This window comes from Paraburkholderia lebeckiae, assembly GCF_014201005.1.
Lineage (GTDB): Bacteria > Pseudomonadota > Gammaproteobacteria > Burkholderiales > Burkholderiaceae > Paraburkholderia > Paraburkholderia tuberum.
Window position 1 is genome coordinate 631,553 of sequence record NZ_JACHDK010000002.1, and the last position, 57,671, is coordinate 689,223.

General features: G+C 64.2%; 48 protein-coding genes and 1 tRNA gene (2 of these 49 running past the window's edge). 16 read left to right on the forward strand and 33 right to left on the reverse strand.

The annotated features are described in order from the left end of the window. The 3 genes from HDG39_RS06135 to HDG39_RS06145 all read left to right on the forward strand — a co-directional run. Positions 1-1,269 carry the 3' portion of an MFS transporter gene (locus tag HDG39_RS06135; RefSeq protein ID WP_184004059.1) on the forward strand. 18 nt of this gene lie to the left of the window's left edge, so 1,269 of the gene's 1,287 nt are visible here — the last part of the coding sequence; its start codon lies beyond the left edge, outside the window; its stop codon occupies positions 1,267-1,269. 19 nt (positions 1,270-1,288) lie between these two features. Then, entirely contained in the window at positions 1,289-3,724 is a 2,436-nt protein-coding gene (locus HDG39_RS06140; protein WP_184004061.1) for a glycoside hydrolase family 31 protein, read from the forward strand. A gap of 61 nt (positions 3,725-3,785) precedes the next feature. Further along, the gene (locus tag HDG39_RS06145; RefSeq protein ID WP_184004063.1) at positions 3,786-4,970 is read left to right on the forward strand and encodes a porin; all 1,185 of its coding nucleotides are present in this window, start codon (positions 3,786-3,788) and stop codon (positions 4,968-4,970) included. Positions 4,971-5,248: 278 nt separating this feature from the next. Here HDG39_RS06145 and HDG39_RS06150 read toward each other — a convergent pair. From HDG39_RS06150 to cysS, 6 genes are all read right to left on the reverse strand, one after another. Continuing rightward, positions 5,249-5,342 (reverse strand) — tRNA-Ser (locus HDG39_RS06150). A gap of 180 nt (positions 5,343-5,522) precedes the next feature. Further along, a complete protein-coding gene (locus tag HDG39_RS06155; protein ID WP_090800687.1) occupies positions 5,523-6,773 on the reverse strand; it encodes an aspartate kinase in 1,251 nt (416 codons plus the stop codon). Between the two features lie 415 nt (positions 6,774-7,188). After that, positions 7,189-8,664, reverse strand: coding sequence for a tRNA lysidine(34) synthetase TilS (tilS, locus tag HDG39_RS06160; RefSeq protein WP_184004065.1), 1,476 nt, complete (start codon positions 8,662-8,664; stop codon positions 7,189-7,191). Between the two features lie 53 nt (positions 8,665-8,717). Further along, complete coding sequence (locus HDG39_RS06165; RefSeq protein ID WP_090800690.1) at positions 8,718-9,689, reverse strand: acetyl-CoA carboxylase carboxyltransferase subunit alpha; 972 nt, start codon at positions 9,687-9,689, stop codon at positions 8,718-8,720. A 128-nt stretch (positions 9,690-9,817) separates the two neighbouring features. Beyond that, complete coding sequence (locus tag HDG39_RS06170; protein ID WP_184004067.1) at positions 9,818-10,915, reverse strand: DNA-3-methyladenine glycosylase family protein; 1,098 nt, start codon at positions 10,913-10,915, stop codon at positions 9,818-9,820. Between the two features lie 47 nt (positions 10,916-10,962). Next, on the reverse strand, positions 10,963-12,360 hold the full coding sequence (gene cysS / locus HDG39_RS06175) for a cysteine--tRNA ligase (protein ID WP_184004069.1): 1,398 nt from the start codon (positions 12,358-12,360) through the stop codon (positions 10,963-10,965). 251 nt (positions 12,361-12,611) lie between these two features. Here cysS and HDG39_RS06180 point away from each other — a divergent pair, with 251 nt between their 5' ends. The 4 genes from HDG39_RS06180 to HDG39_RS06195 all read left to right on the forward strand — a co-directional run bounded on the left by HDG39_RS06180 (position 12,612) and on the right by HDG39_RS06195 (position 15,529). Further along, entirely contained in the window at positions 12,612-13,403 is a 792-nt protein-coding gene (locus HDG39_RS06180) for a tetratricopeptide repeat protein (protein WP_184004071.1), read from the forward strand. 50 nt (positions 13,404-13,453) lie between these two features. Further along, on the forward strand, positions 13,454-14,035 hold the full coding sequence (locus tag HDG39_RS06185) for a peptidylprolyl isomerase (protein WP_184004073.1): 582 nt from the start codon (positions 13,454-13,456) through the stop codon (positions 14,033-14,035). Positions 14,036-14,173: 138 nt separating this feature from the next. Further along, positions 14,174-14,668, forward strand: coding sequence for a peptidylprolyl isomerase (locus HDG39_RS06190; protein ID WP_013089755.1), 495 nt, complete (start codon positions 14,174-14,176; stop codon positions 14,666-14,668). Between the two features lie 63 nt (positions 14,669-14,731). Next, on the forward strand, positions 14,732-15,529 hold the full coding sequence (locus HDG39_RS06195; protein WP_184004075.1) for a UDP-2,3-diacylglucosamine diphosphatase: 798 nt from the start codon (positions 14,732-14,734) through the stop codon (positions 15,527-15,529). Between the two features lie 53 nt (positions 15,530-15,582). Here HDG39_RS06195 and cysE read toward each other — a convergent pair whose 3' ends face one another. Both cysE and HDG39_RS06205 read right to left on the reverse strand, forming a co-directional pair. Beyond that, positions 15,583-16,410, reverse strand: a complete 828-nt coding sequence (gene cysE / locus HDG39_RS06200; protein ID WP_184004077.1) for a serine O-acetyltransferase — start codon at positions 16,408-16,410, stop codon at positions 15,583-15,585. Positions 16,411-16,666: 256 nt separating this feature from the next. Further along, positions 16,667-17,497, reverse strand: a complete 831-nt coding sequence (locus HDG39_RS06205; RefSeq protein ID WP_184004079.1) for an RNA methyltransferase — start codon at positions 17,495-17,497, stop codon at positions 16,667-16,669. A gap of 409 nt (positions 17,498-17,906) precedes the next feature. On the opposite strand from HDG39_RS06205, the gene HDG39_RS06210 reads away from it, so the two are divergent. The 4 genes from HDG39_RS06210 to HDG39_RS06225 all read left to right on the forward strand — a co-directional run bounded on the left by HDG39_RS06210 (position 17,907) and on the right by HDG39_RS06225 (position 24,532). Next, the gene (locus HDG39_RS06210; protein WP_184004081.1) at positions 17,907-18,710 is read left to right on the forward strand and encodes an inositol monophosphatase family protein; all 804 of its coding nucleotides are present in this window, start codon (positions 17,907-17,909) and stop codon (positions 18,708-18,710) included. Positions 18,711-18,923: 213 nt separating this feature from the next. Next, a complete protein-coding gene (gene lplT, locus HDG39_RS06215; RefSeq protein ID WP_018417586.1) occupies positions 18,924-20,222 on the forward strand; it encodes a lysophospholipid transporter LplT in 1,299 nt (432 codons plus the stop codon). A gap of 208 nt (positions 20,223-20,430) precedes the next feature. Beyond that, positions 20,431-23,118 (forward strand): DNA mismatch repair protein MutS, encoded by a 2,688-nt coding sequence (gene mutS / locus HDG39_RS06220; protein ID WP_184004083.1) that lies wholly within the window; start codon positions 20,431-20,433, stop codon positions 23,116-23,118. Further along, entirely contained in the window at positions 23,105-24,532 is a 1,428-nt protein-coding gene (locus tag HDG39_RS06225; RefSeq protein ID WP_184004208.1) for a hypothetical protein, read from the forward strand. The genes mutS and HDG39_RS06225 overlap by 14 nt, the downstream gene beginning before the upstream one ends. On the opposite strand, the gene HDG39_RS06230 is transcribed toward HDG39_RS06225, so the two are convergent. Next, complete coding sequence (locus HDG39_RS06230; protein ID WP_184004085.1) at positions 24,512-25,054, reverse strand: FKBP-type peptidyl-prolyl cis-trans isomerase; 543 nt, start codon at positions 25,052-25,054, stop codon at positions 24,512-24,514. The two genes, HDG39_RS06225 and HDG39_RS06230, sit on opposite strands and share 21 nt — an antisense overlap. 32 nt (positions 25,055-25,086) lie before the next feature. On the opposite strand from HDG39_RS06230, the gene HDG39_RS06235 reads away from it, so the two are divergent. Together HDG39_RS06235 and HDG39_RS34895 are read left to right on the forward strand one after the other, a co-directional pair. Next, positions 25,087-26,340, forward strand: a complete 1,254-nt coding sequence (locus HDG39_RS06235) for a cupin domain-containing protein (RefSeq protein WP_184004087.1) — start codon at positions 25,087-25,089, stop codon at positions 26,338-26,340. 231 nt (positions 26,341-26,571) lie between these two features. Continuing rightward, positions 26,572-26,841: a hypothetical protein gene (locus HDG39_RS34895; RefSeq protein WP_260327543.1), complete on the forward strand. Its 270-nt coding sequence runs from the start codon at positions 26,572-26,574 to the stop codon at positions 26,839-26,841. A 189-nt stretch (positions 26,842-27,030) separates the two neighbouring features. Here HDG39_RS34895 and yoaA read toward each other — a convergent pair whose 3' ends face one another. The 3 genes from yoaA to HDG39_RS06255 form a co-directional block, all read right to left on the reverse strand. After that, on the reverse strand, positions 27,031-29,295 hold the full coding sequence (gene yoaA, locus HDG39_RS06245; RefSeq protein WP_184004091.1) for a DNA repair helicase YoaA: 2,265 nt from the start codon (positions 29,293-29,295) through the stop codon (positions 27,031-27,033). Between the two features lie 63 nt (positions 29,296-29,358). Beyond that, a complete protein-coding gene (locus tag HDG39_RS06250; RefSeq protein WP_013089766.1) occupies positions 29,359-29,577 on the reverse strand; it encodes a DUF465 domain-containing protein in 219 nt (72 codons plus the stop codon). A 147-nt stretch (positions 29,578-29,724) separates the two neighbouring features. Continuing rightward, entirely contained in the window at positions 29,725-30,672 is a 948-nt protein-coding gene (locus tag HDG39_RS06255; protein WP_311665104.1) for a coiled-coil domain-containing protein, read from the reverse strand. Positions 30,673-30,990: 318 nt separating this feature from the next. On the opposite strand from HDG39_RS06255, the gene HDG39_RS06260 reads away from it, so the two are divergent. After that, positions 30,991-33,345, forward strand: a complete 2,355-nt coding sequence (locus HDG39_RS06260) for a Tex family protein (RefSeq protein ID WP_184004095.1) — start codon at positions 30,991-30,993, stop codon at positions 33,343-33,345. 149 nt (positions 33,346-33,494) lie between these two features. Here the strand turns inward: HDG39_RS06260 and HDG39_RS06265 are convergent, their stop codons facing one another. The 10 genes from HDG39_RS06265 to der form a co-directional block, all read right to left on the reverse strand. Beyond that, complete coding sequence (locus tag HDG39_RS06265) at positions 33,495-35,381, reverse strand: potassium transporter Kup (protein WP_184004097.1); 1,887 nt, start codon at positions 35,379-35,381, stop codon at positions 33,495-33,497. Positions 35,382-35,645: 264 nt separating this feature from the next. Further along, entirely contained in the window at positions 35,646-36,218 is a 573-nt protein-coding gene (locus HDG39_RS06270; protein WP_184004099.1) for a phosphoribosyltransferase, read from the reverse strand. 18 nt (positions 36,219-36,236) lie between these two features. Continuing rightward, the gene (locus HDG39_RS06275) at positions 36,237-37,583 is read right to left on the reverse strand and encodes an adenylosuccinate synthase (protein ID WP_184004101.1); all 1,347 of its coding nucleotides are present in this window, start codon (positions 37,581-37,583) and stop codon (positions 36,237-36,239) included. Positions 37,584-37,803: 220 nt separating this feature from the next. Next, positions 37,804-38,955 (reverse strand): ATP phosphoribosyltransferase regulatory subunit, encoded by a 1,152-nt coding sequence (locus HDG39_RS06280; protein ID WP_184004103.1) that lies wholly within the window; start codon positions 38,953-38,955, stop codon positions 37,804-37,806. A 217-nt stretch (positions 38,956-39,172) separates the two neighbouring features. Continuing rightward, positions 39,173-39,364 (reverse strand): DUF2065 domain-containing protein, encoded by a 192-nt coding sequence (locus HDG39_RS06285; RefSeq protein WP_013089773.1) that lies wholly within the window; start codon positions 39,362-39,364, stop codon positions 39,173-39,175. A 43-nt stretch (positions 39,365-39,407) separates the two neighbouring features. Then, positions 39,408-40,313 (reverse strand): protease modulator HflC, encoded by a 906-nt coding sequence (gene hflC, locus HDG39_RS06290; RefSeq protein WP_184004105.1) that lies wholly within the window; start codon positions 40,311-40,313, stop codon positions 39,408-39,410. Between the two features lie 15 nt (positions 40,314-40,328). Continuing rightward, positions 40,329-41,732: an FtsH protease activity modulator HflK gene (gene hflK / locus HDG39_RS06295; protein WP_184004107.1), complete on the reverse strand. Its 1,404-nt coding sequence runs from the start codon at positions 41,730-41,732 to the stop codon at positions 40,329-40,331. 49 nt (positions 41,733-41,781) lie between these two features. Beyond that, positions 41,782-42,996, reverse strand: coding sequence for a GTPase HflX (gene hflX, locus HDG39_RS06300; protein WP_409259150.1), 1,215 nt, complete (start codon positions 42,994-42,996; stop codon positions 41,782-41,784). Between the two features lie 30 nt (positions 42,997-43,026). Next, the gene (gene hfq / locus HDG39_RS06305; protein ID WP_006051315.1) at positions 43,027-43,263 is read right to left on the reverse strand and encodes an RNA chaperone Hfq; all 237 of its coding nucleotides are present in this window, start codon (positions 43,261-43,263) and stop codon (positions 43,027-43,029) included. A gap of 175 nt (positions 43,264-43,438) precedes the next feature. Continuing rightward, positions 43,439-44,776, reverse strand: a complete 1,338-nt coding sequence (gene der, locus HDG39_RS06310; RefSeq protein ID WP_184004111.1) for a ribosome biogenesis GTPase Der — start codon at positions 44,774-44,776, stop codon at positions 43,439-43,441. Between the two features lie 216 nt (positions 44,777-44,992). On the opposite strand from der, the gene HDG39_RS06315 reads away from it, so the two are divergent. After that, the gene (locus HDG39_RS06315; RefSeq protein ID WP_184004113.1) at positions 44,993-45,229 is read left to right on the forward strand and encodes a hypothetical protein; all 237 of its coding nucleotides are present in this window, start codon (positions 44,993-44,995) and stop codon (positions 45,227-45,229) included. Positions 45,230-45,244: 15 nt separating this feature from the next. Here the strand turns inward: HDG39_RS06315 and bamB are convergent, their stop codons facing one another. From bamB to ndk, 7 genes are all read right to left on the reverse strand, one after another. Beyond that, the gene (gene bamB, locus HDG39_RS06320; protein WP_184004115.1) at positions 45,245-46,390 is read right to left on the reverse strand and encodes an outer membrane protein assembly factor BamB; all 1,146 of its coding nucleotides are present in this window, start codon (positions 46,388-46,390) and stop codon (positions 45,245-45,247) included. A gap of 79 nt (positions 46,391-46,469) precedes the next feature. Then, on the reverse strand, positions 46,470-47,099 hold the full coding sequence (locus HDG39_RS06325; RefSeq protein WP_184004116.1) for a YfgM family protein: 630 nt from the start codon (positions 47,097-47,099) through the stop codon (positions 46,470-46,472). 66 nt (positions 47,100-47,165) lie between these two features. Further along, complete coding sequence (gene hisS / locus HDG39_RS06330) at positions 47,166-48,506, reverse strand: histidine--tRNA ligase (RefSeq protein ID WP_184004118.1); 1,341 nt, start codon at positions 48,504-48,506, stop codon at positions 47,166-47,168. 21 nt (positions 48,507-48,527) lie between these two features. Next, entirely contained in the window at positions 48,528-49,844 is a 1,317-nt protein-coding gene (ispG, locus tag HDG39_RS06335) for a flavodoxin-dependent (E)-4-hydroxy-3-methylbut-2-enyl-diphosphate synthase (RefSeq protein WP_184004121.1), read from the reverse strand. Positions 49,845-49,929: 85 nt separating this feature from the next. Continuing rightward, complete coding sequence (locus HDG39_RS06340; RefSeq protein ID WP_184004123.1) at positions 49,930-51,060, reverse strand: helix-turn-helix domain-containing protein; 1,131 nt, start codon at positions 51,058-51,060, stop codon at positions 49,930-49,932. Between the two features lie 212 nt (positions 51,061-51,272). Then, the gene (gene rlmN / locus HDG39_RS06345) at positions 51,273-52,424 is read right to left on the reverse strand and encodes a dual-specificity RNA methyltransferase RlmN (RefSeq protein ID WP_184004125.1); all 1,152 of its coding nucleotides are present in this window, start codon (positions 52,422-52,424) and stop codon (positions 51,273-51,275) included. A 210-nt stretch (positions 52,425-52,634) separates the two neighbouring features. Next, entirely contained in the window at positions 52,635-53,060 is a 426-nt protein-coding gene (ndk, locus tag HDG39_RS06350; protein ID WP_018417559.1) for a nucleoside-diphosphate kinase, read from the reverse strand. Positions 53,061-53,329: 269 nt separating this feature from the next. Here ndk and HDG39_RS06355 point away from each other — a divergent pair, with 269 nt between their 5' ends. Next, the gene (locus tag HDG39_RS06355; protein ID WP_018417558.1) at positions 53,330-54,028 is read left to right on the forward strand and encodes a Bax inhibitor-1/YccA family protein; all 699 of its coding nucleotides are present in this window, start codon (positions 53,330-53,332) and stop codon (positions 54,026-54,028) included. 147 nt (positions 54,029-54,175) lie between these two features. On the opposite strand, the gene HDG39_RS06360 is transcribed toward HDG39_RS06355, so the two are convergent. The 4 genes from HDG39_RS06360 to HDG39_RS06375 form a co-directional block, all read right to left on the reverse strand. Further along, complete coding sequence (locus HDG39_RS06360) at positions 54,176-54,949, reverse strand: MBL fold metallo-hydrolase (protein WP_184004127.1); 774 nt, start codon at positions 54,947-54,949, stop codon at positions 54,176-54,178. A 7-nt stretch (positions 54,950-54,956) separates the two neighbouring features. Continuing rightward, on the reverse strand, positions 54,957-56,096 hold the full coding sequence (gene bamC, locus HDG39_RS06365; RefSeq protein WP_184004129.1) for an NlpB/DapX family lipoprotein: 1,140 nt from the start codon (positions 56,094-56,096) through the stop codon (positions 54,957-54,959). Between the two features lie 123 nt (positions 56,097-56,219). After that, positions 56,220-57,137 (reverse strand): 4-hydroxy-tetrahydrodipicolinate synthase, encoded by a 918-nt coding sequence (gene dapA, locus HDG39_RS06370; protein ID WP_184004131.1) that lies wholly within the window; start codon positions 57,135-57,137, stop codon positions 56,220-56,222. Positions 57,138-57,180: 43 nt separating this feature from the next. Next, positions 57,181-57,671, reverse strand: the 3' portion of a protein-coding gene (locus HDG39_RS06375; RefSeq protein WP_184004133.1) for a class I SAM-dependent methyltransferase. The gene runs 112 nt beyond the window's last position; only the last 491 of its 603 coding nucleotides appear in the window; the start codon falls outside the window, past its right edge — the gene reads right to left on this strand; its stop codon occupies positions 57,181-57,183.

The following is a 57,671-nucleotide window of genomic DNA, read 5'->3' on the forward strand; positions in this document are numbered from 1 at the left end:
TTGCGCTGGTGGATCATCGCCCTCGTGTGCGTTGGGACGATCGTCAACTATCTGTCGCGCAACGCGCTCGGCGTGATGGCGCCCGAGCTGATGAAACTGCTGCACATGAACACGCGGCAGTACTCGTACGTGGTCGGCGCGTTCCAGGTGGGCTATACGGTGATGCAGCCCGTCTGCGGCCTGATCATCGATCTGATCGGCCTGCGCCTCGGCTTCGCGCTGTTCGCGTGCCTGTGGTCGCTGACCGGCGTGTTCCACGGTTTCGCGGGCAGCTGGTTTTCGCTCGCGGCGCTGCGCGGCTTGATGGGCCTGTCCGAAGCGGTCGCGATTCCGGCCGGCATGAAGGTCGTCGCCGAATGGTTTCCCGATCGCGAGAAATCCGTCGCGGTCGGCTATTTCAATGCCGGCACCTCGCTCGGTTCGCTGCTCGCGCCGCCGCTCGTCGTTTTCCTGTCGCTTCGCTACGGCTGGCAGAGCGCGTTCGCGGTGACTGGCGCGCTCGGCTTCGTGTGGGCCGCCGCATGGTTCGTGCTGTACCGCTCGCCCGCCGAGCACAAGCGCGTGAGCGATGCCGAGCGCGCCGCGATCGTCGAAGGCCAGGCACCTCCCGCCGCGCGCCGCGCGAGCGTGCGTGAAGTGCTGCGCACGCGCCGCTTCTGGGCGATCGCGCAAGCGCGCTTTTTCGCCGAGCCCGCGTGGCAAACGTTCAGCTTCTGGATTCCGCTCTATCTCGCCACGCAGCGTCATATGGATCTGAAGCAGATCGCGATGTTCGCGTGGCTGCCGTTTCTCGCCGCGGACCTGGGCGGTCTGTTCGGCGGCTATCTTTCGCCATTCCTGATGAAGCATTTTCGCGTGCCGCTGATCTGGTCGCGCATCTCGGGCGTCGTGCTCGGCGCGCTGATGATGATCGGGCCCGCATCGATCGGTCTCGTCGCGTCGCCGTACCAGGCCATCGCCCTCTTCTGCGTCGGCGGCTTCGCGCACCAGATGATCTCGGCGCTCGTCAACACGCTCGCCGCCGACGTATTCGATCCGGGCGAAGTCGGCACCGTCGCCGGCTTCGCGGGCATGGCCGCGTGGATCGGCGGCCTCGGCTTCTCGCTGATGGTCGGCGCGCTCGCCGATTCGATCGGCTACACGCCGCTGTTCGGTGCGCTCGGCGCATTCGACATCATCGGCGCGACGCTGCTGATCATCCTGATGCGCGATGTGCCGCGCCACGGCCGCGCGCGCCGCGCCGACCTGAGCGTCAACACTGCTGCCTGACCTCCCTCGAGGACTCATCATGCATTCACAGATCAATCTCAAACATCCGCCGCGCTTCGCGCTCGCCCCTCACGCTGGCAACCCCGCGGCCAACCCGGTCGTGCTAAGCGCCCAGCCGAATTGCCGCATCGAGCTGTTCGTGCTCGCCGAGGACATCATCCGCGTGCTCGTGCTGCCGGACGGCGAAACGCGCGGCCCGCGCACATGGGCGATCGCGCCCGGGATGGACGACGTGCCGCTCGAAGGCCGCGAACGCCGCGACCTGAGCGGCTTCACGCCGCCGCCGTTCACGGTGAACGAAGCAGCCGCTCACATCGTGATCGAAACGGCGCGCGTGCGCGTGAGCGTAGCGCTCGAAGGCGGCGCCTGCGCCTGGGACATCCTGCACGAAGGCAAGTGGCATCGCGTGATGAGCGATCGCAAGACCCAGGCGTACAACTTCGGCTGGTGGGACTCGCGCGTCTATCACTACGTCGAGCGGCGCCGCGACGAAATGTACGTTGGCCTCGGCGAGCGTGCCGGCTCGCTCGATCGCGCGCAGCAAAGCTACGAGATGCGCAACATCGACGCGATGGGCTACAGCGCGCGCACCACGGACCCGCTGTACAAGCACATCCCGTTCTACGTGACGTGGCAGCCGCAGACGTCGACGGGCTTCGGGCTGTTCTACGACACGCTCGCCGATTGCCGCTTCGACATGGGCCGTGAACTCGACAACTATCACGGTCACTATCGGCACTTCATCGCCGAGCATGGCGATCTCGACTACTACTTCATCGCGTCGCCCGGTTCGCCGCTCGACGCGGTGCGCCGCTTCACGTGGCTCACTGGACGTCCCGCTTGGATGCCGAAGTGGGGCCTCGGCTACTCGGGCTCGACGATGAGCTACACCGACGCGCCGGACGCGCAACAGCAGATGGGCGAATTCATCGAGCGCTGCCGAGAACACGACGTGCTGTGCGATTCGTTTCATCTGTCGTCAGGCTATACGTCGATCGGGCCGAAGCGCTACGTGTTCAACTGGAATCGCGAGAAGTTTCCGGACATCGACGGCTTCGTGCGGAGCTATCTCGATCACGGCGTGCGTCTGTGCGCGAACATCAAGCCGTGTCTGCTGCAAGACCACCCAGCGTTCGACGACGTCGCCCACGCCGGCCTGCTGATCGAAGCGCCCGATGGCGAGCCCGCATGGGTGCAGTTCTGGGACGAAGTCGGCGCGTACCTCGACTTCACGAATCCCGCGACGATCGACTGGTGGAAAGCTCGCGTGAAGGACGCACTGCTCAAATACGGCATCGCGGCCACCTGGAACGACAACAACGAGTTCGAGATCTGGTCGCCGCATGCGATCGCGCGCGGCTTCGGCAAGCCGTATCCAGCACACCAGGCGAAGGTGCTGCAGACGCAGCTGATGATGCGCGCGTCGCACGACGCGCAGCGCGAGCATGCGCCTGACAGGCGCCCATTCCTCGTGTCGCGCTCGGGCGGCGTCGGCATGCATCGCTATGTACAGACGTGGTCGGGCGACAACTACACGTCGTGGGAAACGCTGCGCTTCAATCTGAAGATGGGTCTCGGGCTCGCGATGTCGGGCGTGTCGAATAGCGGTCACGACATCGGCGGTTTCTCGGGTCCGGCGCCGGAGCCGGAACTGTTTGCGCGCTGGGTCGGGTTCGGCATCTTCCTGCCGCGCTTTTCGATTCACTCGTGGAACGACGACGGCACCGTCAACGAGCCGTGGATGCATTCCGAAGTCACGCGGCACGTGGCAGACCTGATCAAGCTGCGCTATCGCCTGATCCCTTATCTCTACGAGTTGCTGTGGCAATCGCATAGCGCGTACGAGCCGGTGCTGCGGCCGCTGTTCGCGGAGTTTCCTCACGATCCGGGCTGCCTCGTCGATGGCGACGACATGATGCTCGGCTCGTCGATGCTGGTCGCGCCAGTGGTCGATCCGGGCCAGAGCACGCGCGCCGTGTACCTACCGGCCGGTTCGCGCTGGGTGTCGTACTGGAGCGGCGAAACGTTCGACGGCGGCCAGACCGTCACGTTGCCCGCGCCGTTCGAGCGGCCGGTGTTCCTGCTGCGTGAAGGCAGCGTGATTCCGCTCAACATCGCCGAGCAGCATTTTGGCCGCCCCGCCGACCAACGCGCATTCCTCGCGGTGCCGTATGCCGACGCGGGCACCGCGCAAGGCGGCTCGATCGAGGACGACGGCGAGACCGAAGCCTGGCGCAACGGCGAGCAAGGCCGCTGGAACGTCACGCTGACGGGCGACGCAAACACTTTGCGGGTGACGCTCGAGCGTACGCAATGGATGCCGCGCGTGCAGCCGCACGTGCGCGTGTTCGTGCCGATGCGCGAGACACGCGCGGTCGTCTGCGCTAACGGCACGCTCGTCACCGATCACACCGCAGACGGCTGGCGCTGCCTGACGATTTCGGTGCCGCACTGAACAACACATCGCACCGGCCTGAGGGATCAGGCCGACCCATTAGTCTGGAGACATCCCAACCATGAAAATAAACCAGCGCGCGCGCACCCGCGCGTTCGTCCTCTGCTGCCTGCCGTTCGCGGGCACCGCGTTGTCCACCAGCGCATCGGCGCAAAGCAGCGTCACGCTGTATGGCGTCGTCGACAATGCGTTCGCCTATGCCAGCAACCAGAAGGGGCATTCGAATTTCTATATGAGCCAGGGCAACCTGCAGGCGAGCAAGTTCGGCTTCCTCGGCTCGGAAGATCTCGGCGGCGGCACGAAGGCGATCTTCCGGCTCGAGAGCGGCTTCAATTCGCTGACTGGCGCGCAAAGCGCCGCGGGCTACCTGTTCAACCGCCAGGCCTATGTCGGCCTCGCGAACGACCGCTACGGCACGGTGACGCTCGGCCGCCAGTACACACCCTACTTCCAGATGGTCGGCGCGCTCGGACCGACCGGCGTGCTGACCGGCGCGACCGGGGCGCACCCCGGCGATCTCGACGCCCTCGACACGACGCTGCGCTTCAATAATTCGGTAACCTACCTATCGCCAACGATCGGGGGCCTGCAGGCAAGCGCGCAGTACGGTCTCGGCGGCGTGCCCGGCAGCGTCGCGAACGGCAGCCTGTTCAGCGCGGCGCTGCGTTATGACTTCCAGCCCGTGTCGCTCGCAGCCGGCTACGTGAAGCTGAAGGACATTTCGACGAGCGCAGCGCTCGGCAGCTTCGCGATCAACTCGCCGGTCAACAACGGTTACGCCAGCGCGCGCAGCGCGCAGCTGTTCGCCGCGGCGGGTCGCTATACGTGGCACGATCTGATGGTTGGCCTCAACTACTCGAATGTGCAGTACGCGCCGGGCCACGGCTCGCTGTTCTTCGACAAGGCCGTGTTCAACACGTACGGCGCGATCGCGACGTACCGGATCACGCCGAGCGTGACGGTCGGCGGCGGCTATAGCTTCACCCAGGCAAGCAAGGCGAACGGCATCAGCGATTCGGCACACTATCATCAGATCTCGCTCGAACAAACGTACAACCTGTCGACGCGCACCACGCTGTACGCGCTCGAGGCCTATCAGCATGCAGGCGGCAAGTCGCTGATCTCGTCGGGCAGCGGCGTGACCATCGCCGACGCGGTCGCGGTGGTCGGCGACTCGCAGAACACGACGCCGTCATCGGGTCCGTCTCAGTTCGTCGGCATGGTGGGGTTGCGACACGCGTTCTAAGCGAGGCGGTCTCGGTCAGCAGCACGATGGGATCGGTCATGCAGACTCCTTGCGCGCGCCGCGCTGGTTCTGGCGTGGTTTTCTGCGGACCAGCGTGTCTGGGCGAACGGCGCCATGCATTGATCAGCAGACCTGCATATTCACGTAGGACGTGGTCACATGCTGGAGGGTTGGGAATGCCGCTGACATCGCTGAAGTATCGAGCGAGATCAAAATCACGCCGCGGAAAAACAAAAACCCCGCAGAGCCTGGACTCTGCGGGGTTTCGCCACCATTGCTGGCGGAGACGGAGGGATTCGAACCCTCGATCCAGGTTTTGGCCCAGATGCTCCCTTAGCAGGGGAGTGCCTTCGACCTCTCGGCCACGTCTCCCAAACTTTCTGTCGCACAGGGAGTCAGTGCGACGAAGCCAAGATGATAGCGGGCCGGGCCGATAAGGTCAATGTCCGACGAACATTTTTTGTGCCAACGTGGCGTCTCATCACGCAATTCATTCACATGAATGCCACAAAACAAACGGGATGCTCTAGAGCACCCCGTTTTTCCCGCCACTTATGCCTGATCGAGTTCGAAGGCCTTATGCAGCGCGCGTACCGCGAGCTCCATGTACTTTTCGTCGATCAACACCGAAATCTTGATTTCCGAGGTCGAGATCATCTGAATGTTGATGCCCTCTTCCGACAGCGTGCGGAACATCTTGCTGGCGATGCCGACGTGCGAGCGCATCCCGACGCCGACCACCGACACCTTCGACACCTTCGGGTCGCCCAGCACCTGCTCGGCCTGGACGTGCGCCTTTACCGTGCCGGTGAGGATTTCCATTGCACGCGCATAGTCGCCGCGGCCAACCGTGAACGTGAATGCCGTCTTGCCCTCGACGCTCTGGTTCTGGATGATCATGTCGACATCGATATTCGCGTCCGCCACCGGGCCGAGAATCTGATACGCGATGCCCGGCTTGTCGGGCACGCCCATCACGGCGATACGAGCTTCGTCGCGCTGGAACGCGATGCCCGAGATGACTGCTTTTTCCATGGTCTCGTCTTCTTCAAAAGTAATCAGGGTGCCCGACTTCATTTCTTCGTCGAGTGGCATCAGCGGATCGGTCAGGCTCGACAGCACGCGCGTCTTCACCTGATATTTGCCGGCGAATTCCACCGAGCGGATCTGCAGCACCTTCGAACCCAGGCTGGCCATTTCCAGCATTTCTTCGAACGTCACGCGGTCGAGCCGGCGCGCTTCTTCAACGACGCGCGGGTCCGTCGTGTACACACCGTCGACGTCTGTGTAGATCAGGCACTCGTCGGCCTTCAGCGCGGCTGCGACCGCGACCGCCGACGTGTCCGAGCCGCCGCGGCCGAGCGTCGTGATGTGGCCGTCCGGGTCAATGCCCTGGAAGCCGGTGATCACGACCACCTTGCCGGCTGCGAGGTCTTGCATGACGCGCTCGCCGTCGATGTCGCTGATGCGCGCTTTCGTAAACGCGCTATCGGTCTTGACCGGCACCTGCCAGCCTGCGTAGCTGACCGCTTCGACGCCAGCTTCCTGCAGCGCGATCGCGAGCAGACCCGAGCTGACCTGCTCGCCGGTGGCGGCGATCATGTCGAGTTCACGCGGGCTCGGTTGAGTCGTGATTTCTTTCGCGAGGCCAAGCAGGCGATTGGTTTCGCCGGACATTGCCGACGGCACGACGACCATCTGATGGCCGGCCTTGTGCCATTTCGCGACGCGCCTGGCGACGTTCTTGATGCGCTCGACCGAGCCCATCGAGGTGCCGCCGTATTTATGTACGATGAGTGCCATTGTCGTTCTGAACTGGAAGAGAAACCGCGCTGGCGCGCTGGAGACGACCGCACAGAAAGCACAGGGGCGCAACGTCTCGTGAACGGCGGCAAAGTGTGTGGCGGCGTAGATGCAGCACGCGTGCAGCACGCGCGGATTTGCCCGGGATGAAATCGCAAATGGCTGATCGGAATTGAACGGCGACGACGGATCACGCACGCCTGCCGGCACTACCGACCGATAGCGAAAAAAGCGACGGCGAAATCGGGTCGGGCAAACAAGCTAAAGTACCTGATTAGGCGCAAAAAGACAAGACGCAACGAGCGCTCAAATGCGTCGAATCAGGCCTGCAATGGCCTGTTTTATCGCTGATTTGCGCCCTGTTTCACGCTTTCGACATGTACACGCACGGCTTGCGCGACTGTCGGACCGGCGCTCAGGCGATCAGCAGATCCTCGCGCCAGACGATTTTCACGCACGCTTCGCATTCCGGAGATGCGTCGCGCACGGTCCCGCGATTCACGCCGATCAGTGGCACGAACAGCAGTTGATCGCCAACGTAAAGCAATGGCACGTCGCGCTTCCATGCGGGAATGCCGCGCTCCTGAAACAGGTTCTTCAGCGTGCGGCCCGGCGTGTTCGGCACACCGATGCGCATGCGTTCTCCGCCGCGGCGCGCCCGCACGCTTAGAGAGGCTCGTTGCAGGACGCTGACGGGAACGATGTCGCATGCTTCGTTACGCGGCGCCGCGTGCGCTGCGTCGGCTACGTCGGAAGCAGCGGCTGCATCCACCATCGCGAACACGAACGTGCCCCGCCATTGCGGCAAGTGCCAGATCTCTTGCCCTTGCCACGCGAGTTCACTGATCTCGCGCTCGACGAGCGCGGTTTCGTCGGCGGGTTCGCTGCTATCGCCGGCTTCCCAGTAGACGAGGCCGCGATAGCTGCGCAACGCATGCCCCGCATGATCGATGCGGAGCCGATGTCCGTCCTTCCCCGCAGCCACTTCGCGCAACTGCCGCAGCGCATCCGCGACACGCGCGCTCGATGCCGCGACGAAGCCGAGCGTACGCATCCAGTAGCGCAGCAGATTCAGCGCGCGATCGTCGTCGAGAGCGAGCAGCACGTCGTGCGCGAGGGCGCGTCCTTCATCGCGCGACGCGCTTTCCATGTCGGCGCGCGCGAGCGTGTCGAGCAATCGCTGCGCCGATGCCGCATGCGCGGCCGTGCGCGCGAGCGCATCGCGATAGCCCGGGAAGTGCACCGCCAGCACCGGCAACACCTGATGACGCAAGGCGTTGCGCGCATAACGCGTGTCCGCGTTCGATTCGTCGTCGATCCAGCGCAGCTTGCGCGCGCTCGCATAGTGTTCGAGCTGCGCGCGCAGCAGATGCAAAAGCGGCCGCACACGTGTCGTCGACGCACCTGTCGGCAGCGTGCCGGGCGCCATCGCCGCGAGACCCGCGAGCCCCGCGCCGCGCAGCAGTTGCAGCAGCACGGTCTCGGCCTGATCGTCCGCATGCTGCGCGAGCCATAGCGTGCTAATGCCGTGCGTCGCGCACATCGCATCGAGCGCGCGATAACGCGCGTCGCGTGCCGCGGCCTCGATGCTCAGGCCCGGCGCGCGCGCGACATCCACGCGTCGCGCGTCGAATTCGACGCCACGTTCGCGCGCGAAAGCCTCGCAGTGCGCGAGCCACGTATCGGCATGTGGACTCAAACCATGATGCACGTGCAGCGCGATACAGCGCGACGCACCCGCGACGCGCACCGCCGCATCGAGGAGCACGCTCGAATCGACGCCGCCGCTGAATGCGACCGAAATGCGCGCGTTCGAATCGAGCCCGAACAGCGCGGCGCCGAGCGCCTCGATCACGAGGCGCTCGGCGGATGAGTCGGCGGTGGTGGTCACGTCGTTAGCGCGGAAAGCGCCGGTGGACGAAAGAGACAGGCCAACGCGCGGGCTTATGCGCCCGGCGTCGTTTCCTTGAATTTGCCGTACGCCATCAGCCGTTCGAAACGGCGTTCGCGCAGGTCGTTGGTGCTCATACCCTGGAACTGGCGCAGCGAATCGGCGAGCGCACGGCGCAGCATCGCCGCCATGCCCTTCGGATCGCGATGCGCGCCACCGAGCGGCTCGTTGACGATCTTGTCGATCAGACCGAGCGCCTTCAGACGATGCGCGGTCAGGCCCAGCGCCTCCGCCGCTTCCGGTGCCTTGGCGGCGCTCTTCCACAGGATCGATGCGCAGCCTTCCGGCGAGATCACCGAGTAGGTCGAGAACTGCAACATCAGCACGCTGTCGCCCACCGCGATAGCGAGTGCGCCTCCCGAGCCGCCCTCGCCGATGATCGTCGCGATCAGTGGCGTCTTCAGCTCGGCCATCACATACAGGTTGCGGCCGATCGCCTCGGACTGGCCGCGCTCTTCCGCGCCGATGCCCGGGTACGCGCCAGGTGTGTCGATGAACGTGAAGATCGGCAGGCCGAACTTCTCGGCGAGGCGCATCAGCCGCTCGGCCTTGCGATAGCCTTCCGGACGCGGCATGCCGAAGTTGCGCAGCGCGCGCTCCTTGGTGTCGCGGCCCTTCTGATGACCGATCACCATGCACGCCTGGCCGTTGAACCGCGCGAGACCGCCGACGATCGACAGATCGTCCGCGAAGTTGCGGTCGCCATGCAGTTCATGGAAGTCGGTGAACAGCTCGCTTACGTAATCGAACGTGTACGGACGCTGCGGATGACGGGCGATTTGCGAAACCTGCCACGGCGTGAGGTTCGCATACAGATCTTTGGTGAGCTGCTGGCTCTTCTTGGACAGCCGCTCGATCTCTTCCGAAATATCGACGGCCGAGTCGTCCTGCACGAAGCGCAATTCTTCGATCTTCGCTTCGAGTTCAGCGATCGGCTGTTCGAAATCCAGAAACGTGGTCTTCATTGGTTGTAATCCTTGGACTTACCGGGCAGCGCGTATTCTAACCGCGTGCGCCAATGTCAAAACCATTTCTCAACTATCAACATCATATACGCGATAGTCTTTGAAACGGCTTCGTTTCCTGTTCTTCTTTAGTAGTCGACCGGTAACGGATCGAGACTACGCCACATGTACCAGGTCGCCACGGTGCGCCACGGCTCCCAGTTCGCGGCAACCTCGCGCGCTTCGCTGCGCGTGACGGGTTCGCCGCTGAAATAGTTGACGCTGATCGCGCGGATCAGGCCGAGGTCGTCGAGCGGTAGCACGTCGGGACGCGACAGGTTGAAAATCAGGAACATCTCCGCGGTCCAGCGGCCGATGCCGCGAATTTGCGTGAGTTCGGCGATCACCGCCTCGTCGTCCATCGACGTCCACTTGCCGACGTGCAATGCGCCCGACACGAAATGCCTCGCGAGATCGAGCACGTACTCGGCCTTGCGTTTCGACAAACCGCACGCGGTCAGCTTCTCGAGACCGAGCTTGATGAACTGCTGCGGCACGAGCTTCGGACACGCGACTTCGACCCTCGCCCACACGGCCTGCGCCGACGCGACCGAGATCTGCTGGCCGACCACCGAGCGCGCAAGCGTGACGAAAGGATCGCCACGACTCAGCAAATGCACGGGGCCGAACTTCGGAATCAGCTTCTTCAAAATGCGATCGCGCTTGACGAGATCCGCGCACGCCCTGTCCCAGTACGCGGGACGCGTGACTTCAGGCGCAAGACCGCCGATCTGCACCGGCACCGCGACTTCGTTCGCGAGCGATGTGACACCGGCCGCTTCGCCGCCCGCGCTGGCCGTGCTCGCCGAAGTGGCCGATACGCGCGTCTTGCGCACGACTTCGCCCGCGTTCGTGTCGCGCGCGAGTTCCTGCACGTCGCCGGCGAGTTTGGCCGGCAACGCACCGTTGCCCTTCGCACGCGACGCCGTTTTCGCGCGTTTCGCAGGCGCGAGTGCAGCTTCAGTGCCCGCGCCATTGAGCGAGCGTTTGGCCGCGCTCTTCTTTGCCGCGGCCGAGTCGGCTTTCGCCGCCGCCCCGCCCGCTTTCGAGGGTGCTTTGTCTACCGCGCCGCCGCCCGCACGAGTCGACTGTGCTGCGGCAGCCGATGCTGCGGCAGCCGATGCCGCGGCTGCCGCACTGGTTTGAGACGCCGCGCGTTTAGCCGGCGTCTTCGTGGCCGTTGCCATCCTGCCTCCTGCCTGGCGAGTCGTTCAGAGGGAAGTACGAGGTGCGCTCACACGCGCCGCCACTCGGTCAACCCGCCGGGTTTGTCTTCAAGGGCAACGCCGGCATCGAGCAATTCGGCCCGGATCCGGTCTGCTGCCGCATAGTCCTTTGCCTGCTTGGCGGCGATACGCGCGGCGATCTTCGCTTCGATCGCGGCGGGCTCGAGCGCTCCTTCAGCTGCAGCACCCGCTGCCTGCTGCAGGTATGCACGCGGTTCGCGTCCGAGCAGCCCGAGCACCGCGCCAAGCGCGCGCAATTGACGGGCCAGCGCGGTGTCGCGCGTGCGGTTCACTTCGGTGGCCAGTTCGAACAGCACCGACACGGCCACCGGCGTGTTGAAGTCGTCGTTCATTGCCGCCTGGAAACGCTGCGCGTACGCTTCGTTCCAGTCGAGCACGGCGCTATCGGGCGTCACGTCTTTCAACGCCGTGTACAAACGCGCGAGTGCATTGCGCGCGTCGTCGATATGTACATCGCTGTAGTTCAACGGCGAGCGGTAATGCGCGCGCGCGATGAAGAAACGCACCACCTCTGCATCGTACTGCGCGAGCACTTCGCGAATCGTAAAAAAATTGTTCAACGACTTCGACATCTTCTCATTGTCGATCTGTACGTAGCCGTTGTGCATCCAGTAATTGACGAATGTTTGTCCGGTCGCGGCCTCACTTTGCGCGATCTCGTTTTCGTGGTGCGGAAACTGCAGATCCTGGCCGCCACCGTGAATGTCGAACTGTTCACCGAGCAGCGTGCAGCCCATCGCCGAGCACTCGATGTGCCAGCCGGGACGACCGCGCCCGTACTTCGAATCCCAGCCAGTGTCGGCCGGTTCCTCGGGCTTCGCCTGCTTCCACAGCACGAAGTCGAGCGGGTCCTGTTTCGCGTCGTTGGCCGCGACGCGTTCGCCAGCGCGCAGGTCTTCGAGCGACTTGCCCGACAGCTTGCCGTAGCCTGCGAATTTGCGTACCGCGTAGTTGACGTCGCCGTCGCTCGCCTGGTAGGCGTAGCCGTTTTTCTCGAGCGTCTCGATCATGCCGAGCATCTGCGGAATGAAGTCGGTCGCGCGCGGCTCGATGTCCGGACGCTCGATGCCGAGCGCGTCCGCGTCTTCATGCAGCGCGGCGATGAAGCGATCGGTCAGCGATTTGATGGTTTCACCGTTCTCGACTGCGCGCCTGATGATCTTGTCGTCGATATCGGTAATGTTGCGCACGTAGGTCACGTTGTAGCCAAGCGCACGCAACCAGCGCTGCACGATGTCGAACACGACCATCACGCGCGCATGACCGACGTGACAATAGTCGTACACGGTCATCCCGCAGACGTACATCCGCACGACACCTTCGCGCAGCGGCACGAAAGTCTGTTTGTCACGCGCGAGCGTGTTGTAAATGCGCAGAGATTCCATAGAGAGCGGTGCGTGGGCCGAAAGAAGTCCGCATTGTGCTTCATGCGCGCCACGACCCGCGAAACGAACAGGATAACGGGGTGCATCGCATACAGCTGAAACCGGCGCACCTCGTGCGGCGATCAGGCTGCAGACGAGGCTGCGAACCGGGCGGAGACGGCCACGAGTGGCGAAAAGACAGTCGGCGGTTCGACGGAACGCGCAGACCTTTTGTTAGAATGGCTCGGAGTATAACATCCAGACCTGAGCCTATGAAACACTCCAGCGGCCGCGCGCGCAGCGCTGCGACCCTCGCCGCGACTGCGTTTGGCAACGTTGTCGGTGGCGTTACTTTCGAAGCGGCGCGTGCCCTCGCGTGGCGTGTCACCGTCGTTGCCGCGCTTGCCGCGGTGCCGGTCGCGAGCGCTTATGCGCAGAAGGCCGCGGTGATGCCGCAAGGCCCCGCCGTGCGTGACAATACGCCGGAAATCGACGCGTCGATCGCACAGAAAAACTGGCAAGCCGCGCTGACCCAACTCGACGCGCGCGTCGCCGCGAATCCGCGCGACGCACAAGCGAAGTTCAAACGCGCAAACGTGCTCGTGCATCTGAATCGCGACGACGAAGCGATCACAGCGTTCACCGAACTCACGCAGCTGTATCCCGAGTTGCCCGAGCCGTACAACAACCTCGCCACACTCTTCGCGAGACAAGGCCGCCTGACCGAAGCGCGCGCGGCGCTCGAGATGGCCACCCAGGTGAATCCGAACTACGGCCTCGCGTTCGAGAACCTCGGCGACCTCTATCTGCGCCTCGCCGATGCCGCGTACCGTCGCGCGGAGAGCCTCGGCAAGGCGAGCCCGAGGACCGCGCAGCGTCTCGCGGATATCCAGAAGGTCGTGTCGCCGGCAACGCCCGCTGCCGCGGCGTCGCAGCCTGCCGCCGAGCAGACGACCGTGCCCGCCGCGCACCCCACGTCGAACATCACGGACAGCCCGAGCTTCCAGTTCGGCGGCCCGAATGGCTCGCTCGCCATGCCGCCGTACATGGCGCCGTCGCGCTGATCGCCGGGCTCGTTGCCTGACGCAACTTTTCTCCAACCCCGAGGACTTTCATGAAACGGTTGATGTTGGCGCTCGGCAGCGCCGCCCTGATCGCAAACGCACCCGCCTTTGCGCAGTCCGGTTCGCAGGCCGTTCATCCTTCCGTGCTGCTGAAGACGTCGGAGGGTGACATCCGCGTCGAGCTGTATCCCGAGAAAGCGCCAAAGACGGTCGCCAATTTCCTCGACTACGTGAAAGCCGGCCAATATAGCGGCACGATCTTCCATCGCGTGATTCCGGGCTTCATGATCCAGGGCGGCGGCTATACGCAGAGCTTCGTCGAGAAGCCGACGCGCGCGCCGATTCCGCTCGAGAGCCGCACCGGTCTGAAGAACACCGCTGGCACGATCGCGATGGCGCGCACCAGCGACCCGAATTCGGCCACCGCGCAGTTCTTCATCAACACGGTGGACAATGCCAATCTCGACTACCCGAATCCGGACGGCAACGGCTACGCGGTATTCGGCAAGGTCACGAGCGGCATGGACGTCGTCAAACGCATCGAAGCCACGCCCACCACCACGCGCGGCCCGATGAGCGATGTGCCGCAGAAGCCGGTCGTGATCCAGTCGGCGACGATGGTGAGCAAGTAAAAACGAACCAGCGAGCGAACGAGCAAGCGAACCCGCGCGGCCGAAGCCCGGCCCCGACCAATGCCCCGGCGCGGCCGGTCGTCAGCCCATGACGACGCGCCGCGCCTTTTATCCACCTGTTCATCAAAGGATTCCATCATGGTTGAACTGCATACGAACCACGGCGTCATCAAACTCGAGCTGAACGCCGAAAAGGCGCCGAAGTCGGTCGAGAACTTCCTGAACTACGTGAAGGCCGGCCACTACGACAACACGGTGTTTCACCGCGTGATCGACGGCTTCATGATCCAGGGCGGCGGCTTCGAACCCGGCATGAAGCAGAAGCCGACGGCCGAGCCGATCACCAACGAGGCGAACAACGGTCTGAAGAACGAGAACGGCTCGATCGCGATGGCGCGTACCAACGACCCTCATTCGGCGACCGCGCAATTCTTCATCAACGTGAACGACAACGACTTCCTTAACCACTCGTCGCCGACGCCGCAAGGCTGGGGCTACGCGGTGTTCGGCAAGGTCGTCGAAGGCATGGACGTGGTCGAGAAGATCAAGAAGGTCAAGACCGGTTCGAAGGGCTTCCATCAGGACGTGCCGGTCGATGACGTCGTGATCGAAAAAGCTGTCGTCGTCGGCTAAGCCGTGAGTGAGTCGCGCCTCATCCGGGCGTCGACTCGTTTGAACTGAAATCAGGCACCTTCAATGCTGCAAGAGACGCCGCTGCGAAGCGTCGCCGCGGGCGTCCCAGGCGAAGGCCAACGCCCGCACGCCGCGCGCCCTTTTTTCTTCCTCTCCGATCTGCATCTGAGCGGGGCAATTCCGCGCACGGTGGCCGCGTTCGAGCATTTCATCCGCGTGAGCGCGGAAGCGGCCGACTCGGTGTTCATCCTCGGCGACCTGTTCGAGTACTGGGTCGGCGACGACATGCTGAGCGAGCCGTTCGTCGCCCATATTGCGGCGCTGCTGCACACGCTATCCGAGCGCGGCATCGCGCTCTACATCATGCACGGCAATCGCGACTTTCTGCTGGGCAAGCGCTTCATGAAAGCGGCCGGCGCGATCTGGCTGCCCGATCCGTTCGTGATTACCGCGTTCGGCACGCGCATTGCACTCGCCCATGGCGATGGTCTGTGCACCGCGGATCGCGGCTATCAGTTGTTCAGGCGTTTCGCGCGCAATCGACTCGCGCAGATTCTGTTTCTGGCGTGGCCATTTCGTTGGCGTCGCAAGCTCGCCGAGAACATGCGCTCGAAGAGCGAGCATGGCCGCACACGGCCGATGCCGATCAAGTATGACGTGACCCCGCAAGGTGTCGCCGCGCTGTTCAGGAAATCGAAGACCGCGACGATCATTCATGGGCATACCCATCTGCCCGCGCGGCATCGCGAGCCGGGCGGCACGCGCTGGGTTCTGCCCGACTGGGATCTCGATCACGGCGAGCGCCGGGGCGGCTATCTGAAGATCGATGCCGACGGGATTCGAGCGTTGCCGCTGGATTGACCTCGTGGGTACGGCGTGCGCTTCGCGCTGCAGAGACGCCGAGGCGCCGATACCTAGCGCTCCGCCGCCAGCCCCTCAACCTTCCCCGCGATCGCCGCCGATAGCCGCCGCAAATCGAGCAACGCCGCATCCGCGCCTTGCAGCCCTTCGAGGCTCGTGCCGAGCCGCTCGAGCGCATCGACGATTTCATCGATACGTCGCGCCTGAGTCGCCGCATGGTCGATCAGACCGTGAATCGCGAGCGAAACCGGATCGTCCGCGTTGGGCGTGATGCCGTATGCGCAAAACGCGCTGATTTCGCTGCCGCGCTTCGCGTCACGCGCGGCGTTGTTCGCATTCGGGTTCGCACCGTTCGCAGCCGCCGCGGCCGGCACGATGATCCGCGCCGGATTGCCGACCGCCGTGCCACGCGCGGGCACCGGCTTCGTCACGACCGCGTTCGATCCGATCTTCGCTTCCGCGCCGACGGTGAAGCCGCCGAGCACCTTCGCGCCCGCACCGACGATCACACCACGCTCGAGCGTCGGATGCCGCTTCGCGCCGCGCGTGAGCGACGTGCCACCGAGCGTCACGCCCTGATAGATCGTGCAGTCGTCGCCGATCTGCGCGGTCTCGCCGATCACGACGCCCATGCCGTGATCGATAAACACGCGCCGCCCGACGGTCGCGCCCGGATGAATCTCGATGCCGGTCATGAAGCGCGCCATCTGGGACACGAAACGCGCGAGCCAGCGGCGCTTCGCGCGCCAGCACGCGTGAGCGATCCGATGCAGCACGAGCGCGTGCAGCCCCGGATAACACGTGAGCACTTCCCATGCGCTGCGGGCGGCGGGATCGCGCTCGCGGATCGTGGCGACATCTTCGCGAAGTCTCGTCAACATGGCAGGGACTGTATTGTTGGGGGGAAAACCGTCTGCGTGAGCGAATCCGCGCGGTTTGCGCGTGCGCGGGACTCTGCATTTCGCGCCATAGGTAACGTCATCGCTGCCGCTTAGCACGGCGGCAACTTTGCTTCTAACGTTTCGTGGATTGTAGGGCGATTGCGCGAAACCTGCCGGAAGTCCCCGTCACCTGCAAGGTTGTCGTCAGACGAAGGCGGTGCATCAGGTGCGCCGTCACGGGCTGGTCGACGAACCGTCATTCGGTCCGACTGGTCTTGAGCAGGATGTGCTTGGCGATGCCGCGCATAATGTTGACCTCCTCGCGCTCGAGGCCCGAGCGCGCGAAGAGCCGCCGCAGACGTGACATCAGCTTCTTCGGATTGGCCGGATCGAGAAACTCGAGCGCGACCAGTGCGCTTTCCAGATGCGCGAACATACTCTCGATCTCGTCGCTGGCCGCCATCTGCGCGCGTGGAGCGGCGGGTTCGGCCGGCGCCGCGTGTGCTCCCGCGGTGGGTGCGCCGTCGCTCGCTTCGTCGGCGCCGAGGTACGCGGTGCGTAGCTCGTAGGCGAGCACCTGCACCGCCTGCGCAAGATTGAGCGAGCTATAGGCCGGATTGGCCGGAATATGCGCGATCGCGCTGCATCGCTCGACGTCCTCGTTCGACAAGCCCGTGCGCTCGTTGCCGAACACCAGCGCGATCTCGCCGTGCATCGCCTCTGCGTGCGCGGCGGCGGCGGCCGCACGCGGCGTCCATTGCGGCGGACCGTATTCGCGCAGCCGCGCGGTCAGCGCAATCGACCAGTGCACGCCAGTCAGTGCATCGGCGAGCGACGGCACCACGTGCACGGAGGCGAGTACGTCATCGGCGCCGCTCGCCATCGCGATCGCCTCGGGGTCGTTCTGCACGTTCGGCACGCGTGGCGACACGAGCACGAGCCGCGAAAAGCCCATGGTTTTCAGCGCGCGCGCCGCGGCGCCGACATTGCCCGGATGGCTGGGCTCGACCAGCACGAAACGCGTCGACGTGAAGCCGCCGCGCAAATCGGCCACGGCGGGGTCGGAGGAATGGTGGGTGTGATCCACGATAAAACTCGGCTGGCTAGGACTCAAGACGCGTATGGTAGCGCCAACGGGCACCTATGCCGAATCAGGCGCACGCGCGAGCCACGCGCGCGGACGAGGGCGCAGCATCTGACCGGCACCGGCGGGCGCCTGCGCGGTACATCAGCCGCACGTGAGCGAGCACCGGCGCGAGGGCGCCCGGACTCAGGTAAAATACCGCTTCTCGCGTCCGGCGCCGACCTTGGCTGAAGCTTCCGTCGAACCGGTCGCACCGTTCTTATTCAATTCGTCTCCGTCGACGGAATGCTCTCCGGTTTGATAGCCGGTCTGCCGTTCCGTGCTGTTTTTGCGTCGTTGCGGCGCCCGTCAGCGCAGTTTCGCGCTTATTTACCGGCCGGCAGCCGTGCTGCCCCGGCACAAGGATCAGTTTATGCATCCCATGCTCAATATCGCTGTGAAGGCCGCGCGCCGCGCAGCTCAAATCATCAACCGCGCATCGCTCGATCTCGACCTGATTCAGGTCAGCAAAAAGCAGCACAACGATTTCGTCACGGAGGTCGACAAAGCGTCCGAAGCGGCGATCATCGAAACGCTGAAGACCGCCTATCCCGATCACGCCATCCTCGCCGAAGAGTCGGGCAAGTCGGACCACGATTCCGAATACCAGTGGATCATCGATCCACTCGACGGCACCACCAACTTCATCCACGGCTTCCCTTACTACTGCGTGTCGATCGCGCTCGCGCACAAGGGCGTCGTCACGCAGGCCGTCGTCTACGATCCGACCCGCAACGATCTGTTCACCGCATCGCGCGGCCGTGGCGCGTTTCTCAACGATCGCCGCATCCGCGTCGCCAAGCGTGACCGCCTGGCCGACTGCCTGATCGGCACCGGCTTTCCGTTCCGCGCGCAGGACAGCCTCGAATCGTACGGCCATCAGTTCGCCGAGATGACCGAAGCCTGCGCCGGCCTGCGCCGTCCGGGCGCCGCCGCGCTCGATCTGGCCAACGTCGCGGCCGGCCACATGGACGGCTTCTTCGAGCAGGGCCTGAACGCATGGGACGTCGCGGCGGGCAGCCTGCTGATCACCGAAGCCGGCGGCCTGGTCGGCAACTACACCGGTGATTCGGAGTTCCTGCACGTCGGCGAAGTCGTCGCGGGCAACCCGAAGGTCTACGCGCAGATGATTCCGATCCTGTCGCGCTACAGCCGCACGCGTCAGCAGTCGGCGTAAGGTGCGCCGCCGCGGCCGGTCCGCGGCAACGCATAACGGTTGCAGAGAAAAGCGGCTTCGGCCGCTTTTCTGTTGGCGGCGCTCCAGTGTGTGGGGCGTCGTGCTAAAAAGCGGAAAGTTATTCGGGGCGGTACTCCGCCGGGACCGTTCCCTGCTCCATGCCGCTTTGACCCTGCCCGACTTTCGCCCCGGGCCCAGCCTCCAATCTGCCCCATGAAAAAAGGCTTCCATACGATCATCGCGGCACAGTTCATTTCGTCGCTGGCCGACAATGCGCTGTTGATCGCCGCCATCGCCCTGCTTTCCGTGATGCGCTCGGCCGCGTGGGTTACGCCGCTGCTGCAGATTTTTTTCACGATCTCGTACGTGCTGCTCGCGCCGTTCGTCGGCGCGTTCGCCGATTCGATGCAGAAGCGCCACGTGATGTTCATCTCCAACGCGCTGAAGGCGAGCGGCTGCCTGATGATGATCCTCGGCGTTCATCCGATGATCGCCTACGGCGTGGTCGGCTTCGGCGCAGCCGCGTATTCGCCCGCCAAGTACGGCATCCTCACCGAGCTGCTGCCCGCCGAAAAGCTCGTGCAGGCGAACGCGTGGCTCGAATCGGCGACGGTGCTGTCGACAATCGCCGGCACGATGCTCGGCGGTGCGCTGATCAGCACCGTCGTCGAGCATTTCGTCACGCGTGCGCATATGCCGCTGATCCGCTCGGCCGCCGATCTTGCGATGGGCGCGGTCATGCTCACCTACGCGATCGCCGCCGCGATCAACATCTTCATTCCGGACACTGGCGCGCGCTATCCGAACCGGCTAACCGAGCCGAATAAGCTGGTCGGCGACTTCCATCACTGCTTCCGGGTGCTGTGGGCCGACAAGCTCGCGCAGATCGCGCTGTGGGTGACCACGCTGATGTGGGGCGCCGCCGTGACGATGCAGCTGCTGGTGCTCAAATGGGCGAACGTGAACCTCGGGCTGTCGTTGTCGAAGGCGGCGGTGATGCAAGGCGTGACCGGCTTCGGCATCGCGATCGGCGCGGCGGGCGCGGCCGCGCTGATTCCGCTGCGCCGCTCGCTGAAGGTTTTGCCGGTCGGCGTGCTGACGGGCGCGGTGGCGATCGCGATGGCCTTCTACAACAAGGACTTGTTCCCGGCGGGCGCGGGCCTGCGCTTCGGCACGCACGTCGCGCCCTACTACATTCTGCTGGCCTATCCGCTGATGATCGTGCTCGGCGCGCTGTCGGGCTTTTTCATCGTGCCGATGAACGCGATCCTGCAGCATCGCGGCGCGACGCTGCTGTCGGCCGGTCACTCGATCGCCGTGCAAAATTTCAACCAGAACCTCGCGGTGCTGCTGATGCTCGGGGCATACGCGCTGCTGCTCACGGCGAAGATGCCCGCGCAGTGGATCATCGTCGTGTTCGGCAGCTTCGTCACGCTGATGATGTGGCTCGCGAAGCGCCGCAGCGCCGCGAACGAACGCAGCGTGGACATGCGGGCGATGATCGAGGAATGAATGCATCACAGAGCTCCAATAATGACAGCACGAGGCGCGGCTCGACGTGCGCAACGCGCCGCGACCGCGTGAAACGCACGCTTCGATCGAAGCGGTCATGCTGCCATTCGGCTCTCGGGTTGGGCATCGTCCGTTCGGCCAGGGTCCGCTCGTCGCGCCGGCGGGTTAAACTCACGCCCTGAGCATCTACCGCAAGAAGACACGAAGGATGGGTATTCAAATCGCAGCGGCCAACGACGTCGCACAACACACGCCGATGATGCAGCAGTACCTGCGCATCAAGGCGGAGCATCCGGGCACGCTGGTGTTCTATCGGATGGGCGACTTCTACGAACTCTTTTTCGACGATGCGGAAAAAGCCGCGCGCCTGCTCGACCTGACGCTCACGCAGCGCGGAGCGTCGGCGGGCAATCCGATCAAGATGGCCGGCGTGCCGCATCACGCTGTCGAACAGTATCTGGCCAGGCTCGTGAAGCTCGGCGAATCGGTCGCGATCTGCGAACAGATCGGCGACCCGGCCACCTCGAAAGGCCCGGTCGAGCGCAAGGTCATGCGCGTGGTTACGCCTGGCACGCTGACCGACGCCGCGCTGCTGTCCGACAAGAGCGACGTCTATCTGCTCGCGCTGGGCGTCGCGCACAATCGCCGCGGTGTCGCCACGAGCGTCGGTCTCGCGTGGCTCAATCTCGCGAGCGGCGCGCTGCGCCTCGCCGAAGTCGCGCCCGATCAGGTCGCCGCCGCGCTGGAGCGTATCCGTCCCGCGGAAATTCTGGTCGCCGACGCCACCGCCGATTCGACCAGCTGGACACCGCCTGTCAACGCCAGCGCGCTCAAGCGCGTACCGGCCTGGCACTTCGACATCACCTCGGGCACGAAGCGCCTGTGCGACCAGCTCGAAGTCGCTAGCCTCGACGGCTTCGGCGCGCATTCGCTCGGCTGCGCGTGCGGCGCGGCCGGCGCGTTGCTGCTGTATGCGGCGTCCACGCAAGGCCAGCAACTGCGTCATGTGCGCAGCCTGAAGGTCGAATACGAATCCGAATACATCGGCCTCGATCCGGCCACGCGCCGCAACCTCGAACTCACGGAGACGCTGCGCGGCACCGAATCGCCGACGCTGTGCTCGCTGCTCGACACCTGCTGCACGACGATGGGCAGCCGCCTGCTGCGGCACTGGCTCCATCATCCGCCGCGCGATTCGGCGGTGGCTCAGGCGCGTCAGCAGGCGATCGGCGCGTTGCTCGACGCGCCGCCGGGCGCCGATGTCGATACATTGCGCGGCGCATTGCGGCAGATTTCGGACATCGAACGGATCACCGGACGTCTCGCGCTGCTGTCGGCGCGGCCGCGCGATCTGTCGAGCCTGCGCGATACCTTCATCGCGCTACCTGCATTGCGCGCGCAGCTCGCCGCGGTGGCATCGAACGCGGATTCGCTCGCGCGCATCGACGCGGCGCTCGAACCGCCGCACGCGTGCGTCGATTTGCTGAAGCTCGCGGTCGCCCAAGATCCGGCCGCGATGGTGCGCGACGGCGGCATCATCGCGCGTGGTTATGACGCCGAGCTCGACGAACTGCGCGATATTTCGGAGAACTGCGGACAGTTCCTGATCGATCTCGAAACACGCGAACGCGCGCGCACCGGCATCGGCAATCTGCGCGTCGAGTACAACAAGGTGCACGGCTTCTATATCGAAGTCACGCGCGGCCAGACCGACAAGGTGCCGGACGACTATCGCCGTCGACAAACGCTGAAGAATGCCGAGCGCTACATCACGCCCGAGTTGAAGACCTTCGAGGACAAAGCGCTGTCCGCGCAGGAACGCGCGCTCGCGCGCGAACGCGCACTGTACGACGCGTTGTTGCAATCGTTGCTGCCGTTCATTCCCGACTGTCAGCGCGTTGCGCTCGCGCTCGCCGAACTCGATCTGCTGGCCGCGCTCGGCGAACGCGCTCGCGCGCTCGACTGGGTTGCGCCGACGTTCTCGGCGAACGCCGGTATCGACATCGAGCAGGGTCGTCATCCGGTGGTCGAGGCGCAGGTCGAGCAGTTCATCGCCAACGATTGCTCACTCGCGACCGAGCGCAAGCTGCTGTTGATCACCGGTCCGAACATGGGCGGTAAGTCGACTTTCATGCGCCAGACCGCGCTGATCGCGTTGCTCGCTTACGTAGGCAGCTATGTACCAGCGCGGCGCGCAGCCTTCGGACCGATCGACCGCATCTTCACGCGCATCGGCGCGGCCGACGACCTCGCCGGCGGCCGCTCGACCTTCATGGTGGAGATGACCGAAGCCGCCGCGATCCTCAACGACGCGACACCGCAAAGCCTCGTGCTGATGGACGAGATCGGCCGCGGCACGTCGACGTTCGACGGCCTCGCGCTCGCGTGGGCGATCGCGCGCCACCTGCTCGCCCACAACGGCTGCTACACGCTGTTCGCGACGCACTATTTCGAGCTGACGCAACTACCCGCGGAGTTTCCGCACGCGGCCAACGTGCATCTGTCGGCGGTCGAGCATGGGCACGGCATCGTGTTCCTGCACGCGGTCAACGAAGGGCCCGCCAATCAGAGCTACGGTCTGCAGGTCGCGCAACTCGCCGGCGTGCCGAACGCGGTGATCCGCGCGGCACGCAAGCATCTCGCGCATCTGGAGCAGCAATCGGCCGCGCAGCCCGCGCCGCAACTCGATCTGTTCGCGACGCAGCCTGCCATGCTCGCCGAAGACGCCGACGACGAGCACGAGGCGGCGAGCGACGCAACGCCTGCGTCGCCCGCGATGCAGACACTCGTCGAGCGTCTGCGCGGCATCGATCCGAACGATCTGCGGCCGCGCGAAGCGCTCGATCTGCTGTACGAACTGCATGAACTGGCCGTCGCGCCGGATGCGGACCACTGACACGCCGAGACACCAGCCGCGCCCGCGCGGGCTTCGCGCGGCGCTGCGCCACGTGCTCGCACTGGCAGGCGGCATCGTCGTGCTCGCGGCAGTGTGCGCATGGACCGCGCCGGCGCACGCCGAGGCCTCGCGCTTCGCGTTCGCGGTGATTTCCGGCACGATGCACAGCCCCGCCGACGAAGCCGCCACGCAACGGCTGCTCGAGGCGATGGGCCGCGAGCGCGACGTGCGCTTCATCGTCTACGACGGCAATCTGAAGGGGCCACAGGAAGTTTGCCGCGACGCGCTGTTCGAGCGCCGCCACGCGCTGCTCGACAGCTCGCGCACTGCCCTCTTCTTTATCCCCGGCCAGCATGACTGGGTCGATTGCGGCACGGCGGAAGCCGGCGGCTTCGATCCGGTCGAGCGGCTCGACCAGTTGCGGCAAACGCTGTTCGCCGATCCAACGTCGATGGGGCAGAACCCGATCGCGTTGACGCGCGAGAGCGAGGTGTCGCGCTTCCGCCCGTTCCGTGAAAACGTGCGCTGGGTGGTCAACGAAAAAGCGAACGACAAAGCGAACACCAAAGCCGGCGACATCGTCTTCATCGGCCTGAACGCGCCGGGTCCGAACAACCACTACCTGAGCGCGGGCGGCCGCAACGGCGAGTTCGAAGATCGCGTGATCGCCAACGCATTCTGGCTCGAGCACGCGGCCGAATACGCGAAGCGCCGCGACGCGCGCGCGATCGTCGTGTTCATTCAGGGCGACTTCGACCCAGAGCGCTACGAACGACCCGAACGGTTCGCCTGGCTGCACTTCGCACATAGCTCGCGCCGCGACGGCTTTCTAGAATTCAAGCGCAGTCTGGTCAAGCTCGCGCAGATTTTCCCCGGACCCGTGGTCGTCATTCATGCAGACGACGACCGGCCGGCCGGCGGTTTCGTCATCGATCAGCCGCTACGCAACGACAAGGGGATGGTCGTGACGAACCTCACGCGCATTGCGCTCGCGCCGCATGATCGTCTCAACCAATGGATTCAGATAGAAGCGGATTTCGGCAGGAAGCCGCCGTTCAGAGTCAGCGTACGCGACGTGCCGAAGCAGATGCCGCTGCCCACCACGCCGCCGGTCTTGCCGCCCGCATCGCCGCGCGACGAATCCGGCGCGTCGATGCCGGTTGCGCCGGAGATGCCGAATGTGGAAGGTTTCGGGCCGGCGTCGGAATTGCCGCCCGTATTGCGGACGCCTGGAGAGTCGCAGGACCAGCAGCCGCGCATCCCGTCCGACCAGGGCGGCGGCGACTATGGGCCCGCTATCTCGATGCCGCCGGGGTCGATACTGCCAGCCTCGCCTGCGTTGCCCGCATCGGTGCCGCCTGCCCCCGCGACAACACCGCGCATGCCCGCAAGCTCAGTGCAGGGTCGGTTTTGAGTCGTCTTGTTCGTCCTCGTCTTCATCGTCGTCGAGAACTTCGAGGCCGTCCGCGCCATGCGCGTGCTCGTGCTGGATTTCGTCTTCAGTAGCCGGACGCACGTCTTTGACGGTCAACGCGAAACGCAGCGCCATGCCGGCGAGCGGATGATTGCCATCGAGCACGACCTTGTCTTCCGCGACGTCGGTCACCACGTACACCAGCGCATCGATTTCCTCGTCGCCATCTTCCGGGGTGCCTTCGAACTGCATGCCGACTTCGAGCGGTTCCGGGAAGCGATCGCGCGGCTCGATCTTCACAAGCTCAGGATCGTATTCGCCGAACGCGTCTTGCGGCTCGAGCTGGATCTGGGTCTCGAAGCCGGCCTCGTGGCCGTCGAGCTCTTCCTCGATCTTGGGGAACGTGCCATCATAGCCGCCGTGAAGATAGACCATCGGCTCTTCGCTTTCCTCGATCAGATTGCCCTGCGCATCCGACAGTTTGTAGGCGACCGACACGACGGTGTTCTTTGCGATTTTCATTCGATTCTCCAGAATACAACTCACATTATACGATGCCCAGGCGGCCCACTCACCTCCCGGCCGATGCAGGTTCGGCAAGCAATTCGCCGTCTGCCGCAAAGCCGGCCACGCGGCCCATTCTTCCTCCCTCGCCCCACGTTCCGACCGCACTTCTCGGCCATCTGAGCCCGTCGCAATTCATGCGCCGCTACTGGCAGAAGAAGCCGCTGCTGATCCGTCAAGCGATTCCGGACATCGAAGCGCCGCTGTCGCGCGACGAGCTGTTCGAGCTGGCCGATCGGGACGACGTCGAAGCGCGCCTGATCACGCACTTCCGCAACAAATGGCAGCTGGAGCACGGCCCGTTCGCGCCCGACGAACTACCGTCCGTCAAACAGCGCGCATGGACACTGCTCGTGCAGGGCGTGGATCTGCACGACGACCGCGCGCGCGCGTTGCTCGACCGTTTCCGTTTCGTGCCGGACGCGCGTCTCGACGACCTGATGATTTCGTATGCGACCGATGGCGGCGGCGTCGGCCCGCACTTCGATTCCTACGATGTGTTTCTTTTGCAAGTAAAAGGCAAGCGCCGCTGGCGCATTAGCGCGCAGAAAGATCTGACTCTGCAGCCGGGCTTGCCGTTGAAAGTTTTACAGCACTTCGAGCACGAACAGGAATGGGTACTCGAGCCCGGCGACATGCTGTACCTGCCGCCGCACATCGCGCACGACGGCATCGCCGAGGGCGAATGCATGACCTGCTCGATCGGTTTTCGCGCGCCCTCCGAAAGCGAGCTGACCGCGCAGTTCCTGTACCACCTGGCCGAGCGCGGAGAGGCCACCGGCAAGGCGGGCGCCCTTTATCGCGACCCACGGCAGGCCGCCGTCGAACAGCCGGCCGAGTTGCCCGCGGCGCTCGTCGAACGAGTGGGCGCAATGCTTGCTAACGTGCGATGGAATGAGCAGGACATTGCGTCGTTCCTTGGCACGTACCTCAGCGAACCCAAGCCGAGTGTCGTCTTCGATCCGCCGCAACGGCCGCTCAACGAAGCCCGTTTTATTGGCGCGGCGTCCCGATCCGGTCTACGGCTCGACCGCAAGAGTAACCTGTTGTATGAACGACGTTTTTTCTTCGTAAATGGAGAAGAAATATCGTGGACCGGCGCGAAAAAATGGCTGTTTGAACTCGCAAATCTACGGTGCATGAGTGCGAAACGCTTTGTAACACTATCGCACGATTCACCGGTGACAGCACTGCTACACGAGTGGTATTGTGCGGGCTGGATACAGGTAGGCGAGATTGCGTAACTCTGCCCGCCTGTTATACCGTACAGTGAAATTTTGTATGAGAAAGACAACGTATTGACCCGCATTTATCGACTGTCAGTACGAAAGTGCATATAATTTCCGCCCAAGCCGTAGGGAAGATTCCAGCTCGTCAAAAGAGCATCTCCACCAGCGGCCCAGGTCGGTGTTGGAGCACATTACCGGTTTTATTTTGCGCTGTTGCTTACCTTTAAACCATAAAAGGACGTGATCATGAAGAAATCCCTCCTCGTAGCATCCCTGTTGGCAGTTGTGGCACTCGCTGCATGCAACAAGAGCAACGATCAGGCTGCTGCACCGTCGGAAGCTGCGTCCGCACCGGCGGCAGCATCGCCTGCTGAAGCAGCATCGCCGGCAGTTGCAGCATCGCCGGCAGTTGCAGCATCGCCGGCCGAAGCAGCATCGCCGGCCGAAGCTGCATCGCCGGCAATGGCAGCATCGCCGGCTGAAGCAGCATCGCCGGCAGCAGGCGCAAGCCAGTAAGCCGCAACGGTTCGGCGCTGTAGCAGTTCTCCCGCTACGGCGCCTGCGCACGAAACGTTTGGAGGCTGGCCGGAAACGGCGCGGGCCGCAAACGGGAAAAGAAAAACGCCACGGATTCACATTCGTGGCGTTTTGTCATTCAGGGCCGCTTTCCGCTGCGGAGCTTGTCGCATGTGTGGAACACATCCCCTATCGAACCGGCGCCGCTGGCCCAGCGCTCTCCTCAAAGAACTCACGCACGACGTCGATCTCGCGGGTGCGCTTGAACGGCGGCAGACTCTGCCAGATGCGGCGGCCATAAGGTTTATCGACGAGACGTGTATCGCAGATCATCAGCACGCCACGATCGGTCTCCGCGCGAATCAGCCGGCCGGCGCCCTGCTTCAGCGTGATGACGGCCTGCGGCAGCTGATGCACGGCGAACGGGCTCAAGCCCTTCTTCGTCAGTGCGTCGAGCCGCGCGGCCAGCACGGGATCGTCCGGCGGTGCGAACGGCAGCTTGTCGATCACTACCAGCGACAGCGCGTCGCCGCGCACGTCCACCCCTTCCCAGAAGCTCTGACTGCCAACCAGGATCGCATTGCCGTAGGCGCGAAAGCGGTCGAGCAGTTCGGTGCGGCTCGCATCGCCCTGCACGAGCAGCGGATAGTCCCAGCCGCGCGACTCGATCGCGTCGCGCAGCTTCGCCGAGATACGATCCACCGCGCGCAGCGTCGTGCACAGCATGAAGACGCCGCCGCCCGAGGCTTCGATCGCGGGCAATGCGGCATCGAACACGGCGTCGGTGAACATCGGCGATGACGGCTGTGGCAGATTGCGCGGTACGTACAGAAGCCCTTGCGATGGATAGTCGAATGGGCTCGGCAATGTCATCGAGCGCTTCGAGTTCAAGCCCATCTGCGCCGCATAGTGCGTGAAGTCGCCGCGCACCGACAGCGTCGCCGATGTGAAGATCCACGCGCGCGGTACGCCGGCGCGCTGCTTCGCGAAAATCGGCGCGACCGACAACGGCGTTTCGTGCAGCTGCACCGTGTGCGAGAACACCTCGATCCAGCGCACCTTTTCGTTCGGATCGGCGCGCTCTGCGCTGGCGTCACCCTCGCGGGTCGCAACCGCGTCGCGTTCTGCACTCGTGGGTGGCGTGGTCCAGCCGCTTAGCACGTCCTGCAACTCGCGCGCGCGACGCAAACACGCGCCGAGCGATTCGGCTCGCTCGGCCTGCCCCGCCAACGCCGAGGCCAACGCGTCGAGTTCGGCCTCGAGCGTCTTGAGCGCGGCGAACAGCGGGTGATCGTCGGGCAGTTGGCCGATCGACAGACGCACCGAGTCTTCCTTGAACGCGAGCCGCACATCGCGCGCGGCGCGCTCGAGCGTCGCGCCGAGCTTGACCCAATCGACCGCATCGCGCGCGTGACCGAGGCCCTCGGCCACCGAATCGCGTGCGAGTTCGAGAAACTGCGCGGTCGATAGCGTCTCGCCAAAAAACAGCGTCGCGGTTTCGGGCAGCTGGTGCGCTTCGTCGAAGATGACCGTATTCGCAGTCGGCAGCAGCTCCGCCATGCCGGTATCGCGCAGCATGATGTCGGCGAAAAACAGATGGTGGTTGACCACCACGATATCGGCCTGCTGCGCTTCGCGGCGCGCCTGCATCACGAAGCAGTCCTTGTAGTGAGGACACTCCTGGCCGAGACAGTTGTCGCGCGTCGACGTGACCATCGACCACACCTGCGCCGTTTCCGGCACGCTCGCGAGTTCGGCCTTGTCGCCCGTGCGCGTGATCTTCGCGAAGCGCACGATGTCCTGCAGATACGAGGTCTCCTGGCGCGACGGCAGACGGCCGTTGTCCGCGGTGCGTTGCAGGTAGTAATGGCACAGGTAGTTCGCGCGGCCTTTCAGCATCGCGACCGACACCGGCACCGCGAGCGCGTCGCGCACGGTCGGAATGTCGCGCTGGAACAGCTGATCCTGCAGATGCTTGGTGCCGGTCGAGACGATCACCTTGCCGCCCCACAGCATGGCTGGCACGAGGTACGCATAGGTCTTGCCGGTGCCGGTACCCGCCTCTACGATCAGCGTATTCTCACCACCGTCGACGCCATCGGCTTGCGCGTTGCCCCCGGTCGACTCAGAGACGGCTTCAGCGCCGGTCTGCAGCAGGCGCCGCGCCGGGCGCTTCTGCGTCTCGAACATCGCGGGCTCGGGCATCGCGCGGCCCGACGCCTCCATCGCCGCGGCAACCGCGCGCGCCATCTCGATCTGCGACGCACGCGGCCGATAACCGTCGATCTGCCGTGCGAGCAGACCGTTGTCGGCGAAGATGTCGTCGAGCTCGCTCGCGCGGCGCCGATTCAGCGACACACCTGGCATCGCTGCTGCCGCGCGCGGCGCGGGCGTGCCCGAAGCAGATGCGTTGTCCGGCGCGGCCCGGGATGAAGTGTCATGCGATGAATTCAAGGCAAGCGTTCCTGCTAAGTCCGGCTCGCGCGCTGCGCGCCCGGCGCCTGCCAGGCCGCGAACTCAGGCGCGCGCGTCCGGTTCGAGCTGCAATTGCAGCAAGATGATGGTGTCCTTGACTTTAAGTTTGCGCTTTTTCAGGCGCTGCAACTCGAAGTCGTCGATGCCGGGTTCATCCGACATCCGGTCAATCAACCGGTCGAGTCCACTATGCTCCGATTCCAGTTGCAGAATGCGGTCGCGAAGTGTGTTTGCGTCGATGACGTGATGACGATCACGCATGCTCGCCTCCTCTGGTCGGGGGCACGAACCGCGTGCGCGCGGTCCGATGCCTGAGGTTGCTGTCCGCCTCAAAACGCATTACGGCGACTACGGCGGCCTGGCCACGACCGCCACGGCTTACTCTACGGCACAGCCACTACAGCACGCTTACTGTTGCTCTTGTTGCTGCTTTTGCTGCTCTTCGAGCTGTTGCTGCTTCAACTCGTCCTGACGCTTCTGCTCGGCCTTCTCGTCGGCCTGCTTTTGACGTGCTTCAACATCGAGCTTGTGCTGCGCGGCCTCGGCCTGCTTCCGCTCGAAAGTCTCCTGTTTCTGCTGGCGCTCCGCGGCCTTTTGCGCACCCTGCCGACGCGCTTCCTCGAGCTTGCGCTGGTAGTCGCTCTGCTTCTGGTCGTAGGCCTTCTGATTGGCCGCCGCCTGCGCAGGCGTGACACCACGCTGCGCCTGATCGAGCGCGTGCTGGCGCTGCTTCTCCTCGTAGGCCTGCGCGTTGGCTTCGTGCTGCGGTGCCGCGGCGTTGCGCTGCGCCTGATCGAGCGCGTGCTGACGTTGCTTCTCCGCGTAGGCCTGCGCATTGGCTTCGCGCTGCGGCGCCTCGGCGTTGTGCTGCGCCTGATCGAGCGCGTGCTGACGCTGCTTTTCCTGATACGCCTGCTCGTTGCGCGCGTCTTCGGCGGCACGTTGCGGCGCTTCCGCCTCGTTTTGCGCGCGCCGCAACGCGGTGCGTTCGTCGCGTTCACGGGCGCGCTGCGCACGCTGCTCGGCGTCGAGCGCGAGCTGTTCCTTGCGGATGTCCGCCTGCACGCTGCGCATCGCGTCGCGCGCGCGATTCAGACAGTGATTGACGAAGAAGCGGCTGTAGCAGTCGTGTTGCGCGACAGCGAATTGATAGTTGTTGTCGTCGGTGCGCTGATTGAGCACCTGTTGCCGCTCGTCGAACGACTTGTCCAGCACGGCTACGTCACTTGCGCTTTGAGGGCCGTCGGCGGTTGCGGCGGCTTGCGGGCCCGAGGCCGCGACGGGCGCCGTACCTTGCGCCGGCGTCGCGCTTTGCGCCACGGCCGACACCGGCACGACGAGTGCTGCGGCGATCACGCACGACGCGGCAGCCGTTAAAGCCGACCGACCGAACGAGCGCAAAGAAACCAGCGGCAATTGAGACGAACCCGGCAGTGAACCCGGCAGTGAACCTGACGCCAGCGAAGAGACCAGGCGGTTGAGGGACAAGGAGATTGGCAACGTCGTAGAGGGTCAACGGAACATGCCCGAAATTCTAACACCCCGCGGTTGAGCCCTTTGGCATTTATGGCAAAATGCCTCGCTCTAGCAACCTGGTCGCGGCGCACGCCCGGCCTGTCCGATTTGCCGCCCGCGCGCGGCCCATCACTGAGTCCGCAGGAACACCAAGACCTTATGACGGAAACCGTAGCACTCAAGATCGTCCAGCGCATCGCCACCGAACTGTCCGTCCAGCCGCGCCAGGTCGCGGCCGCAGTGGAACTTCTCGACGAAGGCGCGACCGTTCCGTTCATCGCCCGTTATCGCAAGGAAGTGACCGACAATCTCGACGACACGCAACTGCGCAATCTCGAGGAACGCCTGGTCTATTTGCGCGAGCTCGAAGACCGGCGCGCGGCGATCATCGCCAGCATCGACGAACAGGGCAAGCTCACCGACGAGCTGCGCGGCGCGATCGAAGGCGCCGACAGCAAACAGGTGCTCGAAGACCTCTATCTGCCATACAAACCGAAGCGCCGCACGCGCGCGCAGATCGCGCGCGAAGCCGGTTTGCAGCCGCTCGCCGACGCGCTGCTCGGCAATCCGCTGCTCGATCCGCAAGCCGAAGCCGCGGCGTACGTGGACGCGGACAAAGGCGTCGCCGATGTGAAGGCCGCGCTCGACGGCGCGCGCGACATCCTCTCCGAACAATTCGGCGAGACCGCCGAACTGCTCGGCAAGCTGCGCGACTATCTGTTCAACCAGGGCGTGGTGTCGTCGAAGGTCGTGGAAGGCAAGGAAACCGCGGAAGAGGAGAAATTCCGCGACTACTACGACTACGCCGAAACGATCCGCACGGTGCCTTCGCATCGCGCGCTCGCGCTGTTCCGCGGCCGCAATGCCGGCGTGCTGATGATCAAGCTCGGCCTCGGCGAAGAGCTCGACGCGCAGGTGCCGCATCCGGGCGAAGCGCTGATCGCGCGGCACTTCGGCATCGCCAATCAGAACCGCCCCGCCGACAAGTGGCTCTCCGACGTGTGCCGCTGGTGCTGGCGCGTGAAGGTGCAGCCGCACCTCGAAAACGAGCTGCTGACCAATCTGCGCGACGAAGCCGAACACGAAGCGATCCGCGTGTTCGCGCGCAATCTGAAAGACCTGCTGCTCGCGGCGCCGGCTGGTCCGAAGGCCGTGATCGGTCTCGATCCGGGCTTGCGCACCGGCGTGAAGGTGGCGGTGGTCGACCGCACCGGCAAGGTGCTCGCGACCGACACGATCTACCCGCACGAGCCGCGCCGCGACTGGGACGGCTCGCTCGCGAAGCTCGCGCGAATCGCCGCGCAGACGCAGGCCGAGCTGATCAGCATCGGCAACGGCACCGCGTCGCGTGAGACGGACAAGCTCGCGAGCGAGCTGATCGCGCGCCACCCGGAGCTGAAGTTGCAGAAGATCGTCGTGTCGGAAGCGGGTGCATCGGTGTACTCGGCGTCCGAACTCGCCGCGAAGGAATTCCCCGACATGGACGTGTCGCTGCGCGGCGCGGTGTCGATTGCACGACGTCTGCAGGACCCGCTCGCCGAGCTCGTGAAGATCGAGCCGAAGGCGATCGGCGTCGGCCAGTATCAGCACGACGTGAACCAGCGCGAACTCGCGCGCTCGCTCGACGCGGTCGTCGAAGACTGCGTGAACGCGGTCGGCGTCGATGCGAACACCGCGTCGGTCGCGCTGCTCGCGCGGGTGTCGGGTTTAAACGCAACGCTCGCGCGCAACATCGTCGACTATCGCGATGCGAACGGGCCGTTCCCGTCGCGCGAGCATCTACGCAAGGTACCGCGTCTCGGCGACAAGACCTTCGAGCAGGCTGCCGGCTTCCTGCGCATCAATAACGGCGAGAATCCGCTCGACCGTTCGTCGGTGCACCCGGAAGCGTATCCGGTCGTCCAGCGCATCCTCGCGAAGATCAGTAAGCAGGTCAGCGAAGTGCTCGGCAATCGCGACGCGTTGCGCGGACTGTCACCCACCGAATTCGTCGACGAGCGTTTCGGTCTTCCAACCGTGCGCGACATCCTGGTGGAACTCGAGAAGCCGGGCCGCGATCCGCGTCCCGAGTTCAAGACCGCGACGTTCCGCGAAGGTGTCGAGAAGGTCAGCGATCTGATCCCGGGCATGGTGCTCGAAGGCGTCGTGACGAACGTCGCGGCGTTCGGCGCGTTCATCGACGTCGGTGTGCATCAGGATGGCCTCGTGCACGTGTCGGCGATGTCGACGAAATTCGTGAAGGACCCGCACGAGGTCGTGAAAGCCGGTCAGATCGTCAAGGTCAAGGTGCTCGAAGTCGACGTGAAGCGTCAGCGTATCGCACTGACGATGCGTCTCGACGACGAACCCGGCGCCGCGGCCGCGCGCAGCAGCGGTGGTGCGCAGCAGGATCGCGGTGGCCCGGGCGGCAGCTTCAATCGCGGCGGAGCGGCACGCGGCGCGCCGCAACGCTCGCGCGAACCGGAGCCGGGCGGCGCGATGGCGGCTGCGTTTGCGAAGCTCAGGCAGAAGTGAGGGTCACGGACCGGAGCACGTCGTCGCACGTGCTCCGGTCCGTGACATGACTGCGTCGCGCGCTCAACCGCTTGCACGCACGCATGAACAAAAAGCCCACGCATTGCGTGGGCTTTTTGTTTGCGCTCCCGCACGTCACGCGCGGGCCGTCAAATCTCGATCTTCGTTCCCAGTTCCACGACCCGGTTAGCCGGGATGCTGAAGAAGTCGGTCGGCTTCGCGGCGTTCTGATGCATCCACGCGAACACACGCTCGCGCCATACCGACATGCCCGGCAATTGCGTCGGCACCACCGTTTCGCGCGCGAGGAAGAATGACGTGTCCATCAATTCGAAGGTCATGTCGTGCGTGCGGCCGACGTCGAGCAACACCGCCTTCACGTCGGGCGTTTCGTTAAAGCCATAGGCTGCCTTCACCAGCCACAGCCCACCGTTCATGTCCTTCACGGTCACGCGATCGGCGTCCTTCACGTATGGAATGTCGCGCGTGACGAAGGTCAGAAAGATCGTGCGCTCGTGCAGCACCTTGTTGTGTTTCAGATTGTGCAGCAGGCTCACCGGCACCAGCGAATCGCTGCCGGTCAGATAGATCGCAGTGCCCGACACGCGATGCGGCGGATGCGCGAGCAGGCCTTGCAGGAACGGCATCAGCGGAATACCGTCGGCGGCCGTGCGTTCCTTCACGATCATCCTGCCCTTGAACCACGTCATCAGCAGGAAGAACAGCAGGCCCCCGATGCACAGCGGCAACCAGCCGCCCTCTTCGACCTTCAGCAGGTTCGCGCCGAAAAAGCCCAGGTCGACCACCATGAACACGCCGATGATGAGCCCAACGAGCAGTTTGTTCCAGTTCCACACCTTCACCATCACCACGCAGGCAAGGATCGTCGTGATCACCATCGTTGCCGTCACCGCGATACCGTACGCGGCCGCCAGATTGTCGGAACTCTTGAACGCGATCACGATGCACAGGATGATGAACAGCAGCAACCAGTTCACGACCGGCACATAGATCTGCCCGATCGCGAGTTCGGACGTGTGCAGGACCTTCATGCGTGGCACGTAGCCGAGCTGGATCGCCTGGCTCGTCAGCGAGTACGCGCCCGAAATCACCGCCTGCGACGCGATCACCGTCGCGACCGTCGAAAGCACGACGAGCGGCAACAACGCCCAGTCCGGCGCCAGCAGGAAGAACGGATTTTCGATCGCCTTTGGGTCGTGCATCAGTAGCGCGCCCTGGCCGAAGTAATTCAGCACGAGCGAAGGCATCACGAGCACGTACCACGCCATGCGGATCGGCTGCGCGCCGAAGTGGCCCATGTCCGCGTACAGCGCCTCCGCGCCGGTCAGCACCAGCACGACCGAGCCGAGCACCACGTAGGCCTGCAGCACGTGCGCGGCCATGAACGTGTACGCGTAGTAGGGATTGAGCGCCTGGATCACATTCGGCGACTGCATGATGTGCCACAGGCCGAGCACGGCGAGCACGAGGAACCAAAGCGTCATGATCGGCCCGAACAGACGGCCGACCGTGGCCGTGCCGTGCCGCTGGATCCAGAACAGCACGATCAGGATCACGACGGTCAGCGGAATCACCAGATGCGCCAGATGCGGCGCGGCGATTTCGAGACCTTCGACCGCCGAGATCACCGAGATTGCCGGCGTGATCACTGCGTCGCCGTAAAACATGCAGGCGCCGAAGATGCCGAGCATCATCAGAAGACCGGCCATTTTCGATTTCTGATCGACCGAGCGCATCGCCAGCGCCATCAGCGCGAGGACGCCGCCCTCGCCGTTGTTGTCGGCGCGCATCACGAACAGCACGTACTTGACGCCGACCACGATCACGATCGCCCAGAACAGCAGCGAAATAACGCCAAGGATCGACTGATCGGTCAACGGGATGCCGTGCGACGGACTGAAGGCTTCCTTCAGCGCGTACAACGGGCTCGTACCGATGTCGCCGAACACCACTCCGATCGCGGCGATCGCAAGGGAAGGCAGTGGCTGTTTGTGTACGTGATTGTTATCTGTCATGGACGCGAGGAAATCCGTTCCCGGGCGGAAAAAACGACCGCTATTTTAAACTGCCCATCCGGTACCGCCCGGCTTGTTGTGGATACGCCACGTGGATGTCCGCGCAGTGTAGCACTGCGATATGGACGCGCCTGTCGCGGTGCGGACGTCCTGGCGCCGCGCGTGACGCATAAAAAAAAACGGAGCCCGACTGGGCTCCGTTTTGTGACACCGCGATGACGCGCGAGATCCGATGCGACAAAGCATGAGGCGCGCGGCTTCGCGTCAATTGCCCGACGCCTCATCGGCCTGGGCGATGCCGCGCTTGATCCACGCGCCGAGGTTATGCGGACGCACCGTGTCCCACTCCTCGAACGGCTGATGAATCCACGGGTTGGTCGGCAGATACTGCACGTGGTAATCGGGCTTCACCTTCGAGCAGCCCTTGTACCACAGCACGGCCGAGCGCACCGCGGTGATGGCCGGATAGCGTTCCTTCAGATGCTGCTGCACGCGCGCGAGCGTGACGCCCGAATCGACGAGGTCGTCGACGAGCAGCACGTTGCCGTGCAGTTCGCCGCGCGTCATCGTGATGTATTGCGCGATGTCGAGTTCGCCCTGCTCCGTGCCTGCCGCCTCGCGATACGAGCTCGTTGCCAGAATCGCCAGAGGCAGATCATAGATGCGCGACAGCTGGTCACCGACGCGCAGACCGCCGCGCGCGAGGCACAGGATCTTGTCGAATTTCCAGCCCGATTCGTGCACGGCAAGCGCGAGCGTCTCGATCAGCCGGTGATATTCATCCCAGCCGACCCACAGGTTCTTGTCGTCGTTACGCGGATCTTTCATCGCGATCATGGGTACACCTTGCATCGCTTAGACCTTGAACGGATGACGCCGCAGAATCGTTTCGTCGCGATCCGGACCGGTGGAGACCATGTCGATCGGAATACCCGCGACTTCCTGCACGCGCGTGAGATACGCACGCGCGTTGGCGGGCAGCTTGTCCCACTCCTTGATGCCGACCGTGCTTTCTTTCCAGCCCGCGAAGCTTTCGTAGACCGGCTCGCAGCGCGCGACTTCCGTCGCGCCGCGCGGCAGCAGATCGACGTTCTGGCCGTCGATCGTATAGCCGATGCACAGCTTCACTTCGTCGAGACCGTCGAGCACGTCGAGCTTGGTCATGCACAGACCCGACACACCGTTGATCTGGATCGAGCGGCGCAGCGCCGCGACGTCGAGCCAGCCGGTGCGGCGCGGACGGCCGGTGACCGAGCCGAATTCCTTGCCGACGGTAGCGAGTTCGAGGCCGATTGGCTCCTGGCGTGACGCGTTGTCCGCATCGTAGAGCTCGCTCGGGAACGGGCCCGAACCGACGCGCGTGCAATACGCCTTCGTGATGCCGAGGATGTAGTTGAGCTTTTGTGGACCGACGCCCGCGCCTGCCGTGGCGGCACCCGCGACGCAGTTGCTCGACGTGACGAACGGATAGGTGCCGTGGTCGATGTCGAGCAGCGTGCCCTGCGCGCCTTCGAACAGCAGATTGCCGCCGTTCGCGTTGACGTCGTACAGACGGCGCGACACGTCGGTGACCATCGGCTTCAGACGGTCGGCGTAGCCCAGCATCGTGTCGAGCGTTTGCTGGAAGTCGACCGCGGCGACGCCAAGGTACTGCGTGAGCACGAAGTTGTGATAGTCGAGGTTTTCGCGCAGACGCTCGGCGAAGGCTTGCGCGTCGAACAGGTCCTGCACGCGCAGGCCACGGCGCGCTACCTTGTCCTCATAGGCCGGGCCGATGCCGCGGCCGGTCGTGCCGATCTTGCTCGCGCCACGGCGCGCTTCGCGGCCCTGGTCGATCGCGATGTGATACGGCAGGATCAGTGTGGTGGCTTCGGAAATGAACAGGCGTTTCTGAACGTCGATGCCGGCGGCTTCGAGTTCGCCGATTTCCTTGAACAGCGCTTCCGGCGACAACACGACGCCATTGCCGATATAGCACGCGACGCCGGGATGCATGATGCCCGACGGAATCAGACGCAAGATGGTTTTCTTGCCGCCGATGATAAGCGTGTGACCGGCATTGTGACCGCCCTGGAAGCGAACGACGCCCTGAGCGTGGTCCGTCAGCCAGTCGACGATCTTGCCCTTGCCTTCATCACCCCATTGGGTACCCACGACGACGACGTTGCGCCCGGGGTTCACATTCACTGCGCTGGCAGACATGTTGTTTCGTAAGCTGGTTAAAAACGTATTTTACCTAGGTTCGCGGAAGCTTCCGGAATTTTTCCGTTTCCGCTCAACGGTATGCACGTTATGTTGAGTATTTCGAGGGATGCGCGGCCGCGTGTCTGCGCTCTACCGCCCCCGGTTCGAGCGGCTGCGTGGCCGCCCTGTGGCGAACACCGGGGACGCTTCCCCAGCAGTGTCGATCGGAATGCGCGGCTCAAGCGCGCGGTTCGACCACCCATGCGCCGTTGCGCTCGACCAGCACTCGGTCGAACGCGAATTCATCGAGATCGTGCTTGTGGCCAGGCAGCGCCTGGATCACCACTTCACCGCCGTCGCGCAATGCCGCGACCGCGACGCGCAAGCCTTCGTCGTGCCGCCACGGCGCGAGGATCGCACTGCTGCGCGCTTCGACCGGCGAGATCCGCGCGACTTCGCGCAGATCCAGCGAAAAGCCGGTTGCCGCGCGAGCGCGGCCATAGGCCTGACCGACGTGGTCGTAACGGCCGCCGCGCGCGACCGCGTTCGGCACGCCGTCCACGTAAGCGGAGAACATCACGCCGCTGTGGTACGCGTAGCCGCGCAGATCGGCGAGGTCGATCATCACTTCGGCGCCGTCGACCTGGCTCGCGAGGAACGCGAGGTCGTCGAGCGCGCCGGCGATCGCAGGCGAATTCGGCAGACGCGCGCGAGCTTCTTCGAGCACCGACGCGTCGCCGTACAGCGTCGGCAGCGCGCGCAGCGCGTCGCGAATCACCGGCGAGAATTGCGCGGTCATCTCGACGAGGCGCGGCACGTCCTTGCCGGCCAGCGCGTCGTAGAGCGCCTGGCCGAGTTCCTCGGCGGCCGGCTCGGCTTCGATCAGCGCCGCCAGCACGCCCGCGTGACACAGGTCCAGACGCACCTTCGCGAGGCCGGCGAGACGCAGCGCGTCGAGCATCAGCTGCTGGATTTCGAGGTCCGCTTCGAGCCCCGCGTGGCCGTAGATTTCCGCGCCGATCTGGATCTGCTCGCGCGTCGCATGCAGCCCACGCGGCCGCGTATGCGCGACGTTGCCCGCGTAGCAAAGACGCGTGACGCCCTGGCGGTTCAGCAGATGCGCGTCGATGCGCGCGACCTGCGGCGTGATGTCGGCGCGCAGACCGAGCGTGCGGCCCGACAGCTGATCGACGAGCTTGAAGGTGCGCAGATTCAGATCGTGCCCACCGCCCGTCAGCAGCGACTCGAGGTATTCGAGCAGCGGCGGCATCACCATCTCGTAGCCGTACGAGCGGAAACGGTCCAGCAAATGACGCCGCAATTCTTCGATCTTGCGGGCCTCCGACGGCAGCACGTCGGCGATATTCTCAGGAAGCAACCAGGTCGACATCGATACAGTCCTACGGCGTTGAACACGGCGTCTTGAAACGCCGATGATGAGTGTGAATGGCGTATAGCGGCTTGATTCCGGCGGCTGACACAGACGCTCGGGCGGCGTTTCGCGGCACGCGCGCGCCGCGCGGCGGCCTGAGCGGTCAGTAGGCGTTTTGCTCGGGCCGGCATAACGCGCCGCAATACGCGGCGTTCATGAGACAAGCAAGCCGGCTTCAGGTCGCGATGAACAGTAGAACTAGCCCGAGCAACATCACGATGAGCCCACCGACACGAATCTGATGCGGCGGTCGTTCCGCAATTTTACGGAACGTGTCGCGCCAGGCGCTCGGAAAAACGAACGGAAACATCCCCTCGATAATCAGCATCAGCGCAATCGCGAGCAATAACGAACCAGCTATGTCCATGCGAGTGAAGCGGCCGCGATACGGATGCCGCGGCCTTCGGTAATCAGCGTTTGCGCGCAGCAGGCGCGGAAGCGTCCGGGGCGACGCCGCCGGTCGGGCTACGCATGAAGCGGAAGAACTCGCTACTGGAGTCGACCACGATCAGGTCGCCCGGCTTGAAGGTCTTCCGGTACGCCTGCATGCTTTGATAAAACTGGTAGAACTGCGGATCCTTGCCGAACGCTTCGGCAGCGATCTCCGCGGCCTTTGCATCGCCTTCGCCGCGAATGCCCTGCGCCTGCGCGAGGCCGTCGGCGAGCACCGCCTGCTGCTTCGCGAGCGCGTCCGCGCGGATCTGGTTCGCTTCGGCGGCGCCCTTCGCTCGCTCGTCCGCCGCGACCTGCTTGCGCGCGGCGATCATGCGCTTGAATACCGAGTCGGCCACCGCGGCCGGGAAATCGACGCGCGTGAGTTGCACATCCACGACCGATACGCCGAGCGATGCCGCGCCCTTGTCCATCGCACCGCGGGCCTCTTCGGCGACCGCCGGTTGTTTGGCGAGCGCGTCGGACAGCGTGAACTTGCCGAACGCGTCGCCGAGCGCGCCGCGCGACAGCAGCGCGAGCCGGTCGGGCAGACTCTCCGGATCACCCTTCGTTTCGGCGATCAGCTTCAGCGGATCGGTCACGCGGAACTTGATGACCGGGTTGACCAGCAGATCGGTTTTGTCGGACGTGACGTAATGATCTTCGTCGGGTGCGTCGAGCGACTGGATGCGATTGTCGACGAGCGCGACCGTTTGCAGCGGCGGCGGCAGCTTCACGTGCAGTCCCGGGCCGAGCAGCGTGGGCGTCGCGTCGCCGCGCGCGGACAGCACGGCCATATGCCGTTGATCGACGACGAACACCATCGACGATGCCGCGAACAGCACGATGACGACGGCGACGACGAGCGCAATGATTCGGTTCATATTCTTGTGCGCTCCTTATTGAACGTCGTCTTCGCGCATGCGATTGCGGAACGCATCGCGCGAGCGCAGCGACGCGGCGCTCGGCCGGCTCGCTGGCGCAGGCGCGGAAGCGGCGGGTCCAGATGCGCCATCGGCGGCGGAGCCTGCCGCGGCACCGGTTTCGGCGGTTGACGCGGCCGACGGTGCGGCCGCACTCGCCGCTTGCGGCGCGCCCGCGACAGCAGGACCCGAAGCGGCGGCGCCCGCCGCCGCGGCCTGGCGTTCGCGGTTCTGCTCGACGAGCCTGTCGAGCGGCAGATACAGAACGTTGTTGCCGTTCTTCGCGTCGACGAACACCTTGGTCGCGTTCGCGTAAATCTGCTGCATGGTTTCCATATACAGGCGGAAGCGCACGACGGCCGGCGCCTGCGCGTATTGGGCGTAGACCTGCTTGAAGCGCTCGGCCTCGGCCTGTGCCTGCGCGACCGTGGTCTGGCTATAGGTTTTGGCTTGCTGGACCTGACGATCGACGTCGGCCTGCGCGCGCGGCAGGAGATCGGCCGCATAAGCCTGCGCATCGCGTTTCGCGCGTTCGTTTTCGTCGTGAACCTTCGCAGCGTCGGCGAACGCCGGTTGCACCTGCTCGGGCACCTGCACGCTCTGGATCGTCACGCCCGTCACTGCCAGACCGGACTGGTACTGATCGAGCGATTGCTGGATCGCCGCAATCAGCTGCTGGCGCAAAGTTTCGTGATCCTGATCGAGGATATCGCTAGTGCTCTGCGCGCCGACGATGCCGCGCACCGCCGCCTGCGCGGCATGCATCACGCTCTGATCGGGATCGACGCTGCGAAACAGAAAGTCGTTGGGCTTGCGCACCTGGTACTGCACGGCGAAGCGCACGTCGACGATGTCGCCGTCGTGCGTGAGCATTGACGCGTCCTTCACGTTCGCGAGACGCACCACATTGCTACGGCCGATCTCGACCTGGCGGATCTGCCCGACATTGACGAACTCGTGGGACTCGAACGGATACGGCAGACGCCAGTGCACGCCCTGCGCCGCGGTATAGCGATACTTGCCGAACTGCAGCACGACGGCCGCCTGGCCATCCTGCACGACGAACACGCCGCTGCCGAGATAGATTGCGATCAGCACGCCGATCACGATGCCGACGCCGATGCGCGCGCCACGGCCGTTGTCCGGACGGCCACCGCCGACACCGCCGCCCCTGCGCCCGAAAATCCCGGACAGACGGCGATTGAAATCGCGCCACATTTCGTCGAGATCGGGCGGACCTTCACCGTCGCGTGCCGGTCGCTTCGGATCGTTCGGCCGTTGCCGGTCGCCGTTGCCGTCGCCCCGGCCCCAACGCGGATCGTTCAGTGAAAGCAAGGCGCGCATACGCAGCCAGATACTCCGCTCGTTGTAATCATTCACCTGTGTTCGTTCACCAGAGTAGACAGCGGGTCAGTGCAATTGGAACGGGTCAGTGCCCGAGTTCTGGAATCTTGCGGTCGTCGCGCAGTTGCGCCGCGCGGTCATCTTGCGACGCACCGAGCGGCATGTCGGCAAGCGGTTCGGCTGTAGCGATTTCAGCGATGGCAGCGCGCAACGCATCCAGCCCCTGCCCGGTGCGCGCGCTCAAAAAGACGCGCGAAATATTACCATACTCGTCCCGCTCGACCGCGTCGCCACGGGCTGCCAGCTCTGGCACCGCGTCGATCTTGTTGAACACGAGCACCTGACGGATCGTGTCCGCGCCGATCGCGTGCAACACCTCGTTGACCTGATCGATCTGGTCGAGCCGCACCGCGCTCGATGCATCGACGACATGCAGCAGCAGGTCCGCGTGAATGGTTTCCTCAAGCGTCGCGCGGAACGCGGCGACGAGCTGGTGCGGCAGCTCGCGGATGAAACCGACGGTATCAGACACCACCACCTGCCCCGCTTCGTCGCCCAGATACACGCGCCGCGAGGTGGTATCGAGCGTGGCGAACAACTGGTCGGCGGCATACGCCTGCGCCTTGGTCAGCGCGTTGAAGAGCGTCGATTTGCCGGCGTTCGTGTAGCCGACGAGCGACACCGAAATCGTCTGGTTGCGATTACGCGCCCGGCGTTGCGTGCCATGCTGGCGGCGCAGCTTGTCGAGGCGGATCTTGAGCGCCTTGATGCGCTCGCCGATCAGCCGGCGGTCGGTTTCGAGCTGCGTTTCGCCTGGACCGCGCAATCCGATACCGCCCTTCTGACGTTCGAGGTGGGTCCACGCGCGAATCAGCCGAGTCGACAGATATTGCAGCTGCGCGAGCTCGACCTGCAGCTTGCCTTCGTGGCTGCGCGCGCGCTGCGCGAAAATGTCGAGGATCAGACTGGTGCGATCGACCACGCGCCGATTAAGCGCCCGCTCCAGATTGCGCTGCTGCGCAGGCGCCAGAGCATGGTTGAAGATCACGAGCTCGATGTCGTTTGCTTCGCACGCAAGGCGCAATTCTTCGGCCTTGCCGCTGCCGACGAACATCTTCGCGTCGGGACTGGAACGGCGTCCGGTGAGGGTGACCAGGGGGTTCGCGCCCGCGCTTTGCGCGAGCAGGCTGAGTTCTTCGAGACTGGCTTCGAAATCGATCTTGCCGAAGTCGATGCCAACGAGCGCTGCATTGATCAAATTGGAGGATATCAAAATGACGCGGCCGGGAATGATCGCCAACGGGCGACGATGTGCCGGCCGCGGCGAGGGTTAGGACTGTTCGGAATCCGGGTGGAAATTCACCGGACGGGCAGGCACGACCGTCGAAATGGCGTGCTTGTAGACCATCTGGGTGACCGTATTCCGGAGCAACACGACGTACTGGTCGAACGATTCGATGTTCCCTTGAAGCTTGATGCCGTTGACCAGGTAGATCGACACCGGCACATGCTCTTTACGCAGTGCGTTCAAAAACGGGTCTTGTAACAATTGCCCTTTGTTGCTCATAGCAAACTCCGTATTTTTTTGCAGGTTGACTGAATTGACGGCGAAGAAAAAGAGATCCGCCGCCAACCGCTACACTATAGCTGATTTTCATTTCGACGCGCGGGCCCGGGACCCCCGGCCAAACCCAGCATACACGCGGGTTTCAGCCCAGGTTTAAGACCAGCTTCAGCTTGCTTCAGCCTTTGTCCGCGTAAGGGTTCGTCGACGATCTGAACTCTATTCGCAATGGAGTCCCCGTCAGCTTGAAAGTTTCCCGGAAGCGATTTTCGAGGTACCGCTTATACGTGTCGGTGATCGCGTCGAGCGCATTGCCGTGAATTACGATAATCGGCGGATTCTGCCCGCCCTGGTGTGCGTAACGCAGCTTCGGACGCACCGGACCGCGACGGCGCGGCTGCTGAAATTCGACCGCCTCAATCAGCGCGCGCGTCAGCTTCGGCGTCGGCAGCTTCGACATCGCGGCCGTGTACGCGTCGTCGACCGAACGCATCAGCGGCCCGATTCCGGTTTTTTCCGCGGCGGAAATGAAATGGAATTTGGCGAAGTCCAGAAATTTTAGTTTGCGTTCAAGGTCGGCTTTGGTGCGCTCGCGCACATGCGGATCGAGACCGTCCCATTTGTTCACGCCAACCACCAGCGCGCGGCCCTGCTCGACGACGAAGCCAGCAATGTGCGCATCCTGATCCGAGATGTCCTGACGCGCGTCGAGCAGCAGGATCACGACGTTCGCATCGGAGATCGACTGCAGCGTCTTCACGACCGAGAACTTTTCGATCGCCTCGAACACCTTGCCGCGGCGGCGCAGGCCGGCCGTGTCGATCAGCGTATACGGCTTGCCGTTGCGCTCGAAATCGACGTAGATCGAGTCGCGCGTAGTGCCGGGCATGTCGAACGCGATCACGCGCTCTTCGCCGACCAGCGCATTGATCAGCGTCGATTTGCCGACGTTCGGCCGGCCGACGATGGCGATCTTCACGCCGCGCGCTTCCTTGTCTTCCTCGCTCTCTTCGGGCTGACCGCCATACGCGACTTCGAGCGCCTCGTTGATCATGTCGGTGACGCCGTCGCCGTGCGCGGCCGAAATCGCGCGCGGATCGCCGAGACCGAGTTCGTAGAAGTCGGCCGCGACGTTAGCGTACTTCATGCCCTCGGCCTTGTTCACGACGAGGAAGATCGGCCGGCCGACCTTGCGCAGATAGTCGGCGATCGACTTATCCTGCGGCGCGAGACCGTTGCGGCCATCGACGATGAACACGACGACGTCCGACTCCTCGACCGCCTGGCGGGTCTGGCGTGCCATCTCGTGCAGGATGCCGTCTTTCGCGACCGGCTCGAAGCCGCCGGTGTCGACGACCAGATACGGCCGCTCGCCGGCGCGTCCTTCGCCGTAATGGCGATCGCGCGTGAGACCGGGCAGGTCGGCAACCAGCGCGTCACGCGAACGCGTAAGGCGGTTGAACAGCGTGGATTTCCCCACATTGGGGCGCCCAACGAGGGCAATAACGGGTTTCATCTGATGTTGTTCACGGTGAAACGCGGGATCGCAACCGATCGCGCGCGTAGCGACGCCAGGCGGCCGCCACGGGTGGCGTTGTGACGAAATTATCACGAATTCAGTCTGCTCCGGATGCGCGATCGATATGCACATCCAGGCAGACGGGCGTGGGCTTCACAGACGCCGCCGGGGGGCGCCTGCTTCAGACCGGGCTGCTCGACGGCTGACGCGCTCGTGTTCGAGGGCGTCTTTAATTTGCAAGGCCGCCGACGAAGCGCACGCGCCGCCTTGCATGTCGGCGGCCACAGCCTCGATCCGACTTGCCGGACCAGCCCATCCGGCGATTTTTTATTGAGCCTGCCCGATCACGCGACGGGCAGCGTGGCAACCCGACGTAGGAGCCGCACGCCAAAGCCGGCGCAGACCTCAATTAAAAAGCGCGCGGCCGGCGAAGCCGGCCTGCACGCCTGACATCATCTACAACGATCAGCGCGGACGATAGCCGAACAGGCCGCCGTCGCGCGTCTGTACGACTAGCGTGTCGCCGGCCAGCACCGGCGCCGCAGTAATCGCGCTGCCGTCGGTCTTCACTCGTGCGACGAGCGTGCCGTCGACGGTCGACAGGAAATGCACGAAGCCCTTGTAGTCGCCGAACACGGCCGCGCGGCCGAGCAGCATCGGCACGCTCAGGTCGCGGTTCTTCAGCGTGTCGTTCTTCCACAGCGCCGAGCCGTTGCTCACGTCGAATGCTGACACGACCGACCAGTCGTCGGCAGCGACCACGCTGCGCTCATCCTGTGCGAGGCCGCTCGTGCTCGAGAACGCCTTCCCCCACAGCGCGCGGCCCGAGTTGGCGTCGAAACAGCCAATCTGGCCCTGGAACGTCACCGCGCAGGTCTCCGAACCCACCAGCGTGGGCGGGCCGGTCACGTCGTTGATACGCTCGACCTCGGTCACGCCCTTCGGATACGACACCGGCGTCTGCCAGTAGGCGTCGCCCGTCTGCAGGTTGATCGCGGCGAACGATCCGCCCGGGAAGCCGGCCAGCACGGCCGCGTCACCTGCGAACGTCATGCCCGACGACACGCGCAGGTTCAGCGGCACGGCGCGGTTGCGGAAGTTCCACTTCTGCTCCCCGGTTTGCGCGTTGAACGCGACGATCTGGCCGTCGATCGTGCGCACGATCACAAGGCCGTTGCCGACGAGCGGCGGCGTAATGATCTCGCCCGGCGCCTTCGCGGTCCACAGCTGCTTGCCGTCCGCGCCTAGCACGTACACGTCGCCCTTCAAGCCACCGACCGCGGTGAGCGTGCCATCGCTGCCGACGCCCGCCGACAGGTCATCGTGCAACTTGACTCGCCACACGTCCTTGCCCGTTTGCGCGTCGATCTTGGCGACCGTGCCATTCGTGCCGGCAGCGTACACGGCATTGCCGACCGCAACCGGCGAGAACAGGTAGCGGCCCGCCTTGCCGACGCTCGCCGACCAGGACTGCTGCACGTCGAGCACGGGTTTGAACTCGGTGAGCGGCGTCGGCACACGGCGCTCGTCTTTCGTGGATGAGCAAGCCGCCAGCGTGAGAACGGTCATCGCACAGATAACGGGCACGGCGTAACGTTTCAGCAGATTCATCGGTGGACGAAGCATTCAGGAAATTGGATTAAAGGAGACCGCCTTGCGGTCGTGGCTCGCGGCGCGCCGCGCGGGACGCTCAGCCGCCAAGCGCATCCAGCTTGAACTGGATCAGCTGGTGCGCCGAACTGTCGCTGTTCGACAGCGAGTCGAGCGCGAGCTTGTAGGCCGCGCGCGCTTCGTCGCGCTTGCCCTGGGCGGCGAGCAGGTCGCCGCGGCGGTCTGCCACGACGCCCTTGAAGGCATCCGATTGTGGCTCGGCCAGGAGCGCGAGACCCTGGTCGTATGCCTTGTCGTCGAGCAGCAGCGATGCCATGCGCAGCTTCGCGATCTGCTTGAACTCGTCGTCCTTCGCGTGATCGATCGTCCATTGCAACTGCGCTTTCGCGCCGGCTTCGTCGCCAGCGGCGTAGAGCGCCTTGGCGGCGCCGAGCGCGGTCATCTGCGCGTAGGCAGTGCGGCCGAATTTGTCTTCCATGTCGGCGGCGACGCGCGCGATCTGCGCCTTGTCGCCCGATGCCGCGGCTTGCTGAACCTGGTCATACAGCACCGCGGCTTCCGCGGCCTGACGACGCTGCCAGAAATTCCAGCCGTTCCAGCTCGCGCCTGCCAGCAACACCACCAGCACGATCCACGTGGTCGCATTGCCCCACTGCTTCCACCATGCCCTCAGACTTTCAATCGATTCTTGTTCGTCGTGGTAACTCATTGCCCGGCGATTTCCTCTTTCTTGCTACGTGTGCGTGTCGAGCCAGCCGGCCCAACGACATCGCGATCAGTCGTCGCCGTCTTCGGCGGATGCAACCATCGCATTGATTAGATATTCGGTCAAGTCTTCGGCGGGTACGTTCTGTTGCTCGTTCTTACCGCCGTTGGCTTGCGTATCGCGCAGCGGTTTCACGCCGACCGTGCCGTTGGCCATCTCATCTTCGCCGAGCACGACCGCGAACGCGGCGCCGCTCGCGTCGGCGCGCTTCATCTGCGACTTGAAGCTTGCCGACTGACCGTCCGCGCTGCAATGCAGGATCACGTCGAGACCGGTATCGCGCAGACGCTCGGCGATGATGAACGCCTGCTCGCGCGCGGCGCCGCCCTGATGGACCACGTACACGTCGCAACCTTCGTCTTCCGGTACGAGCTGCTCTTCCTTCAGCAGCTCGAGAATTCGCTCGACGCCCATCGCCCAGCCGCACGCAGCCGTCGGCTTGCCGCCGAGCTGTTCGATCAGCGGATCGTAGCGGCCGCCCGCCGCGACCGTGCCTTGCGCGCCGAGTTTGTCGGTCACCCACTCGAACACGGTCAGATTGTAGTAATCGAGACCGCGCACGAGACGCGGATTGATCGTGAACGGAAGGTTGTTCGCCTTCAGCAGACGCTGCAGAGCTTCGAAGTGCGCGCGCGATTCTTCCCCAAGAAAATCGATCAGCTTCGGCGCGTTCCGCGCGACTTCCTGCAGCGCAGGATTCTTCGTATCGAGCACGCGCAGCGGGTTCGTATAGAGACGACGCTTCGCGTCTTCGTCGAGCACGTCCATGTGCATTTCGAGATACGCGATCAGTTCGACACGATGCGCGGCGCGCTCTTCAGCGAGGCCCAACGAGTTGATTTCGAGCTTGATGCCAGTCAGTCCGAGATCGTCCCACAGACGCTGGCACATCATGATGATTTCCGCGTCCGCATCCGGACCCGCGAAACCGAGCGCCTCGACACCGACCTGGTGGAACTGGCGATAACGGCCGCGCTGCGGACGCTCGTGACGGAACATCGGACCGATATACCACAGACGCTTCGGGCCATCGTACAGCATGTTGTGTTCGATCGACGCGCGCACCACCGCCGCCGTGTTTTCCGGGCGCATCGTCAGGTTTTCACCGTTCAATGCGTCCGTGAAGCTGTACATCTCTTTTTCGACGATGTCGGTCACTTCGCCGATACCGCGTGTGAACAGCTGCGTATGCTCGACGATCGGCGTGCGGATATTCTGGTATCCGTACGAACGCAGCATCGACTTGACGGTGGTTTCGAAAAATTCCCAGAGCCCGGCTTCCTGCGGAAGGATGTCGTTCATGCCTTTCACGCCGGACAGCTTCTCGAGCTTTTTCTTCTGTTCAGTCATCTGTGTTTCGATAGCCGGTATTTAGTTGAGCGCGTCGGCGCGGCCATAGCGGCGCTCGACGTAGTCGCTCACGATTTGCTGGAATTCTTGCGCGATGTTCTCGCCGCGCAGCGTCTTCGCCTTTTCGCCGTCGATGAACACCGGCGCGGCCGGATTCTCGCCCGAGCCCGGCAAGCTGATGCCGATATTCGCCTGCTTCGATTCGCCCGGACCATTGACGATGCAGCCCATCACCGCGACGTGCATCTGCTCGACGCCGGGATACTGGTCGCGCCACACCGGCATCTGCTGACGCAGGTAGGTCTGGATCTGCGACGCGAGTTCCTGGAACAGCGTGCTCGTGGTGCGCCCGCAGCCGGGGCACGCGATCACCATCGGCGTGAACGACCGCAGGCCCATTGTCTGCAGAATCTCCTGACCGACGATCACTTCGCCTGTGCGCGACGCGCCCGGTTCCGGCGTCAGCGAAATACGGATCGTATCGCCGATGCCCTGCTGCAGCAGAACCGACAGCGCCGCGGTTGACGCGACGATGCCCTTCGAACCCATGCCCGCTTCGGTCAGGCCAAGATGCAGCGCGAAATCGCAACGGCGCGCGAGTTCGCGGTACACGGCAATCAGATCCTGCACGCCGCTGACCTTGCACGACAGGATGATCTGGTCGCGCCCGAGGCCGAGTTCGACCGCACGTTCCGCCGAGCCGATCGCCGACTGGATCAGCGCTTCGTACATCACGCTTTGCGCTTCCCACGGAGTGGCGCGCGAGCCGTTTTCGTCCATCATCTTCGCGAGCAGGTCCTGGTCGAGGCTGCCCCAGTTCACGCCGATGCGCACCGGCTTGTCGTATTTGACCGCCGTCTCGATCATCTGCGCAAACTGCGTGTCGCGCTTCGCGCCGTGCCCGACGTTGCCCGGATTGATCCGGTACTTCGAAAGCGATTCCGCACAGCCCGGATAGTCGCGCAGCAGCAGGTGGCCGTTGTAATGGAAGTCGCCGACGAGCGGCACCATCACGCCCATGCGGTCGAGTTGCTCGCGGATCGCCGGCACAGCCGCCGCCGCTTCCGGCGTATTCACGGTGATACGCACCAGTTCGGACCCGGCTTGCGCCAGTTCCTTGATCTGGATAGCGGTGCCGATCGCGTCGGCGGTGTCGGTGTTGGTCATCGACTGCACGCGCACCGGCGCATCGCCGCCGATGGTCACGAGCTGGCCGCCCCAGCGGACGTTGACCGCATGCGACTTGCGCCGCATCGCGGGGCCGCCGAACACCGGCTCGTCTGAAACGATCGTGCTACAGGATTGGGATTGAGCTTCGGTTTGCATCGAAAAACCCATTTACGCCGCACGCGCTATGCAAAAACGCAGCGCCTGAATTGAAAAAGCGCCGCGGACCGGTTGGCCGCGGCGCGTACCGTATCTGTCAAGGCAGCGCAAAGCGCGCCACGTTGCCCTTTGCTGTCGCATATTTCGACGGATCGACGGGCTGGCCGTCGAGCGTCACCGACTCGAGACCCGCCTTGTTGCCGACCGTGACCTTGAACGGACCGACACCCGTCACTTGCTTCGGATCGCCGGCATGCACGAGTCCGGAGAACAGTTCCTTGCCGTTCTTGTCACGCACGCTGAACCAGCTGTCCTGCGTCACGCGCAGCGCGACGACCGCCTCGCCGAGCGCTGGCGTGACCGCCGGCGCCGACGCGTTCGCCACGACCACCGGTGCATTTGCGCTCTCCATGGCGGCCTGTGCCTGAGCCTGCGAGCCGGCCTTCGGCGCCGCGGTCGTCGGTGCCGGCGTTACCGCTGTATTTGCTGCCGGGCCCGAGCCCGGCGCGGTGCCAGTGGCAAGCGGAGCCGGCATCGGCGTTGCCGACGCAGACGCCGCATTATCCGCGCTCGCCGCGTTGTCCGCCGTGGCCGCCGCCGATGCCCCTTCCGCCGCCGTCGCCGGACCCTGAGCAACCGCGCCCGAAGCCGCCGTGTCGCTGCTAGTCGAACTATTCGCGCTTGCCTTCAGGCGCGCGAGCCACGCGGACGAATCACCGCCGTTAGTGCGCCACATCCCGAGTGCGATGACGGCGACGACGATCGCCGCAATGCCCCACAGCCACGAACGGCTCTTATGCCCGCTGTCGCCGAGCGACAGCGAAACCTTGCCGCGCGGCAGATCCTTGCCCGATGACGCCGGCATCGACAGATTCGGCGCCGGCACGCCCTTCTCGCGACGCAGCGCCGCCGTAAAAGGCGCCGGATCGGCGCCCAGCATTTTCGCGTAGCTGCGCACGACGCCGAGTGCAAACGTCGTGTCCGGCAGATGGCTGACGTCGCCCGCCTCGAGCGCGCTCAGCTTGACGACCGACACCTTCAGTCGCGCCGACACGTCCTCGATAGTCCAACCTTTCGACTCGCGCAACTGGGTCAAGCGCGCGCCAACCGCTGCCAGCGAATCAAGGGCCGGGTGCACGACAGGCTGGACCACCGCCCTTGCAACAGGTGCAGGATGGCCATCGTTCGTGTCTGTCTCGTGCGGCTGCGGGTGCTGCGGCTCACTCATCCCAAATCCTTTCGCGTCGATTCTTTTAATCGTGCGACCGGACGGGCTCGAGCGTCACGTCCAAATCGCAGACCGTTTATAACAAAATGTGCGGCTTTGTGTACCGCTCCCGATCGATTCTGCAAACTTTCATTTAATCGCCGGTGGCATGGGAGCATTTTTGCGCTCGCGGTGCTTTCCGCCGAACGCCGACGCCCTGCTGCCCCTCGCGATTACACGGCGCGAACCTCGATCACCTTCGCCGCCTTCCCGGTGCGCTCAGCAAGACGCGTGCGGTCTTTCACCGCGCCGGCCAGCTGACCGCAGGCAGCATCGATATCGTCGCCGCGGGTCTTGCGCACAGTGGTGACGACGCCAGCGTCGATCAACACCTGCGCAAACCGCTTGATCTGTTCCGGCTTCGAGCGGATAAGGCCCGATTCGGGGAACGGATTGAACGGAATCAGATTGAACTTGCACGGCACGTTACGCGTGACGGCGAGCAACTCGCGCGCGTGCGCCTCGCTGTCGTTCACGCCATCGAGCATGCAGTATTCGAACGTAATGAAATCTCGCGGCGCAACTTTCAGATAGCGCTCGCACGCTGCCATCAGCTCGCGCAGCGGATACTTTTTGTTGAGCGGCACCAGCACGTCGCGCAGCGCGTCGTTCGAGGCATGCAGCGACACCGCGAGCGCCACGGGCAGATCCGCGCCGAGCCGGTCCATCATCGGTACGACGCCCGAAGTGGACAACGTGACGCGCCGGCGCGACAGGCCGTACGCATTGTCGTCGAGCATCAGGCGCATGGCCGGCACGACCGCGTCGTAATTGAGCAGCGGCTCGCCCATTCCCATCATCACGACGTTCGTGACGACGCGCTCGCCCTTGCCGTCGCCGCCCATCGCGCGGCCGCCAGCATCACCACGCGACGCGCGCAGCGCAAACTCAGCCATGCGCAACTGGCCGATGATTTCGCCGGTGGTGAGATTGCGGGAGAACCCTTGCTTGCCGGTCGAGCAGAACCGGCAGTTGACCGCACACCCGGCCTGTGACGACACACACAGCGTGCCGCGCGTTTCTTCGGGGATGTAGACGGTTTCAACGGCGTTGCCGTTTCCGACGTCGATCAGCCACTTGCGTGTGCCGTCCGACGAAACGTGGTCGCTGACGACGCCCGGCATCGTGATCGCGGCGCGCCCTTTGAGCTTTTCGCGCAAGGACTTCGCGAGATCGGTCATGCCATCGAAGTCGGAAGCGTTGTATTGATGAATCCAGCGCTGCAATTGCTTGGCGCGAAACGGTTTCTCGCCCAGGCTGTCGCAATAGGCGACGAGCCCTTGGGCGTCGAGGTCGAGAAGGTTGACGGAGGGACTGCTCGTCATATCGAATCCTGCCATTTCATTGCGAGACTACGTTCATGCAACAAGCTGCATGAACGCCGTGCCCGTTAGCGCCCATTCCTGCTGCTTTTACCTTACTACTTTGTCGTGCAACGCGCGCGATTCATGCGATAAAACAATTCGGCTGCACGAAACGCGCCAGGCGGACACGGCTTACGACCGAGGCCAGTGCCTGACCTCAGCGCGAGGCGCTCAACGCGAGTAGACGTTGACTTGGGGGAAGAAGAATGCGATTTCAATCGCGGCCGTTTCCGGTGCGTCCGAGCCGTGCACCGCGTTGGCGTCGATGCTGTCCGCGAAGTCGGCACGGATCGTGCCCTTTTCTGCCTTCTTCGGGTCAGTCGCACCCATCAGATCACGGTGTTTCAGGACCGCGTTTTCGCCTTCCAGCGCTTGCACGACCACCGGACCCGAGATCATGAATTCGACGAGGTCCTTGAAGAACGGACGTGCCGCGTGCACGGCGTAAAACTTCTCGGCGTCAGCACGCGACAGATGAACCATGCGCGATGCCACGATCTTCAGACCAGCGTTTTCAAAACGGGTATAGATCTGGCCGATCACGTTCTTGGCCACTGCGTCCGGCTTGATAATCGACAGGGTGCGCTCGATCGCCATAAAAACTCCAAAAAAATTAAGAAGTTACAGATTCAAATGAATCCGCTATTGTAGCATGTTCCCGTGCACCATTGCGATTGAACCCTTACAGCACTGAAAGGATCAAAGCAAAGGGCGCGAAATACTGGTAGCGTAGGCCATGTGGGCGACTGGAGGTATTGAAACTCCGTGCTGCCGCGCTAATCTTACGGATGAACGGTGCGCCCGCCGGCGCTTCGCAAATTGCCGTATCACCATCACGAAACACGCTTCCGAGGTAAGGAGAGATCATGAACGAACATCCGTATATGTTTGGCCGCAACGGCGCGGTCAGCACGGTCGAAACACGCAACCGCGTGCTACGGAATACCTACTGGCTGCTCGCGCTGTCCATGATTCCGACCGTGCTCGGCGCGTGGGTGGGTCTTGCCACCGGCTTCTCACTGTTCGCCGCCACCAGCCCCGCCATGAGCATGCTGGCATTCTTCGCGATCGCCTTCGGCTTCATGTTCGCGATCCAGCGCACCAAGGACAGCGCCGTCGGCGTCTTCGTACTGCTCGGCTTCACGTTCTTCATGGGGCTGATGCTGTCGCGCATTCTCGCGTTCGTGCTCGGCTTCTCGAACGGCCCGTCGCTGATCATGCTCGCTTTTGGTGGCACCGGTGTGATCTTCGCGGCCATGGCGACCATCGCCACGGTCAGCAAACGTGACTTCTCGGGCCTCGGCAAGTGGCTCTTCATGGGCGTGATCGTGATCCTGCTGGCTTCGGTCGCGAACGTGTTCCTGCAACTGCCGGCGCTGATGCTGACGGTTTCAGTCATGGCAATCGTGATCTTTTCCGCCTACATCATGTTCGACGTGCAGCGCGTCGTGAACGGCGGCGAGACGAACTACATCACGGCGACGCTGGCGATCTACCTGGATCTGTACAACGTGTTCGTCAATCTGCTTGCGCTGCTCGGCATTTTTGGCGGCAACCGCAATTAAGTTTGCCCGGGGTCGTGCGGCGTGCCCCACGCCGCACTCGACGCTCAAATTAGAAGCCCATAACGATTGCTCGTTATGGGCTTTTTCATTACCTGACCACCCGGTGCATGGCGTGCAGCGCGACTGGACGCCAACCGGGCGCCACAGTCACACCGTCAACCACGCGAAACCTTCGCTCTGCGACGCAACCACCACCTCCTTGGGAGCCGCGTCAAGCACGCCCGCCAGCGCCGCCTGCGCAAGTTCCGGCAGATTGTTCTGCTGGCTCAGATGCGCCGCGACCAGATGCCGCAAGCGCGAGCGGTCGAGCGACGCCAGGATTTCAGCCGCCGCGTGATTGTTCAGATGCCCGTGATTGCCGCCGATACGCGCCTTCAGCGACGGCGGATAACGACTGCCCGCGAGCATCTGCACGTCGTGATTGCATTCGAGCACGAGCGCGTCGCAGCCACTTAGCACCGCGCTGATATGCGGCGTGGACGTGCCCACGTCGGTGAGCACGCCAAGCCGGCTCGCGCCGTTCGAGAACACGTATTGCAGCGGTTCGCGGGCGTCGTGCGGAACGGTATAAGGGAGAATGCTGAGCTCTCCGATCGCTACCGCCTCGTCGCCCCACAGCACCTGCAGGTCAACATCGGCTTCGTCGGCGCCCACCGCGCGCGCGGTGCCCCAGCTCATGTACAGCGGAATCGACCACTTGCGCGCCAGCGTCAATGCGCTGCCGATGTGATCGCTATGTTCATGCGTAATCAGGATCGCGTCGAGGTGCTCGGCACTCGCGCCGAGCCGCGTCAGACGCCGCTCGACTTCGCGCGCGGAAAAACCGCAATCGAGCAGCACGCGCGTGGTGACCGCGCCGCTGTGCGCCTCCACCAGCAGCGCGTTGCCTTCACTGCCGCTGCCGAGACTCGCGAAGCGCACGACCCGCCTAGTTCAGTTGCGCGTGCAGCAGCGACACGATGCGCTGCGCGTCCGACGACGTGTCAATCTGCCCATTCGCGTCGACGACCGCGATCTGCGTCACCGCGTCGCCCTTCGCGCGCACGTTGACGAGGAATTCCTGGCCCGGCTTGCGCGTCGAATTGCCGCTGTAGAACAGTTTGCCGAACAGGCCTTCCTTCTTCAGTTCCTGCATCGAATCCGCGTAGCGGACATAGTAGATGCCCTTCTCGCGATCGCGGTTGTCGACCGTAAAGTTGGTGCGATCGAGCGCGAGGCCCACACGCAGCCAGGCACGGTCGAATGACTCCTGCAGATCGAGCGTCGACGCACCCGCGCTCTGCTCGATCGTGGTCGGCGCGGCGGCGGGGCGCGCGTCGGTCAGCAGCTGCTTCGACTGTGCTTCAGTCAGGCCGAATTTCTGCATCAGCTTGGCGAGAAACAGCGCCTCGAGCGCCGGATCACGCGGACGTTCTTCCCAGCGCGAAGACGTCTTGTCCTGCCCGGTCATCACCTCTTCCATCGCGCTGTGCGTGATCGAGATATCGGTCGCGCTGTCCGAACCGCGCGATACCAGCGTGCGGAAACTGTCGCGGGTGCCCGACGAATAGGCGAAGTCGATGACCTTGCCGATCGTGCGGCGGAACCAGTCGTCCGGAATGTTCGCACGGTTTTCCGCCCAGTCGGTCGTCATGATGCCAGTGGCCGGCGCATCGGTCTTCAGCACGAAGCCGTTCTCCTGCCAGAACTCCTGCAGCTGCGGCCAGAGCTGTTCCGGGGAACGGCCGTCTACCACCAGCCAGCGACGGTCGCCGTCGCGGTCGATATGCATGCCGAGCGGATCCTGCGCGCTCGGCTGACCTTCGGTCGCGTTGCCGGCCGCCGTGACAGCGCGCGTCGGCGTGCCACCAAGCGCCAGATTGGCGGGCGGTGCCACATAGCGCTGGTCGTTCGGCGACGTGCTCAGATCGCTCGGCACGGCGAGCGGCGGCGCGCTCGAGGTCGCCTTGTAGTTGACGCGGTCGGAAGCGAACCAGTCGTTCAGCGTGTCACAGCCGGCGAGCGTCGATAGGGCAAGCGCCAGCGCCGCCATGCGGGTTGCGTGGAGGGAAAGTGCGGAACGTTTCATGTGGTCCTTCGTGATGCTGGAACGCGATGCCTCGTTCGATCTGCCGGGAACGTGGGCTGAAGCGACGTCGGTTAATGAAATGCCGGTGGCGGTCTTGCGTGGGCGGCGGGACGGTCGGCCCGTTCAGCCGAGCAGGCCCGCTTCGCGCAGCGCGCCGCGCACCACTTCGTGGTATTGCGCGTCGAGCGGCGTGAGCGGCAGGCGGATGCCGCCCTGCACACGCCCCAGTTGCTGCAGCGCCCACTTCGCCGGAATCGGATTCGCTTCGGCAAACAGGTACTTGTGCAGCGACAGGAGTTTCAGATGAATGTCGCGCGCGGTCTTCACGTCCGCGGCGAGCGCGGCCTTGCACAGTTCGCTCATTGCGCGCGGCGCGACGTTCGCGGTGACCGAAATATTGCCGTGACCGCCGAGCAGCATCAGCGCGATCGCGGTGGGGTCGTCGCCGCTATAGATGCCGAAGTGCGCCGGCGCCGACTTGATCAGATGCGCGGCGCGGTCGATGTTGCCCGTGGCCTCCTTCACGCCGACGATGCCCGGCACCTGCGCGCAGCGCAGGATGGTCTCGTTGCTCATGTCGGCGACGGTGCGGCCCGGCACGTTGTACAGAATCACTGGCAGATCGACGGTTTCGGCGATCTTCGCGAAATGGCGGTAGATGCCTTCCTGGGTCGGCTTGTTGTAGTACGGCACGACCTGCAGCGTGGCATCCGCGCCGACGTCCTTCGCGTGTTGCGTGAGTTCGATCGCCTCGGCGGTGGAATTGGCACCCGCGCCCGCGATGACAGGAATGCGTCCAGCGGTGTGCTCGACCGCGGTCTTGACCATCAGCACGTGTTCTTCGACCGACAGCGTGGCCGACTCGCCGCTCGTGCCGACCACGACGAGCGCATTCGTGCCTTCCTCGACGTGCCAGTCGATCAGTTTGCGAAACGCCGGCAGATCGAGGCTGCCGTCTTCGAGCATCGGAGTGATGATGGCAGGAATGCTGCCGCGGATCTGAACGCCGTCCTGGTGACCGCTGTGGTTGCCGTTAGTCATGAAACGCCATGAATATGATCAGGTAAAGCGCGATTGTAGCGGATTAGCCAGCCAACTCGTAACAAGGTGGCGCTGTTGCCCGTGCGGGATCATGCCCCCTGGCCGTTTCCCGAACCGCGCAGATGCGCTGAACGTAGGCCGGACGCGGCTCGGCGAGAAATCCGTCCTGAAATGCGATCACCCGCAGGTGGCCCCGCACGGTGTCGAGCAGCTCGCCAGGCGCGAGCAAAAACGCCGGATTGGAGGGTTTGCCGACGCTTTCGTTTCCTTGCGCGAAGGTCTCGTAAACCAGTACGCCGCCGGGCGCGAGCGCGCGCAGCAACTGCGGAAAAAGCGGCCGGTGCAGGTAGTTGGTGACCACGACAGCGGAGAACGCCGCATCGGCCGGTAGTGGCCACCTCGCGCCTTCGAGATCGGCCACGACAGGTGTGACGAGCGGCGCGTCGCGCAGCAGGTCGAGAGCAGCCGCGTCGCGATCGATCGCGGTGACCGGATGGCCGAGCGATGCAAAAAAGCGCGCGTGCCGCCCGGCCC

Coding starts and splice junctions, on each gene's coding strand:
- HDG39_RS06170 (WP_184004067.1), bottom strand. CDS start 10,915: ATGGCAACGGCCACGAAGACGCCGGCTAAACGCGCGGCGTCTCAAACC.
- HDG39_RS06210 (WP_184004081.1), top strand. CDS start 17,907: ATGCATCCCATGCTCAATATCGCTGTGAAGGCCGCGCGCCGCGCAGCT.
- HDG39_RS06270 (WP_184004099.1), bottom strand. CDS start 36,218: ATGATCGCGATGAAAGATCCGCGTAACGACGACAAGAACCTGTGGGTC.
- HDG39_RS06340 (WP_184004123.1), bottom strand. CDS start 51,060: ATGAGTGAGCCGCAGCACCCGCAGCCGCACGAGACAGACACGAACGAT.
- ndk (WP_018417559.1), bottom strand. CDS start 53,060: ATGGCGATCGAGCGCACCCTGTCGATTATCAAGCCGGACGCAGTGGCC.
- dapA (WP_184004131.1), bottom strand. CDS start 57,137: ATGACTAACGGCAACCACAGCGGTCACCAGGACGGCGTTCAGATCCGC.
- HDG39_RS06165 (WP_090800690.1), bottom strand. CDS start 9,689: ATGAAGACCACGTTTCTGGATTTCGAACAGCCGATCGCTGAACTCGAA.
- lplT (WP_018417586.1), top strand. CDS start 18,924: ATGAAAAAAGGCTTCCATACGATCATCGCGGCACAGTTCATTTCGTCG.
- HDG39_RS06275 (WP_184004101.1), bottom strand. CDS start 37,583: ATGTCTGCCAGCGCAGTGAATGTGAACCCCGGGCGCAACGTCGTCGTC.
- cysE (WP_184004077.1), bottom strand. CDS start 16,410: ATGTTGACGAGACTTCGCGAAGATGTCGCCACGATCCGCGAGCGCGAT.
- HDG39_RS06260 (WP_184004095.1), top strand. CDS start 30,991: ATGACGGAAACCGTAGCACTCAAGATCGTCCAGCGCATCGCCACCGAA.
- HDG39_RS06140 (WP_184004061.1), top strand. CDS start 1,289: ATGCATTCACAGATCAATCTCAAACATCCGCCGCGCTTCGCGCTCGCC.
- HDG39_RS06225 (WP_184004208.1), top strand. CDS start 23,105: ATGCGGACCACTGACACGCCGAGACACCAGCCGCGCCCGCGCGGGCTT.
- ispG (WP_184004121.1), bottom strand. CDS start 49,844: ATGGGTTTTTCGATGCAAACCGAAGCTCAATCCCAATCCTGTAGCACG.
- HDG39_RS06195 (WP_184004075.1), top strand. CDS start 14,732: ATGCTGCAAGAGACGCCGCTGCGAAGCGTCGCCGCGGGCGTCCCAGGC.
- bamB (WP_184004115.1), bottom strand. CDS start 46,390: ATGAATCTGCTGAAACGTTACGCCGTGCCCGTTATCTGTGCGATGACC.
- der (WP_184004111.1), bottom strand. CDS start 44,776: ATGAAACCCGTTATTGCCCTCGTTGGGCGCCCCAATGTGGGGAAATCC.
- HDG39_RS06155 (WP_090800687.1), bottom strand. CDS start 6,773: ATGGCACTCATCGTACATAAATACGGCGGCACCTCGATGGGCTCGGTC.
- hflC (WP_184004105.1), bottom strand. CDS start 40,313: ATGAACCGAATCATTGCGCTCGTCGTCGCCGTCGTCATCGTGCTGTTC.
- HDG39_RS06325 (WP_184004116.1), bottom strand. CDS start 47,099: ATGAGTTACCACGACGAACAAGAATCGATTGAAAGTCTGAGGGCATGG.
- hfq (WP_006051315.1), bottom strand. CDS start 43,263: ATGAGCAACAAAGGGCAATTGTTACAAGACCCGTTTTTGAACGCACTG.
- HDG39_RS06265 (WP_184004097.1), bottom strand. CDS start 35,381: ATGACAGATAACAATCACGTACACAAACAGCCACTGCCTTCCCTTGCG.
- mutS (WP_184004083.1), top strand. CDS start 20,431: ATGGGTATTCAAATCGCAGCGGCCAACGACGTCGCACAACACACGCCG.
- HDG39_RS06235 (WP_184004087.1), top strand. CDS start 25,087: ATGCCCAGGCGGCCCACTCACCTCCCGGCCGATGCAGGTTCGGCAAGC.
- rlmN (WP_184004125.1), bottom strand. CDS start 52,424: ATGACGAGCAGTCCCTCCGTCAACCTTCTCGACCTCGACGCCCAAGGG.
- cysS (WP_184004069.1), bottom strand. CDS start 12,360: ATGGAATCTCTGCGCATTTACAACACGCTCGCGCGTGACAAACAGACT.
- HDG39_RS06250 (WP_013089766.1), bottom strand. CDS start 29,577: ATGCGTGATCGTCATCACGTCATCGACGCAAACACACTTCGCGACCGC.
- HDG39_RS06145 (WP_184004063.1), top strand. CDS start 3,786: ATGAAAATAAACCAGCGCGCGCGCACCCGCGCGTTCGTCCTCTGCTGC.
- HDG39_RS06355 (WP_018417558.1), top strand. CDS start 53,330: ATGAACGAACATCCGTATATGTTTGGCCGCAACGGCGCGGTCAGCACG.
- HDG39_RS06180 (WP_184004071.1), top strand. CDS start 12,612: ATGAAACACTCCAGCGGCCGCGCGCGCAGCGCTGCGACCCTCGCCGCG.
- HDG39_RS06280 (WP_184004103.1), bottom strand. CDS start 38,955: ATGTCGACCTGGTTGCTTCCTGAGAATATCGCCGACGTGCTGCCGTCG.
- HDG39_RS06230 (WP_184004085.1), bottom strand. CDS start 25,054: ATGAAAATCGCAAAGAACACCGTCGTGTCGGTCGCCTACAAACTGTCG.
- HDG39_RS06190 (WP_013089755.1), top strand. CDS start 14,174: ATGGTTGAACTGCATACGAACCACGGCGTCATCAAACTCGAGCTGAAC.
- HDG39_RS06285 (WP_013089773.1), bottom strand. CDS start 39,364: ATGGACATAGCTGGTTCGTTATTGCTCGCGATTGCGCTGATGCTGATT.
- hisS (WP_184004118.1), bottom strand. CDS start 48,506: ATGACTGAACAGAAGAAAAAGCTCGAGAAGCTGTCCGGCGTGAAAGGC.
- HDG39_RS34895 (WP_260327543.1), top strand. CDS start 26,572: ATGAAGAAATCCCTCCTCGTAGCATCCCTGTTGGCAGTTGTGGCACTC.
- HDG39_RS06185 (WP_184004073.1), top strand. CDS start 13,454: ATGAAACGGTTGATGTTGGCGCTCGGCAGCGCCGCCCTGATCGCAAAC.
- bamC (WP_184004129.1), bottom strand. CDS start 56,096: ATGAAACGTTCCGCACTTTCCCTCCACGCAACCCGCATGGCGGCGCTG.